Here is a 56,099-nt window from a genome sequence, read left to right as displayed (position 1 = left end):
GATCGGCATCATCCCGCCGGACACCTCGCACCTGCGTATCACCCCGGTCCGGCCCGGCGACCACGATGCGCCTCCGCGTTCGCATCTGGTCATGGCGCGCGTCTCGGCCCGGATCAGTCAGCGCGCGCAATACACGATGGCTCGGCTCGCAACGACCGGAGGACCACCGGACGATGCTGTTGCGGCACAACCGAATTCGTTCACAAGCCCAGTGGCGGCATAGGGAGGAACTGACCATGAGTGAGAACGACACCTTTCTCCGGGCGAAGCAGTGCGAGGAACTGACCGGTATCCCGGAGGCGACCTGGCGGTGGTGGGCGCATGTGGGTCGCGGCCCGGAATCGTTCAAGCTGGGACCGCGTCGGCGGGTGTGGCGCAAGTCCGTCGTACTGGCCTGGATCGCGGAGCAGGAACGGCTGACCGGCACGGGTGAGGCTGCCTGATGGCGACTCGGCGTAACCCGCGTTCCGGGATCGAGGATCGCTGGTATCCGACTGTGGTCGTGACTGATCCGGTGACCGGCGCGAAGTCCAAGAAGAAGGAGAAGTCAGCCGAGCGGTTCGGCAAGGGCAAGCGGTGGCGGGCTCGCTATGTCGACCCGAACGGCGTCGAGCGCTCCCAGTCGTTCGACACCAAGGCCGAGGCCCAGCGCTGGCTGGACAGCGATGTGACGACCAAGGTCGTGACCGGGACGTGGGTCGATCCGGACCGTAGTGGCGTCCTGTTCTCGGTGGTCGCGGAGAAGTGGTTCGCGACGAAGAAGTTCCGCAAGCCGAAGACTGTCGCGGGCTACCGGTCCCTGCTGGATACGCTCGTGCTGCCGCAGTGGGGCTCGGTACCGCTGCGGGATATCGACTTCGAGGACATACAGGACTGGGTGGTGAACCTGTCGGAGTCGGGTAGTGCCCGGTTCAAGGGGCAGGGCCTGTCGGCGTCCCGGGTGATCCAGGCGTATCAGGTGCTCGGCCAGGTGCTGCGGTTCGCGGTGAAGTCCAAGCGGCTTGCGAGCAACCCTGCGGTCGACGTCGAGCTTCCGTCGATGCTGGCGGGTGAGCGGCGGTACCTCACTCACCTGGAGGTCATGCGGCTGGCTTTGGCGGCGGGCCGGTTGCGTCCGCTGGTGTTCACCCTCGCCTACACCGGTATCCGTATCGGTGAGGCGTCGGCCCTGCGGGTGATGGACGTGGACCTGGCGAATCGGCGGCTCCGGATAACTCGTTCAGCAACTCCGGTCGCTGGGAAGGGGACCGTGGTGACGGACACGAAGAACCACAACTCGCGGGCGGTGCCGATCCCGGAAACGTTGGCGAAGGATCTCCAAGACCTTATGGAGGGCCGCGAGTTGTCCGCGCAGCTGTTCCCGAGCGAGAAGGACGGCGGGCTGCTGGAGTACAACGAGTTTCGTCGGGTGTTCAACGAGGCCGCGAACTCGGTTGGGCTCCGTGGCCTTGTGCCGCACGGCCTGCGTCATACCGCGGCGTCGCTGGCGATCAGTGCCGGGGCCAACATCAAGGTCGTCCAGCGGATGCTCGGCCACAAGACCGCGATGCTCACGCTCGATTTGTACGGTCACCTGTTCCCTGACGACCTGGATGTCGTCGCGGCGGGGATGGAGGCCGGTGCCAGGGCTGCTGCGGACGAATTGCGGACCGCATGACGCAAAATCTGGCTCCGACCTCCCAAAAACAGCCCTGACCATAGAGCGAGCGGCGGGAATTGAACCCGCGTAAACGGCTTTGCAGACCGTTGCCTAAACCACTCAGCCACGCCCGCCTCGCCCTAGATAGTGCCCGTGGGCGACGGCCCGGCCCACCATTGCGCTCACGGTGATCCGAAGCCTGGCCGGATGCCCCCGCCCTCCTGTGGTGGCATGGAATGATCGGAACATGTCTCGGCCACGCCCGCTTCCGAACGATCCGATCGAGGAAGCCCACCGCCAGTGGGTCGGCCACGGCTGGGGGGATGTCGCCGACGGCATGGCCGCGGTGACGTCGCTGGTTCGGGCTCAGCAAATCGTGATGGCACGGGTGGACGAGGCGCTGAAACCCACGGGATTGACCTTCTCTCGCTATGAGTTGCTCCGGCTGCTCAGTTTCAGCAAAACCGGCGCGCTGCCGATGGCGAAGGCCAGCGCTCGCTTGCAGGTGCACCCAACCAGCGTCACCAACACCGTCGACCGACTGGAGGCGGCGAAGCTCGTCGAGCGGGTACCGCATCCCAGCGACCGGCGCGCTACCTTGATCGAAATCACCGACGCCGGACGCGAATTGGTGGCGAAGGCGACCGAGGAACTCAACGCGAAAGTCTTCGCGCTCCCCGGCCTCCCTCCGGAACGACTGCACACTCTCCTGCAACTGCTCGCCGAATTCCGACATGCCGCGGGCGACTTCGAGACCGCGGAGGGAACGGCGCGCTGGTCGGCCACGGCCACAGACTAATTCGACGTACCGGTCGGTCGCATACCGCTGCCGACCGACCGAGGGATGACATTCCGGCATCCAACCGGCGAATTACCGGGCACGCCGTCTTGGCAGCGGAACGGAAAAGGTCCACCATGGAGATCATGGTGCTGGTCTTGGGTGTATCGGCGGGCGCTGGCGGCGCTCACGCGATGCTGACACACTCCGATCAGCCACACCTACCCCCGATCGATAGCTGCGAAGTGCCGCGGCGGGCGGGCGGCGGCGTCGAGGAATCGGTCCTCGAGGCGATCCGCCGGATGAACGGCGCCGCCGACCGGCGCGACGAGCTGATCTCGGGCACGGCGGTGACGTGCCGCTGTCCGCTGCACGCCGACGCCATCCGCGCAGGCGTCGGCGGCCGTGACGTGACCATCGTCGACGAACCGCTCGCCCAGCTGCGCTACCTGCGCTTCACGGGGCAACTGCCGGACAGCGGCACGGTGATCCTCTACGACCTGGGCAGCTCGGGACTGACCATCACCCACGCCGATTGCCGCACCGACACGATTCTGTCCAGCAAACGCAGCACGGTCCTCGGCGGCGACGGCTACGACGCGCTGTTGCGCTGGCGTCTGGCCCGCGACGGCGTGCTCACCGACACGCCGACCATCCGGCGTCATCGCGAAGAACTGAGCGAGGCGAGGGTGGTCACCGCGATCGACGACGGCACCGGCGACCGGGCCGTTCTCACCCGCAGCGACCTGGCCGAACTGTGCGCGGCGGGCATTCATCACTCGGTGTCGTTCGTGCGGCAGATCATCGACGAGACCGGCGTGCGACCGGAGGCCATGGTGCTGCTCGGCGGCTGCACCCGCAGTCCCAGCATTCGCGCCGAGCTGGCCGAACACATCGACCTGCCGATCGTCTACGACCCCGAACCCGACTTCGTCTCCGCGCGCGGCGCCGTGCTGCTCGCCGCGGAACGACGAGGCGGCGACGTCCGGATGGCGCGGCTACGCGCCGGAGCCACCCTGGTCCCGGCCACCGTCGACCGGCGCAAACTCATCGCGGCGGCGGCGGTCACCATCGCGCTGGGCGCCACCATCGCCGGACTGCTCGCCACGAACGAGGACGCGCCCCCGCCGGAAGGGAACAAGGTGCCCGCGAAGATCGTCGCGCCCCCCACCGGATAACCGCCCGGCCGAGCGATCCGGCCGGGCGGAACCGGTGTCAGCGGTTGGTGAACTTCGCCGGACGCTTCTCGACGAAGGCGCTCATGCCTTCCTTCTGATCCTCGATCGCGAACAGCGAGTGGAAGACTCGCCGTTCGAAGCGCAGCCCCTCGGCGAGCGTGGTCTCGAACGAGCGGTTCACCGCTTCCTTGGCGATCATGGTGACCGGCAGCGACATCCCCGCGATGGTCTCGGCGACCTCGAGGGCGGTGTCGAGCAGTTCCGCGGCGGGCACGATACGCGAGACCAATCCCGCCCGCTCGGCCTCCTCCGCGTCCATGTTGCGGCCGGTGAGCACCAGATCCATGGCCTTGGCCTTGCCGATCGCGCGGGTCAGGCGCTGTGAGCCGCCGATGCCGGGGATGACGCCCAGCTTGATCTCCGGCTGCCCGAACTTGGCGGTGTCGGCCGCGAGCAAGATGTCGCAGATCATGGCCAGCTCACAACCGCCGCCCAGCGCGTAGCCCGCCACCGCCGCGATGGTGGGCTTGCGGAACTGCGCCAGCCGGTCCCAGCGGGCGAAGTAGTCGTTCAGGAACATGTCCATGTACGACTTGGGCTGCATCTCCTTGATGTCGGCGCCCGCCGCGAAGGCGCGCTCCGAACCGGTGATCACGATGGCCCCGATCTCGTCGTCGTGCTCGAGCTCGTCGAGCGCGGCGATGACGTCGTCGAGGACCTGCGCGTTCAGCGCGTTCAGCGCCTTCGGCCGGTTCAGCGTGATCCAGCCGACCCGGCCCTTGCGTTCCAGCAGAATCGTCTCGAAGCTCACTCGGCACCCTCTTGGTCGGAACGGTCACGGATATCGGTGACGATAGCCGAGAAGTCCCGTCCGGCATCCGTCTGGTTGAAACGGTCGTAGATCGCGGCGGCGAGCAATCCGAGCTGCCCGTCGACGTTGTTGTCGCGCAACGCGTTCGCGGCCAGGCCCAAGTCCTTCGACATCAGCGCCGTCGCGAAGCCGGGCTGGTAGTCGTTGTTGGCCGGACTGGTCGGCACCGGGCCGGGGACCGGGCAGTAGCTGGTCAGCGCCCAGCTCTGGCCGGAAGCCGTGGAGACCACGTCGAAGAAGGACTGATGGCTCAGGCCCAGCTTCTCGCCCAGCACCAGCGACTCCGACAGCGCGATCATGGACACGCCGAGCAGCATGTTGTTGCAGATCTTCGCCGCCTGGCCCACGCCGGAGCCGCCGCAGTGCACGACCTTGCCGCCCATCACCTCGAGCACCGGCAGCGCGTCGGCGAAGTCCGCGGCGGCGCCGCCGACCATGAAGGTCAGCGTGCCCGCCGCCGCGCCGCCGACACCACCGGAGACCGGTGCGTCCAGCGCGCGGTGCCCCGCTGCGGTGGCGCGTTCGGCCGCGACCTTGGCATCGGCCACGTCGATGGTGGAGCAGTCGATGAACAGCGTGCCCGGCGCGGCGACCGGGACCAGTTCGGCGTACACGTCGAGGACGAGTTCGCCGTTGGGCAGCATGGTGATCACGGTCTCGGCCGCGGCGGCCTCGGTGGCCGCATCCACCACGATCGCGCCGTCGCGCCCGGCCTGCTCCCGCGCCGCGGGCACCGGGTCGAAGGCGAGCACCTCGTAGCCCGCCCGCACCAGGTTGGCCGCCATCGGCGCGCCCATGTGGCCGAGGCCGAGGAAACCGATTCGCTTGCTCATCACGCCACCTCCGGGGTCCGCAGACCCAGCTCTCGATCGCCCAACTCGGCGAAGTACGCGTCCACCTGCGCGTCCGTGACCGCATCGAGGGTCGCGGGCGACCATCGCGGATCACGATCCTTGTCGATCACCTGGGCACGAATGCCCTCGACCAGATCGTGCGACGACAGCGACGCGATGGACACCCGGTACTCCTCGTTCAGCACCGCCTCGAGACTCGGCGCGGTGCGCGCCGCCCGCAGCGAGCGCAGCGTCACCTTCAGCGCCACCGGGGATTTCGCCAGAATCTCGGTGGCCGCCGCCCGCGCGCCCGGCGCGTCGTGCGCTTGCAGCCGCGCGACGATCTCCTCCGCGGAATCGGCTCCGTAGCAGACGTCGATCCAGTCCTGCTCGGCGGCCAGCGCGGATTCCGGTGCGTCCGTGGCGAATTTGGCGATCGCGATGTCGGCGCTCTCCGTGCGCAACGTCTCCAGCAGGGCGGGCAGATGCTCGGAGGCGACGAAGTAGTCCGCGAAGCCCGCGGCGATGGCGTCACCCGCGCTCATGCGGGCGGTGGTCAGCGCGACGTGCGTGCCGATCTCGCCCGGCGTCCGCGCGAGCAGGTAGGTGCCGCCGACGTCCGGGACGAACCCGATGCCCACCTCGGGCATGCCGATCTTGGAGCGCTCGGTCACGACGCGGTGGCTGCCGTGGCCCGAGAGCCCGACACCGCCGCCCATCACGATGCCGTCCATGATCACCACGTACGGCTTCGGGTAGCGACCGATCAGGGCGTTGAGGACGTACTCGTCGCGCCAGAACTGTCCGGTGGCCGAATCCGCCGTGTTCGCACCACTTTTCGCGTCGGCGTGGATGGCGACGATGTCGCCGCCCGCGCACAGTCCGCGCTCCCCCGCGCCGGTGACCACGACGGTGCGCACCGCGTCGTCCTCGGCCCACTCGCGCAACGCGTCGGTGATGGCGAGAGCCATCGAGTGGTTCAGCGCGTTGATGGCCTTCGGCCGGTTCAGCGTGATCAGGCCGAGCCCGTCACGCTGTTCGAGCAGAACTTCTGGCTCGCTCATACTCTGTCCTTTCCGACATGATCGGGACCCTGCGTGGTCACGCTGCGCTGCCGCCTCCGGGCCTGACCGCTCATGCTCTGTCCTTTCCGGCATGAGCGGGGCCCTGCGTGGTCACGCTCCGCTGCCTCCTCCGGGCCTGACCGCTCATGCTCTGTCCTTTCCGGCATGAGCGGGGCCCTGCGTGGTCACGCTCCGCTGTCTCCTCCGGGCCTGACCGCTCATGCCGCTCCTACCAATGAGCGGGCGACGACCAGCCGCATGATTTCGTTGGTGCCCTCGAGGATCTGGTGCACCCGCAGATCCCGGACGATCTTCTCCACGCCGTATTCGGTCAGGTAGCCGTAGCCGCCGTGCAGTTGCAGGGCCTTGTTGGCCACCTCGAAGCCCGCGTCGGTGGCGAAGCGCTTCGCCATGGCGCACAGCTCCACCTTGTCCGGCGCGTCGGCGTCCAGCGCCGCGGCGGCCCGCCACAGCAGCGTGCGGGCGGCCTCCAATTCGATGCGCATATCGGCGAGTTCGAATTGCAGCGCCGGATTCCGCAGCAGCGGCTTGCCGAACGCGTGCCGCTCGGCGAGATACGGCACCGTCTTGTCCAGCGCCGCCTGCGCACCGCCGACCGAGCACGCGGCGATGTTGAGCCTGCCGCCGTTGAGCCCGTTCATCGCGATGCGGAAGCCGTCGCCCTCCGCGCCGAGGCGGTTGGCCGCGGGGACCCTGGCATCGGAGAAGATCACCTGACGGGTCGGCTGCGCGTTCCAGCCCATCTTCTTCTCATTGGCTCCGACGGAGATGCCGGGAGTGTCGGCGGGCACGATGAACGCCGAGATCCCGCGCGCTCCCGCGTCACTGGTCCGCGCCATGACGACGTAGACGTCCGTGGCGCCCGCGCCGGAGATGAACTGCTTGGCGCCGTTGAAGACGTAGTCGTCACCGTCGCGCACGGCCTTGGTGCTCAACGCCGCCGCGTCGGAGCCGACGCCCGGCTCGGTGAGCGCGTAGCTGGCCAGCAGTTCCATCGCGGTCAGCCGGGGCAGCCAGCGGTGGCGCTGTTCGTCGTCGCCGTAGCGGTCGATCATCCACGTGGCCATGTTGTGGATGGAGATGTAGGCGGCGATGGCCGGGCAGCCGGTGGCCAGCTGCTCGAAGATGCGCACGGCGTCGAGCCTGCGCAGGCCCGAACCGCCCACGTCCTCGCGCACGTAGATACCGCCGAGGCCCAGCGGCCCCGCCTTGCGCAGCACGTCCACCGGAAAATGCTTCTGCTCGTCCCATTCCAGCGCGTTCGGCGCGAGGAATTCGTCGGCGAAGCCGCGCGCGGTGTCGCGGATCGCCTTCTCGTCGTCGTCGAGTGCGAACATCCGCGTCAGTCCATCGTCGGGATGACGAACGCGTTGCTCTCCTTGAGCCCAGCGGGCCAGCGCTGCGTCACCGTCTTGGTCTTGGTGTAGAAGCGGATCGAGTCCGGCCCGTGCTGGTTCAGGTCGCCGAAGCCCGAACGCTTCCACCCGCCGAAGGTGTAGTAGGCGATCGGCACCGGGATCGGCACGTTGACCCCGACCATGCCGACCTGCACGCGCGCGGCGAAGTCACGGGCGGTGTCGCCGTCCCTGGTGAAGATCGCGACGCCGTTGCCGTACTCGTGCTCGTTGGCCAGCCGCAGCCCCTCCTCGTAGTCCTTGGCGCGGACCACGCTGAGCACCGGGCCGAAGATCTCCTCGCGGTAGATCCGCATCTCCGGGGTCACCTTGTCGAACAGCGTCGCGCCGACGAAGTAGCCGTTCTCGGCGCCCTCCACGACCAGGCCGCGGCCGTCCACCACCAGTTCGGCGCCCTCATCGATGCCGATCTGGACGTAGTTGTTCACCCGGTTCACGCCGTCCTGACCGACCAGCGGGCCGTAGTCGGCGCCGGGATCGTCGGAGCGGCCGACGTTGAGCTTGTGCACCCGCTCGGTCAGCTTGGCAACCAGGCGGTCGGCGGTCTCCTCGCCGACCGGGACGGCCACCGAGATGGCCATGCAGCGCTCGCCCGCGGAACCGTAGCCCGCGCCGATCAGCTGATCGGCCACGTCGTCGAGGTCCGCGTCCGGCATCACGATCGCGTGGTTCTTCGCGCCGCCGAAGCACTGGGCGCGCTTGCCGTTCGCGGTCGCGGTCTCGTAGATGTACTGCGCGATGGGGGTGGAGCCGACGAAGCCGACCGCCTTGATGCGCGGATCGTGCAGCAGCGTGTCGACGGCTTCCTTGTCACCGTTGACCACGTTGAACACACCGGCGGGCAGACCGGCCTCGAGGAACAGCTCCGCCAGTCGCAGCGGCACCGAGGGGTCGCGCTCGGAGGGCTTGAGCACGAACGCGTTGCCGGTGGCCAGCGCGGGACCGGCCTTCCACAGCGGGATCATGGCCGGGAAGTTGAACGGCGTGATGCCCGCGACGACGCCGAGTGGCTGACGCATCGAGTACACGTCGATGCCGGTGCCCGCGCCCTCGGTGTATTCGCCTTTGAGCAGGTGCGGGATGCCGGTGGCGAACTCGATGACCTCCAGGCCGCGCTGGATGTCGCCCTTCGCGTCGGCGATGGTCTTGCCGTGCTCGGACGACAGCAGGGCGGCCAGCGAATCCATCTCGTCCTGCACCAGGGTCAGGAACTTCATCAGCACACGCGCCCGCTTCTGCGGGTTGAACGCGGCCCATTGCGGCTGCGCCGCCTCGGCGTTCGCGATGGCCGCCTCGACCTCGGACTTGCTCGCCAGCGGCACCCGCGCCTGCACCTGGCCGAGGTTGGGATCGAAGACGTCGCCGAAATTGCCGGACGTGCCCGGCACATGCTGTCCGCCGATGAAATGGGTGAGTTCGCGAACCATGCCAGTCCTGTTCTCGTAGCGATCGGGACACCGCAGAGCGGTATGCGGTCATCCTATAGTTGGACGTCCAAGTATTGGCAGGGCGTCGGGCGCGATGTGATTCATCCCACGTGTCCACGGACGACCGCGCGGATGGCCTACGCCTGCGATACCGGAACCGCCGGGTCGGCTTCCTTTTCCCGCCGTGGCCGCGCCAACCGGAACGCGCCCACCGCGAGCGTGATCGCGCCGATCGCCACGACCACCGCCGCGGCGCCGAGCGAGTCACCGGTCCATTCCGAGACCGCCTCCCCCGCCGCCACCGCGATGGCCACACCACCCCCGATGACGAGCACGGCCGAGCGCTGGGTCGCATACAACGCGAAGCAGACCACCGCGATCACCGCGGTGATCGCGTAGGCCCAGGTGCGACCGTCGATATCGAGACTCTGCGCGGCCGCGACGGAGGTGACGATCGCGATCAGGTATCCGACCCGGATATCGACCAGGGCGTCGATCCTGGTCAGCGCGAACCACCCCGCACCGAGCAGCAACACCGCCACGCAGGCCCACGTGTCGTCGAGACCGAACACTTCGGTCAGCATCCCCGCGACGGCCGCGGGCACGAAGCAGGCGCAGACGAGCATGCCGAGGACGGAGGGCAGCGCGAGATAACCGAGTACCGCGATCACCGCCCCCGCCACGCATGCGAAAACCCAAGCGGCGTCGGCCGCGTCGAGCGCGGTGCCGACGGATCCGGCCAGCGCGACGGAGCCCAGCGCGAACAGCACGGCCGCCAACCTGTCGCGGGCGTTCAGCGCGCTCCTGCGGCCGGACGGCACCCCTGCGAGCACTACTCCGCCGAGCAGCAAGCCGGCCGCCACGACGGCGAGCACGCCGACCCGGACCGGCCGGTCGAGCGCGTCCCAGGACGAGGCCGCCACCAGGGCGATCCCGCCGAACACCAGACCGGCGCCGACGTAGGCGGCGATCTCGGCGAGCACCTTCCCGCGCGCGGTCGCCGCGGCCCGCTCGACGGCCAGCGCCGCGAGCACCGCGTCGGCCTGGTCGCGAGTCAGCACGCCGTCGGCGACCAGCCGTCCGATTGCGGCTTCCGCTTTGCCGTCGCTCACCATGCGCCCAGTATGTCCGAGTCCGCCGCCATGACAACACGATCGGCCACGCGAACCGGTCGGCACAGGGCCCGTCGTCCGATGAAACCGAGCGGGCGCGACCCGCCGCAATCGGCTGGCGGTGTGATCACAGTCACCGTAGAATTAGTTTGACGTCCTAGTATCGGGCGACAATGGAATCCCCGGAGGAATCCCAGTGGCCGACAGCAGCGCGCTCTACACGCCCACCCATCCCGTTCGCTTCGTTACCTCGGCGGCCCTGTTCGACGGGCACGACGCGGCGATCAACATCATGCGCCGCATCCTGCAGAGCCAGGGGGCGGAGGTGATCCATCTCGGTCACAACCGCTCGGTCAGCGAGGTGGTCGACGCCGTGCTCACCGAAGACGCCCAAGGCGTCGCCGTCAGCTCCTATCAGGGCGGCCACGTCGAGTACTTCGAATATCTCGCGGACGCCCTGCGGAAAGCCGGAGCCGAGCACGTGCGGATCTTCGGCGGTGGCGGTGGCGTGATCGTGGCGGAGGAGATCGCCCGACTGGCCGCGTCCGGCGTGACCATCTTCTCCCCCGAGGACGGACAGCGACTCGGGCTGCCCGGCATGATCAATCAGCTCATCCGCGCCTGCGACGTCGACCTCGCGGCCGAGCCGCCGGTGCTCGACGCGGTGCTCGCGGGCGAGCGCGCCGCCCTGGCGCGCGTCATCACCTGTCTGCAAGCGGACGCGCTGCCGGAGGCCGACCGGCGGAAACTGGCCGAGACCGCGGCGGCGCGAACCGTGCCGGTGCTCGGCATCACCGGGACGGGCGGCTCCGGAAAGTCCTCGCTCACCGACGAATTGGTGCGCAGGCTGCGCTCGGACCAGCAGGACAAGGTGCGGGTCGCGATCCTCGCGGTCGACCCGACCCGGCGGCGCGGGGGCGGCGCGCTGCTCGGCGACCGCATCCGCATGAACGCCCTCGACGGCGAACACGTCTTCTTCCGGTCGCTGGCCACCCGCGGCGGACACGAACTGCCCGACAACATCGATCTCATCGTGGCCGCCTGCAAGGCAGCGGGATACGACCTGGTCATCCTCGAAACGCCCGGCATCGGCCAGGGGGACGCCGCGGTGATCGACCACGTCGACGTGTCGATGTACGTGATGACGCCCGAGTTCGGCGCCGCCTCCCAGCTGGAGAAGATCGACATGCTGGACTACGCGGACGTGGTGGCGATCAACAAGTTCGAGCGCCGAGGGGCCGCGGACGCACTGCGGGACGTGGCCAGGCAGCTGATCCGCAACCGCGAGGAGTTCCACGCCGCGCCGCAGGACATGCCGGTCTTCGGCACCAGCGCGGCGACGTTCAACGACGACGGGGTGACGGCGCTCTACCAGCACCTGACCGGCCTGCTCGCGAACCACGGCCTGCGGCTGGAGCCCGGCGCGCTGCCCCGGGTGGACACCCGCGCGTCCACCAGGTTCGCCCAGCTCATCCCGCCCGCACGGGTGCGCTACCTGGCCGAGATCGCCGAGACCGTGCGCGACTACCACGCCGAGACCGCCGCGCAGGTCGTCGCCGCGCAACGGCTGCAACGACTCGAGCAGGTGGCGCTCGAACTGCCGGACGACACCGCCGTGGCCGAACTGACCGAACGCGCCCGCGCCGACCTCACCCCCGCGAACGCCGCACTGCTGGCCGAGTGGCCCGCCCTCGCCGAGTCCTACCGCGGGGAAGAACAGGTGATCCGGGTGCGGGACCGGGAGATACACACTCCGCTGCGCCGGGAGACCCTGTCGGGCAACTCGATTCCGCGCGTCGCCCTGCCCCGCTTCACCGATCACGGTGAGCTGCTGCGTTTCCTGCGCGCCGAGCATCTGCCGGGGCGCTTCCCCTTCACCGCCGGAGTGTTCCCGTTCAAACGCGACAACGAGGACCCGGCCCGGATGTTCGCGGGTGAGGGCGATCCGTTCCGCACCAACCGCCGGTTCAAGGTGCTCAGCGAGCACTCCGAGGCGAAAAGGCTGTCCACGGCGTTCGATTCGGTCACGCTCTACGGGCACGATCCCGCCGAGCGGCCCGATATCTACGGCAAGGTCGGCACCTCCGGCGTGTCGATCGCCTCGCTCGACGACATGGAAGTGCTCTACGACGGTTTCGACCTGACCGCGCCGACCACCTCGGTCTCGATGACGATCAACGGTCCGGCGCCGACCATCCTGGCCTACTTCCTCAACACCGCGATCGATCAGGCGCTGGAACGCTTCACCGCGCAGCAGGGACGGCCGCCGACCGACGCCGAAGCGGCCGACCTGCGAGCCCGCACGCTGGCCACGGTGCGCGGCACGGTGCAGGCCGACATCCTCAAGGAGGACCAAGGCCAGAACACCTGCATCTTCTCCACCGAATTCAGCCTGCGCATGATGGCCGACATCCAGGAATGGTTCGTGCGCAACGGCGTACGCAATTTCTACTCGGTGTCGATCTCCGGCTACCACATCGCCGAGGCGGGCGCGAACCCGATCAGCCAGCTGGCCTTCACCCTGGCGAACGGATTCACCTATGTGGAGGCGTATCTCGCGCGCGGCATGCATATCGATGACTTCGCGCCGAACCTGTCCTTCTTCTTCTCCAACGGGATGGATCCGGAGTATTCGGTGATCGGCCGGGTGGCCCGCCGCATCTGGGCCGTGGCCATGCGGGACCGTTACGGCGCCAACGAGCGGTCGCAGAAGCTGAAGTACCACATCCAGACCTCCGGCCGGTCGCTGCACGCGCAGGAGATGAACTTCAACGACATCCGCACCACGTTGCAGGCGCTGATCGCGATCTACGACAACTGCAACAGCCTGCACACCAATGCCTACGACGAGGCGGTCACCACCCCGACCGAGGAATCGGTGCGGCGCGCGCTGGCCATCCAGCTGATAATCAACCGGGAGTGGGGCGTCGCGATGAACGAGAACCCGCTACAGGGCAGCTTCCTCATCGATGAGCTCACCGATCTGGTCGAGGAGGCGGTGCTCACCGAGTTCGAGCGGATCAGCGAACGCGGCGGCGTGCTCGGCGCGATGGAGACCGGTTATCAGCGCGGCAAGATCCAGGACGAGTCGATGCGCTACGAACAGCGCAAGCACGACGGGTCGCTGCCCATCATCGGGGTGAACACCTTCCGCAACTCCCACGAGGAGCCGCACCGGGAGCTGGAACTGGCGCGCGGCACCGAAGCGGAGAAGCAGTCGCAGCTACGCCGGGTGCGTGAGTTCCAGCAGCGCAACCGGGACGCCGCCCATGCCGCACTCGCCCGGCTCGAAGCGGTCGCCCGCACCGACGACAACATTTTCGAGGTGCTGATGGACGCCGCCCGCGTGTGCACGTTGCAGCAGATCACCGACACGTTCTTCACCGTCGGAGGTCAGTACCGCCGCAACGTGTGAGTCTTTTTGCGCGCCGTGTTGAGCCGGTCGCTCGCGCGGGTTTCGAGCAGCCGTATGCCCGGGTGGCCCGGTTCGCGCTGGCGGACCGGGTTCGCCCGCGGATCCGGCGGAACCCGCCGTGCCGACTCGGCGGGCGCGGATTCCGAACTCACCGCGCGCCGGGCATGTGACAATCGCCGAGCAAACCTTCGGCGCGGTTGGGGACGGCAGACATGGACCTCTCGGGAATCCGGATCATCGACGCACACATCCACCAGTGGGATCCGTTCGGCACACCCCGGGATTTCAGCGCCCTGGCGAAGCTGTTCCGGCTGTTGCCGGTCCCGGTGGACGCCGCGAAGCGCCTCGCGCCGCGCCGGGACCGGGAATTCGTCGGTGACCCGGTCGCCTACCTGCGGCCCTACCTTCCGTTCGACTACCGCGCCGACGCCGGGAACGCGCCGGTGGAGGTGGTCGCGCACATCGAAGTCGAATGGTCGCAACCCGGACCGCTCGGGAAGGCCGGGGAAACCGCCTGGGTGGCCGGGCTGCCGCTGGAAGCGGCGCCACGGCTCGGCGCGATCCTCGCGGGCGGCGATCCGGCCGACCCCCGGTTCGGGGAGCTCCTCGACGCGCACGCGGCCGCCTCGCCGCTACTGCGCGGTATCCGCACCATGGTCGCCCACCATCCCGATCCCGGTGTTCGGTCGTTCACCGACGCGCCCGGCAAGCTCGCGACCAAGGAATTCCTGGACGGCTTCGCGCGGCTGGCCGAGCGCGGCCTGTCGTTCGAGGCCTGGGTGTACTCGCATGCCATTCCCGACGTCACCGCGCTGGCCGAACGCTATCCCGAAGTGCCGATCGTGCTGAACCACCTCGGCACGCCCGCGGGGATCTTCGGGGCGGTGGGCAAGCACACCGGCACCAATCCCGGGCTGCGCAGGCAGTTGCTGGTGCGGTGGCGCGACGATCTCGCCGCACTGGCCGCGCGCCCGAACGTGGTCGCGAAGGTGAGCGGGCTGATGATGCCGATCCTCGGCCATCCGATCCCGCCGCGCGGCACGCCGACGCCGGTGCCGCAGCTGCTCGACCGGATCGGTCCGCTGGTCGAACACGCCGCGGACGTCTTCGGCGCGGACCGTCTCATCTGGGGGTCGAACTTCCCGGTGGACAAGCCGGTCACCAGCATCGCGAACAGCATCGAGGCCATCGCGACCGCCGTCACCGGCCACGGGGGCGGCCCGACCGAACTCGAGCAGGTCTTCCGGACCACCGCGCAGCGGGTGTACCGGATCGCCGACTGAGCCGGTTGTCGGTGCCCGCGGCGCCGACCGCACGAACGAGTTCTGCGTGATCGTGCCCGCCAGCGGCACCGGTGACCTCGCGGGCATTACGGGCACGGGCGGACTGCACGTGGACGCCGACGGCACGCACCACATCTGGTTCGACTACGAATTGGGTTGAGCCGCCCGAGCCAGTTGCGCGGTGAGGGTATCGCGGGCAGTTGCCAATGAGGGCCCATACCAGGTGAGGGCGCGGCCTTCCACCAGCGCGACCGGGATGTCCGGAAACGCTTCTGGCCCATCGGTTTCGGTGAAGACATAGGGTTCGTCGGGAAGCACCGCGAGGTCGACGCCTTCGATCAATTCGGCCTGCGTGACGCGCGGATAGCGGTCGGGGCGATCGGCATGCACCAGCCGCAGGCCCAAACGGCGAGCGATGTCGCCGGTGAAGGTGTTCCGTCCGACCACCATCCACGGGTCGCGCCAGACCGGGATGACGGCGGCGCGCGCCGGCTCGGGCGGTGGTGCGGCCCAAACGGATCGGGCCTCGGTGAGCCAGGCGGGCGAGTCGACGCCGAGCGCCTCCACGCAGAGCCGGGTCAGGGAGGCCATGGCCTCGTCGACGGTCTCTATCTCGGTAACCCACACCGGAATTCCCGCCGCGCGCAGGCGTTCTACGTCGAGGCGGCGGTTCTCCTCCTTGTTGCACAGCACCAGGTCGGGGGCGAGTTCGACGATCCGGCGGACATCCGGGTTCTTGGTCCCCCGGACGCGCTCGACCGCGAGATCGGCTGGGTGCGTGCACCATTGCGTGGCGGCGACGAGGACTTCCGGACAAGTGCGCGCCACCGCCTCGGTCAGCGACGGAACGAGCGACACCACCCGGCGCGGGGGTGTGCGGAGATCCACCGGAGTACCGAGGTCGTCGCGGGGCGACCCGGCCGCTGGGCTCTTTCCTGCCACGCTGTCAGCCTATAACAGAAGATTCACGCAGGTGGGCGGCCTTTTCTGGACGAAGCGAGCCCAGCCGCGACGATCGGGCCACGCCGGGAGAGATGCGGCAAGTGCGGTGCAAGGGCAGCATCCGGGCGTGGCTGGGGCAGTTCCGCGCGGGGTTGAGCGGCGCGACACTGAATAACGGCACCCGGCGTCGGGAAGTCTCCGGTCCCTTCGCTCCGCCGGTATCGATCCCGCCCCGACAGACCGGCGGTAACCGACAGCCCCGATGCTGGGTGCCAACCAACGTCAGCGGTCGAACCGCCGATAGAGCGCGGTGAGATCGCGCAGACCGGTCGCGGCGACCGTCTCGTCCGCCGAAGTCATCCGCAGCGCCTTACGGAGCAGCAGCGGATCCAAATCCTCCGGCGCCGCCCGGAATTCGACCGCGGGCAAGTCCGGCAGCGAAACGCGCTCACCGTACGGATCGTCGGAAACGGTGGGTCTCGGCTCGCGCTCGATGCCCCCGATCAGCGTGTCCAGGTCGAGTCCGCGCAGGGTCAGGATCTCGCGCGGGTGTTCGTCGAGCCGCTCGGCCAGCAGGTAGCAGACCGCCGCCACGTGCTTGCACGGCCAGCCCGGGTCCGGGCAGCTGCAGGTGAAATCCAGGTCCGCCGCGGTGCTCGGCAGCAGCAGCGGCCCCAGCCCGGTGGGCAACGCGCCCGAGGCGATCTCGGCGAGCATGCCCGGCGCCGAGCGAATGGTCTCGATGAGCAACTCGAGTTCGTCCTCGCGCAGCGGGCGCACGGTGAACACCGCCGTGAACGGACGCGGTTGGCTGCCTTGCACTTCCGCCGTCACCGCGCCCGGCTCGATCCGGTAGTTCACCACCTGGCCGGATCGGGCGTAGTTGCGACCGCGCGCCAGCCGCCCCGGCTCCGCCATTCGCTCGACCGATTCCACCAGCGCCCTGCCCCACCAGGTGCGCCCGAAACCGCCTCGTCTGCTGCGGGCTTCCACTCCGCCGCGCACCGGCAGCTTCTTCCCGTACTCGGAGTAGTCGATGAACGGACTCATTCGCCCACCGCCGCCGCACCCAGGGCGAACAAGTCGCGCAATTCGTCGGTGCTCAGTTCGGTGATCCAGTTCTCCCCCGCGCCGACGGCCAGATCGGCGAGCTGCCGCTTGCCGTTGATCATCTCGTCGATCCGCTCCTCGATCGTGTCCACGCACACCAGCTTGCGCACCTGCACGTTGCGCTGCTGGCCGATCCGGAAGGCGCGGTCGGTGGCCTGGTTCTCCACCGCGGGATTCCACCAGCGATCCAGGTGGACCACGTGATTGGCAGCGGTGAGATTGAGCCCGGTGCCACCCGCCTTGAGCGACAACAACATCAGCGGCGGTCCGTCCGGCGCCTGGAAGCCGGTGACCATCGCGTCGCGCTTCTTCTTCGGCACGCCGCCGTGCAGGAACGGGATCGCCGCGCCGAACCGCTCGGCCAGATAGGGCGCGACCAGCTCGCCGAATTCCCGGAATTGGGTGAACAGCAGCGCCTTCTCACCGTCGGCCAGCACCGCGTCCACCACGTCCTCGACGAGGGCGAGCTTGCCGGAGCGATGTGCCCCTCGGTGCAGCACACTCGACCCGTCGCCCAGGAAATGCGCGGGATGGTTGCACACCTGCTTGAGCCGGGTGAGCGCACCGAGCACGGCGCCTTTGCGCGCCATGCCCTTCGCGTCCTTGATCTTGGCCAGCATGTCGTCCACGACCGCCTGGTACAGCGAGGCCTGCTCGACGGTGAGGTTGGCCCGCACGGTCATCTCCAGCTTCTCGGGCAGGTCGCTGATCACCGTGGGGTCGGTCTTCACCCGGCGCAGCACGAACGGCTGGGTCAGCCAGCGCAGGCGACTGATCGCGTTCTGGTCGCGCTCGCGTTCGATGGGCACCGCGAAGCGGGCGCGGAAGGACTGCGGACTGCCGAGCACTTTCGGCACCGCGAAATCCATGATGGAACGCAGCTCTTCCAACCGGTTCTCCACCGGCGTGCCGGTGAGCGCCAATCGATGTCGCGCGCGCAGCGACCGCGCCGCCCGCGCCTGCCGCGTCCCCGCGTTCTTGATGTGCTGCGCTTCGTCCAGTACGACGCGGTCCCAGTGCTGTCTGCCGAGTTCCCCGGCGTCGCGCGCCAGCAGAGCGTAGGTGGTGATCACCAGATCCGCGGCGGCGACCGTCTCGTCGAGTTCGGCGCCCACCCGCCGGCCCGCGCCGTGATGCACCCACACCCGCAGGTCGGGTGCGAACCGCTCCGCCTCGCGCTGCCAGTTGCCGACCACCGACATCGGGCACACCAGCAAGGTCGGGCCCGGCGGCGCCGGCTCGGACGTCGCGTTCTCGCGCTCGTGCACCAGCAGGGCGAGCACCTGGACGGTCTTGCCGAGTCCCATGTCGTCGGCCAGGATCGCCCCGCAACTCATCCGGCTCATGGTCGCCAGCCAGGCCAGGCCGCGTTCCTGGTAGGGGCGCAGCTCGGCCTTCAACCCGACGGGCGCGGCGACCGCTTCCGGCTGCCGAGCGCGGTCGAGCAGGTCCCCCGCCCATCCCGAGGCGGTGACCTCGGTGATCGGCACCTGGGGCACCCGGGAGACCGCGATCTCGCCGAGCATGTCCGCGAAGGTGATCGGCGAGTCGTCGGCGTGCGCGGCGACGTACTTGGCCGCGGCGACCAGCGCCTTGTGATCGGCCTGCACCCATTGACCGCGCAACTCGACGAGATCGGATTTGGCGCGCACCAGGCGTTCCATCTCGGCCGTGGTCAGCACCATGCCGCCGAGCGCGAGTTCCCAGCGGTAGGACACCAGGCCGGGCAGACCGACCGTGCTCTCCGCGGCGGGCACCGCGCTCTCCACCCGCAACCGCATGCTCGGCTCGGCGACACTCCAGGCGCGCGGGAGCAGCAGTTGGACCCCCACCGCATGCAGGGCGTGCACGCCGTGCGCGACCAGGTCGAGCACCACTTCGGTGGGCAACAGCAGATCCATGCTGCGCGGATCGCTCGGCAGGTCACGCAGCCTCGGATATGCCCGCTTGGCCGCGCCGAGCTTGTCCCCCGCGATCCGGACCAGATTCGGGTCCTCGTGCAGCGGAACGGTTCTGGGCGCCTCACCGGTGAGCCGCAGGCACACCTCCAGCCGCCACAACGCCACCGACTCGTCGGCGAGACCGAGTTCGCCATCCGGTTCCAGCAGACGCAGCACCAGTTCCGGCTCGTCACCGGTCAGGCTGGCCCGCCAGCCCTCGAGCACCTCGGCGACCTGATAGCTGCCGTTGTCCAGCGGAATGTCGCCGACCAGGGCGGCCACCAGGGGATGCGGCGAGTCCGGCAGGTCGGCCAGTGACCGCGCGATCGGGTCGGTGAGTTCGGTGACCAGGTCCTCGAGCAGCGCTGCCGGACGCCCGGCCACCCGCAGCGCCTCCGGCATGGCGACCGCCAGCTCGGCCAGCCAAGCCCGCTGCCGCTCCCCGCCGACCAGCCGCCAGCGCACCCACCACTGGCCGTCCTCCCTGCGCAGGTCCGGCACGACACGCCCGGCGCGCACCCAGCGTTCGATGCCGCCCGCGACATGCGCCAGATACCGCAGATCCCCCGCCACCAGGTCGGCGGGCAACCGCTGCCGGAGGGCCTCCGCTGCCGCGACCGGGGCCAGCGCGTGCGCGCGGACCTGCTCGGTCCCGGCGATCCCGTGCTCGACGACCAGGACCTCGGCCCGGTGCCGGAACTTCGACGCGCGCAGCACGCTGCCCAGCGGATCCGGAAGCTCGGCGGACGTCGCGGCGACCGGCGAGTCGTGCCAGAGCAGCAACCCGGCACCCGGCGACCACAGTCCGTGCAGCATCACCCCATCCAAGCAGGCGGGTACGACACGGCCGCGCACACCGTGCCCGGACCGTTGTGGATTTCTGCGCCCAACCGGCACATACTGGAATATCCGCAGGTCATCGCAGAACAACCGCAGCTTGGTGTCAAGGAAGCGGAGGAAGCAGCATGACGATTCTGCTCCAGGTTCTCGAGCAGAGCTTCACACCGACGACCACGTGGGAACGGCGCAAATTCACCTTCGTGCATGCCGACAAGATCGTCGGCATGCGGCTCGACGGGCAGTGCGGGGTGTGGCTTGACCTGTCGCGCCCAGGTGAATCCCAGCGGCTGGCCCGCACCACCGACCCGCGCGAGGCGATCACGTTCCTGCTCACCACCTTCGCGAAGATCGCCGAATGCGAGGAGCGCGGCGGCTCGTGGGTGATCGGGCACGACGGATCGCATATCGAGTCGATCGCGGCCACCCGGTTCCCGCCCCGGGCGAGCGAGGTCGTCGACGACGATCTCCTGGCCCGGGCCTGGCTGTAAGGCGTCAGTTACCGGTCGCGACCGGCCGTTTCGGATCGTTCGACCACTGCGACCACGACCCGGGATACAAGGCCGCCTCGACGCCCGCGATGGCGAGCGCGGCGACCTGGTGCGCCGCTGTCACACCGGAACCGCAGTACACGGCCACCGGCCCGGATCCGAAATCGGCGAAGCGGTCGCGCAGTTCCGCGACGGCGCGGAAGCGCCCGGCCGCGTCGAGATTGTCGGCGGTCGGAGCGCTCAGCGCGCCGGGGATGTGCCCGGCGCGGGGGTCGATCGGCTCCACGTCGCCGCGGAAGCGCTCGCTGGCCCTGGCGTCCAGTAGCACGCCCTTCCAGCGGGCCGCCGCGTCGGCGTCGATCACGGGCAGGTGACCGGGACGCACTTCGACATCGCCCGGCTCGGGGTCGGGTTCCGCGCCGGTCGCGACGGACCCGCCCGCGTCGATCCAGGCGGGCAGCCCGCCGTCGAGGATGCGCACGTCCGCGACACCCGCCCAGCGCAGCAGCCACCAGGCGCGCGCGGCGGCCATGCCGCCGGTGGCGTCGTAGACCACCACGGGGTCGCCCTCGCACAGGCCCCAGCTGCGCGCGCACTTCTCCAGTTGCGCGGGCTCCGGCAGCGGATGCCTGCCGCGCGCGGGTGACGGCGGCGCGGCCAGCTCGGTTTCCAGGTCGACGAACACCGCGCCGGGAACGTGGCCGGCGAGATAGTGCTGCGGCCCGTCCGGATCGCCCAGCGCCCATCGCACATCCAGTAGGCGAAGCCGCTTGTCCGGCAACGCTTTCCGAAGCTCCTCCGGTGAGATCAGTACCGCGCTCAACTCAGCTCCTCGTCCCGAATCGCGTCCTCGCGCACCGACTCCCCACCCTACGCACCCGAATGTGCCGATGTCGCCGAACACTCTCGCCCGTGCCGCACACCGGCTCGAGTCAGTCCAGTTTCGGGGCACTGGCAGGCGACACGCGTCCGTGACCAGCGGCAATATCCGACCGGTGTCGAACGTATCCACCACCGAGACCACCGCGACGCGGGAACCCGAACGGGCGGGAGCGGCGCTGGCGCCGCCACTCGGCGCGGGCGTGGTGACGGCCCTGGTCGGATTCACCAGCTCGTTCGCCGTGGTGCTGAGCGGATCGACCGCGGTCGGGGCGAGCTCCGCGCAGGCCGCGTCGGGTCTGCTGGCGCTGTGCGTCACCCAGGCGATCGGCATGATGGCGCTGAGCTACCGCTACCGCATGCCGATCACGCTGGCCTGGTCCACACCGGGCGCGGCGCTGCTGGCCGGGACGGGCGCGGTGGCGGGAGGCTGGCCCGCCGCGATCGGAGCGTTCGTGGTGACGGGGGTGCTGATCGTCGTCACCGGACTCTGGCAGCGGCTGGGCACCCTGGTCGCGGCGATCCCGGTGGAGATAGCGCAGGCCATGCTGGCCGGAGTTCTGCTGCCGCTGTGCCTGGCGCCGGTGCGGGCGGTGCAGACGAGTCCGGCGGTGGTGGCGCCGGTGATCCTGGTCTGGCTCGTGCTGCAACGATATGCCCAGCGTTGGGCGGTGATCGCGGCCTTTGTCACCGCGGCGGTAGCCGCCGGCGTGAGCATCGTCGTGCAGCACCGTCATCTCGACGTCGGCGCGATGGCTCCGCGACTGGAACTGACGCTGCCGCACTGGAGCTGGCAGGCGCTGATCGGCGTCGCGATCCCGCTCTACATCGTCACCATGGCCTCGCAGAACATCCCTGGCACCGCGGTGCTGGCCTCGTTCGACTACCGGGTGCCCTGGCGCGCGGCGATGACGGTCACCGGTCTCGGCACCGTCGTCGGAGCGCCCGCGGGCGGGCACACGATCAATCTCGCCGCCATCAGCGCCGCGCTCGCGGCGGCCCCCGCGGCGCATCCGGACCCGAAGCGGCGCTGGATCGCGGCATTCACGGCGGGCGCGATGTACCTGCTGCTCGCGCTGGGCTCGGCCGCCGTGGTCACGCTGATCGCGACCGCCCCGGCCGGAACCCTGGAAACAGTGGCCGGCCTGGCCCTGCTGGCGACCCTGGGCGCGGCCCTCGGCGCGGCGCTGCGCTCCGAACACCGCGAAGCCGCCGTGGTGACGTTCCTGATCGCCGCCTCCGGTGTCGGCTTCGCGGGGATCGGCGCCGCCTTCTGGGCGCTACTCGCCGGGCTCGTGGTGCGCAAAGTGCTGCGTTAGCGACCGGACCGAGCGAAGGCGAGGCAGCTGCACAAAAGGCGCAGCCGGACACAGTCCGTCCACAGCCCGCACCGGACCGAGCGAAGGCGAGGCAGCTGCACAAAAGGCGCAGCCGGACACAGTCCGTCCACAGCCCGCACCGGGCCGAGCGAAGGCGAGGCAGCTGCACAAAAGGCGCAGCCGGGCGCAGTCCGTCCACAGCCCGCACCGGGCCGAGCGAAGGCGAGGCAGCTGCTCAGGCCTGCAGCGCGGCCTGGAAGCGCCGCATGCCGGCGATCCAGCGGTCGTAGTCGGAGCCCTTGTGGCGGTACATCTTCAGCACCTCGGGGTGGGGCAGGATCAGGAAGTGCTCGTCGGTCACCCCGGCGAGCACGATCTCGGCGACCTCCTCCGGGGACAGCACCTCGCCCGCGCTGGTGACGGCCTTCACCGCGAGTTCCGCCTCGGCGGCGTGCTCCGGCGGAACGAGGCCGCCGCGCAGCAGCCGCGTATCCACACCCATCGGGCACACGCAGCTCACCCGCACTCCGCGGTCGCCGTAGGTGACCGACAGCCATTCCGCGAAACCGACGGCCGCGTGCTTGGACACCGCGTAGGGGGCCGAGCCGAGCTGGGTGAGCAGCCCTGCCGCCGACGCCGTGCCGACGAAATAACCACCACCACGGGACAGCCACCCGGGGACGAGCAGCCGCGCGGCGCGGACGTGGGCCATCACGTTGACCTCGAGCGCCGCCGCCCATTGCTCGTCGGTGCTGTCCAGACCCGCGCCGCCGCCGATGCCCGCGTTCGCGAAGTACAGGTCGACCGGCCCGAACTGCGCCTCGGCGCGCTCGATCAACGCGCGGATCACCGCCTCGTCGGCCACGTCTCCGCCGACGGCGACGGCATCCGCCCCGAGAGACTCCGCGACCCGCGCCGCGCTCGCACCGTCGAGGTCGGCGAGCACCACGCGCGCACCGGCGGCGACGAGCCGGGCGGCCAATGCCGCCCCGATCCCCGCGCCCGCCCCCGTGACAATGGCAACTTTGCCCGAAATCTCCATCCCCGCACCCTAACGGGACATCACCGGTCTTCCGCCGGGAAGCCCGCGACCACCTCGTAGAGCTGCGGGTGTGCGGTGGCGAACCCGGGCGCGGCGGCGAGCCGCCGCTGAAACGCCGGATTCTCCGTCGCGCTGCGCCACGCGGCGGCGCTGTCCCAGTGCGCCACGTTCACCGCCGTGTACCGCGCGGCGGGGTCGAGCGCACGGTGCAGGCGATTGTCGCGGAAGCCGGGGGCCGCGCTCATCAGCTCGGCCCTGGTTCGCCAGTGGGCCAGAAATTCCTCGAAGTGTTCGGCGGGCAGTTCGAAGACGTTGACGAAGGTGATGCCGGGTCCGTCCGAGTGCGCAGCGGAGCGATATTCGGCGGCGACCCGGTACTCGCTGCCGACGACCTCGGCCTTGGCACCGGCGGCTCGGGCCGACGCGCGGAACGCGGAGTCGCGCAGCGCCGCGTCCCTGGCGGCGACGCTGTCCCACTCCGCAACCATGACCAACGGCAGCGGCGCGTCGGCGGAGGTCGCGCGGTGCATACGGGCGGAACGGAAGCCCGGTGCCCGGCTGACCTTACCGGCGCGCTCGCGCCACTGCGCGATGTACTCGTTCGCCCCGTCGAGCGGCAGCCGGATGGTATCGATCACGGTCATTCCGTCATGCGTCATGCCGCCATCCTGAAACCTCGATCGCACTCGAGGTCAAGGATATTCAGCCCGATTTCGCCAAGCGGTCGAGCAATGGGGCGGTACGCGGACCGACCAGCTCGCGCATCACCAGCGCCATGTTCGTCCGCTCGACGCCGGGGATCTTGAGGATCTGCCCGGCGATGCGATACAGGTCGTCGGCGTCCTGCGCGACCACCCGCACGGTGAGATCGGTGAGTCCGGTCATGCCGCACACCTCGGTCACCTCGGGCACCTCGGCCAGTTCGTCCACCACCGAATCCAGCCGGTGCTGGTCCACGACGACCGCGACGAACGCCGCGAGCGGATAGCCGAGCGCGCGCGGCTCGACGCGCCGCTCGAAGCTGCCCAGCACGCCACCGGCCTCCCAGCGGGACAATCGAGCCTGCACGGTGTTGCGGGACAGGCCGAGCCGAGTAGCCAGCTCGACACCTGTCGCCCGGGGATTGGCGACCAGTTCCAATAACAGCCTGGCGTCGGTGGCGTCCAGGCTCACGCCGGCGGTTTCTCTGGTCATACCACGCAGTATGACACCACCGCGCGGGTCGCAATTGAGCATTCTGCCCATCCGACGGCCGACCACTTGCGCAGTTCGCATTCGGGTGGATGCTGTGAGATAGGACACAATCCGACCTGTCGAACACCTGGCGAGGAGGCGATCACTCATGCCGGGCAAATCCGAGTATCCGGTGCAACTGGTACAGCCGGACGGCCGTCGCGTCCTCGATCGCGAGCACGCCGCGCTGGTCGCCGACATCGGGCCGGACGACCTGCGGGCGCTGTACGAGGACATGGTGGTGGCCCGTCGGATCGACATCGAGGCCACCGCGCTGCAACGGCAAGGTCAGCTCGGCCTGTGGGCGCCCATGCTCGGGCAGGAGGCCGCCCAGGTCGGCTCCGCGCACGCGCTGCATCCCGACGACTACGTGTTCTGCAGCTACCGCGAAACGGCGGTCGCCTACTGCCGTGGCGTGCCGCCCACCGATCTCACCCGGCTGTGGCGCGGCGCCGCCCATCATTGCTGGGATCCGCACGCGGTGAACATGACCAACCCCAACATCGTCGTCGGCTCCCAAGGGCTGCACGCCACCGGCTACGCGTTCGCGGCGCACATGGACGGCGCGGAGACAGCCACCATCGCCTACTTCGGCGACGGCGCCAGCAGCCAGGGCGATCTGGCCGAAGCGCTCGGGTTCGCCGCGACCTGGAGCGCGCCCGTGGTGTTCTTCTGCCAGAACAACCAGTGGGCGATCAGCGCACCGGTGCGGGTGCAGAGCGCGACGCCGATCGCCCGCCGCGCGTACGGCTACGGCATGCCGGGCAGGCAGGTCGACGGCAACGACGTGCTCGCCGTCCTCGCCGTGACCAGGCAGGCGATCGCCAGGGCGCGCACCGGCGGCGGCCCGTCGTTCATCGAGGCGCTCACCTACCGGATGGGTCCGCACACCACGGCGGACGATCCCACCCGCTACCGTTCGGCCGCCGAGACCGAGCAATGGGCGCGGCGCGATCCGATCGACCGTATCCGCAGGTTGCTCGAGCGCGAGGGCCACTGGGACGACGCGTTCGGCACGCGGGTTGCCCAGCGGTCGGACGAGACGGCGGCAGTGGTGCGCCGCGCGACCATCGACATGCCCGATCCCGCGCCGCGCGAACTGTTCGAGCACGTCTACACCACCCCGCATCCGCTGATCACCGAACAGCGGAGGGCGTACGCGGAGTACCTGGCCGGCGATCCCGGCGGGCCCTCCGCACGAGGAGAAGGAGTCCCGCGATGATCACCACCTTCGCCGCCGCGCTCAACACCGGCCTGCGCCGCGCGCTGGAGGACGATCCGAAGGTCTTGCTGATGGGCGAGGACATCGGGCGCCTCGGCGGAGTGTTCCGGGTGACCGACACGTTGCAGAAGGACTTCGGCGACAATCGCGTCATCGATACGCCGTTGGCCGAATCCGGCATCATCGGAACGGCTTTCGGCATGGCGCTGCGCGGCTACCGGCCGGTGTGCGAGATCCAGTTCGACGGATTCGTCTATCCCGCGTTCGACCAGATCGTCTCGCACGTGGCCAAGATCAACTACCGCACCCAGGGAAAGGTCAACGCGCCGTTGACCATTCGCATCCCGTTCGGCGGCGGCATCGGTTCGGTCGAGCACCACTCCGAATCACCCGAGGCGTATTTCGCGCACACCGCCGGGCTGCGCGTCGTGACACCGAGCAACCCGGCCGACGCGTACTCGATGATTCGCGCGGCGATCGCGCTGAACGATCCGGTGATCTTCTTCGAACCCAAACGCAGGTACTGGGACAAGGCCGACGTCGATTTCGCCGCGCTCGACCGCGACGGCGGCCTGCCGCTGGATCGCGCGCGCGTGTGCACGACAGGCGCGGACGCGACCGTCGTCGCCTACGGCGGGACCGTGGCGACCGCGCTGACGGCCGCGAAGATCGCCGCGCGGGAGGGACACGCGCTCGAGGTGATCGACCTGCGCAGCCTCTCGCCGATCGACTTCGACACCGTCGAGGAGTCGGTCGCGAAGACCGGGCGGCTGATCGTCACGCACGAGGCGCCGGTATTCGCCGGGCTCGGCGCGGAGATCGCCGCCCGCGTCACCGAGCGCTGCTTCTATCACCTGGAAGCGCCCGTGTTGCGCGTCGGCGGATTCGACATCCCCTACCCCCCGGCTAAGCTCGAAAAGCACCATCTGCCCGACCCCGACCGCATTCTCGACGCGGTCGACCGTTCCCTCGCCGCGTGAGGCGGGCTCGCCGTAGTGAGAGGTGCCGCGTGGAAAACTCGGTCGGCCATGATCTTCCGGCGTCCGTGCTGGAATTCCGGCTGCCGGACCTCGGCGAAGGGCTGGCCGACGCCGAACTGGTGTCGTGGGCGGTGGCCGAGGGCGACACGGTCGAGCTGAACCAGGCCATCGCCGACGTGGAGACGGCCAAGGCGGTCGTCTCGTTACCGTCGCCGTTCGCGGGCCGCGTGGTCGAATTGCTGGCGCGGCCGGGCGACACCGTCGCGGTCGGGTCGCCGCTCATTCGCATACAGGCGGCTGGAGCGGAAGAGACGCCGAACGACACGGGGCGCACGTCGGTCCTGGTCGGCTACGGCCCTGAGGCGGAGGCGACGTCCCGGCGGCGTCCTCCCGCACAGCCCGCCGTTTCGCGGTCCGACCGCGCGGACGGCCAGGCGGAGGCGCAGGGCGTTTCGCGGTCCGACCGCGCGGACAGTCAGGCGGAGGCGCGGGGCGTTTCGCGGTCCGACCGCGCGGACAGCCATGCAGAGGCGCAGGGCGTTTCGCGGTCCGACGGCACGGAGAGCCTGGCGGAAAAGGTTCACGAGCAGCAACCGGGCACCGTGCTCGGCGCGCCGCGGGCGGCGGCGACACCCGCCGCGCGGAAACTGGCTCGCGAACTCGGCCTGGACCTGTGGTTCATCGCGGGTTCCGGCCCAGGCGGCGCGGTCACCGTCGAAGACGTGCGCGGCGCTGTACCCGTCTCGCAGCCGCGTCCGGCCACCGCGCCCGCCGTCGCGGACGCCGGAGCGCGCCCGTCCGCCCGCGAGGAGCGCACCCCGGTCAGCGGCATCCGCAAACGCACCGCGGCGGCGATGCTGACCAGCGCGCGCACCATCCCGCAGGCCAGCACGTTCGTCACCGCGGACTGCACCGCCTCGATGGAACTACTCGATCATCTACGCAGTACGAAATCCTTCGCGGGCCTGGCCTTGACGCCGCTGCCGCTCGTCGCCGAGGCGGCGCTCGCCGCGCTCGCCGACTTCCCCGGCATGAACGCCTGCTGGGATGAAGCCGCTCAGGAAATCGTCACCAAGCACTACGTCAACCTGGGTATCGCGGTGGCCACCGAGCGCGGGCTGCTGGTACCGAACATCAAAGAGGCGCAGACCCTGAGCCTGCGCGACCTGACCCGCGAGATCGGCTGGCTGGCCGACACCGCGCGCGCGGGCAGCGCGACGCCCGCCGAGCTGCGCGGCGGCACGTTCACCATCACCAACGTCGGCGTCTTCGGCGTGGACGCCGGAGTCCCGCTGGTCAATCCGGGCGAGGCCGCCATCCTGTGTCTCGGCTCGATTCGCAAGCGGCCGTGGGTGGTGCGCGACGAGATCGCGATCCGGTGGGTGACCACCCTGGGCGTCAGCTTCGACCATCGCATGGTCGACGGCGAACTCGCCGCCCGCTTCCTGGCCACTGTCGCGGGATTCCTGGAGGACCCGCTCACCTTGCTCAGCCGCGTGTGACGCGCCCGCCGGTCAGTCCGTGACGAGCTCCGCCGCGGCGGTGCGGATGACCTCCGGGATCTCGACCGGCTTGCGGGTCTCGGCGTCCACGTAGACGTGCACGAAGACACCGGTGGCGGCCAGTTCCAGCGCGCCGTCGGCCTCGCGGAAGATGGCCAGGTCGTAGGTGATGCTGGAGCGGCCGAGCCGGGAGATGCGCAGGCCGACCCGCAACTGATCCGGGAAGCTGATCGAGCCGAGGTACTGGCAGGAGGTCTGCGCGACCACGCCGAGCGCGGGCAGGTCACGGATGTCGGTTCCGGTGGCGTGCATCAACCATGCGTTGACCGCGGTGTCGAAGTACGAGTAGTAGGTCACGTTGTTCACGTGCCCGTAGTGGTCGTTGTCGGCCCACCGGGTCGGCACCGGCCAGAGCACCGGATACTGCTGCGTCACCCGGCCGACGATAGCTCAGTGGCGGTCACGCCCAACCGGTGGTCGCGCGGGGAGATCCCGAAGTGCCGTTTGAACGCGGTGCTCAGCGCGAAGGCGCTGCCGTATCCGACCTGACGGGCGATGGCCTCGATGGTGGCATCGGATTCCTGCAACAGGTCCGCGGCCAGCGCCAGCCGCCATTCGGTGAGGAACGCCATCGGCGGCTCACCCACCAGATCGGTGAACCGGCGCGCCAGCGCCGCCCGCGACATCCCCACCGCCTCGGCCAGGCCCGCGACCGTCCACCCGTGCGCCGGATTGTGCTGCAACAGGCGCAGAGCCTTGCCGACCAGCGGGTCACCGTAGGCGTGGTACCAGCCGGGCGCGTCGGCGCGGGAGAACCAGGCGCGCAACGCGGCGATCAGCACCAGATCCAGCAGGCGGTCCAGCACCGCGCTCTGCGCGGGCTCGTCCTTGATCACCTCGTCGACCAGCAGGTCGAGCACCCGACTGTCGAACTCGCCGCGCCGCAACACCAGCACCGGCGGGAGCGCGCGCAGCAGGCGACGGCTGGCCGCGCCCGCGGACTCGTAGGTTCCGGTGACCATCAAGGTCGCCCCGTCCGGGTCGGTTCCCCACTGCCGGACGCCGAGGCTCAGTGTCTCGCAGAGGACTTCACCCTGTGGCGTCTTCGTCACCTGACCGGGATGGATGATGATCTGCGGTTCGGTCGCCGGGTCGTCGGCCACCGTGTACGGCGCGGGCCCACGGAAGATCGCGACGTCCCCCGCGCCGAGCTGCCACGGTGCGTCCTCGTCGGTGACAATCCACGCGCCGCCGCGAATCATCGACAGCACGGTGAGCGGAGCCTCGTCCTGGATACGCAGCGACCACGGCGGATCCAGCAGCGAACACATCAGGAACGCGCCGCGAGCGCGAGGGCCTTCGAGCAGACTGGCGAGCGCATCCACCCGTCCACAGTAGACGATCACGCATGGCCACAGGCCGGTGCGCCAGGTTCCGTCTCGACTGCGCCGGATATTCCGGGCTACCCGCCGACGTGGTGAGTCTGTTCGGCACCGGTGCTCGATGGTCGCAACGCCGAGCCCGTAGAGGAAGTGCGGCGCGCGCTCGGCCGGAGCCCGGATTTCGCCGACTACGTCGGGGAACGGCGGTTGGCGGAATCCGGAATGTCCCGGCACCGTGACGCGTTTCACAGGATGAAAAGGACTCGCTCGCGGACGTGACGCGCAGTGTCGAGCGTCCCGCACGGCCGCACGACCAGGTCAACGGCGCCCTGGGCCGGTTCCGCGAGCGAGTCCGGTCGGGGTGGGGATTTTCTCGGTACCGTCGAAATGGTGTTGAGCCCGACGGTCGATCGTCAGTTCCGTGTGGCGCGTGCCGCGGTATTCACGGTTTTCGCGTTGAACGGCTTCCTGCTCGCCATGTGGGTGGTGCACATTCCGGTCGTCACCGACCGCACTGGGGTCGCCAAATCGACGCTGGGCATGTTCATCCTGCTGATGTCGGGCGCGGGCATCGTCGGGATGCGACTGGCGGGTCCGCTCGCCGATCGGTTCGGCAGCAGGACATTGGTCGGCGCCGCGGCGTGCTTCGGGTCGGTCGCGGTGGTGGGCCCCGGCTTCGCCACCGGGCCGTTCACCTTGGCGCTCGCGCTGGCCTGCTTCGGTTTCGGCAACGGAGCGCTGGACGTGTCGATGAACACCCAAGCGGTGCATGTGGAACGGGCCTACCGGCGTCCGATCATGGCCGCCTTCCACGCGTTGTTCTCCGGCGGTGGACTGGTCGGGTCCCTGCTCGGAGCCGCCGCGCTCCGGGCGGGCTGGGATGTGCGGGTGACCCTGGTCGTCGCCGCGGTGGGCTGCGTCGCTCTGGTCCTGACGCTGGTGCCGCGTTTGCTGCGGGAGACGGCATCGGAAACGGCGGAGTCCCCCGGCGTCGCCTCGTCCGTCCACGCGACCGAATTCGGCGCCGCACCACTGGAACACGACGCGACGGTGTCGCTGCGTCAGGGCGATTCGTCCGGGCACGACGTCATGCCGACAGGGACCGATGCGGCGTCCACCGCACAGTCGCCGGACCGGCTCGACCGAGACCGATCATCGCGCGCTCCCGCCACGACCTCCCTCGATACTCGCGCTCGCGGCCGAAAGGTGCTCGCGCTGGCCGTGCTCGCCTTTTCCCTGCTCTTGGCCGAAGGCGTGGCCGCCGACTGGAGCGCATTGCAGCTGCGCGACCATCTGGACGCCGACGCTGCTACCGCGGCACTGGCCTTCGGCGCCTTCTCCACCACGATGACGGTCGGGCGGTTCGCCACCGACCGGGTCAGCCACGTCTTCGGCGGGGTCGCGGTGGTGCGCTACGGCTCGCTCCTCGCGGCCATCGGCCTGGCCGTGATCGTCGTCTCGCCGTGGATTCCGCTGACGCTGCTCGGCTGGGCCTTGACCGGCCTCGGACTCGCCGGGGGCATCCCGCAGATCTTCAGCGCGGCGGGGAATCTGGGCTCCCGCACGGCCGCGACCGACATGTCACGGGTGTTCAGCGTCGGCTACCTCGGCTTGCTCGCCGGGCCCACGGTCATCGGCTGGCTCACCGCCGTGATGTCGCTGACCACGGCGATGGTCGTGCCGATCCTCGCCGTACTGCTGTGCTGCGCGTACGCGAGCGTCGTCGCCACGCCACGCTGACCGGATCACGAAGTCCAGGCTCCGCCGAACAGGAAGCCGAGCCGAGCCCGGAACACGGCGATCGGCGCGCGCACGAACCATCTGGTCCGCAGCAAACGCGCGCCGATGCTCGTCATCGTTTCCAAGCTAGCCCCAACCGCTACTTGGGCGGCGCCAGGCACATGGTGATCGGCTCGGGCTTGGGGTAGACGATGGTGTCGTTCTCGGTCGCCTTCGCTCCGCACGCGGACTTGTCCGCGGTGCCCCGCACGATCCGGCCGATCTTGAAGTCCGCCGTCGACCCGCAGGCCACCTTGGTGCTGGCGCCGAGGAAACCGCCGTCGATGCAGTCGCCCTCCTTGACGTTCAGCCGCAGGCATAGCGTGTACTCGTCGCCGCCGGTCTGGTAGTAGCTGGCGTAATCCTTGGTGGCGCAGTCCGCGTTCGCCCCGTCGAGCCGTTGCGCCACCACGTAATTGGCTTCGGCGTCGGAGCATTCCTTGGTTTCGAACTCGGCTTTGACGGTGGTGCCCGACAGCTTCGCGCACTGACCGATCTCGATCTTCTCGCCGTCCGAGCGGAACACGGTGCGAGCGCCCACGATCAGCAACCCGATCACCAGGACGACGCCGAGTATGCCGAGGATCTTGCCGATGCCGCTCCCGCCCCGATTCTGTCGGGGCGGGGATCCGGGCGGCGGGAACCCGCCGCCGGGGTAACCCGGCTGCGGCGGGAAACCACCCTGCGGCGGGTAGCCCGGCTGCGGCTGACCGGGATAGCCGGGCTGGGGATAACCCTGCGGCTGACCGGGATTTCCCGGCTGGCCCGGAAAGCCCTGCGGCGCACCGGCAGGCGGCTGCTGCGGATAGCCGGGCTGGCCTGGATACGGTTGATTCGGTGGTGTGGTCATGGATCCCCTCCCCGGGTCTCGCTAGATTCCGTGCGCACAGAAGCGACGGGCGAACCCATGGAATCTAGCCGATCGGTGCGCGTACCGCCGTGTGGGATACCGCCCGGTTCGCCGCACCGACTCGCCAACCGGCGCAAAGGCTTCGGTTCGCCAGAGTTCTCACAGGTACAGCCCTGGATTCACCGCGTCCACAGCGACGGCATCGATCCGTGCCTCGCCGTCGCGCGCCGAGACGAGTTCGGCCAAACTCGCGCCGTCCGGAAACGCGGTGGCCGGGCCCGGCCGCTCGCGATCCAGCCAAGCCGCCGCCTCGCCGGAGGACAGCCGCCCGATCTCGATCCGCGCCAGGCACCGGCCCGGCCGCGTCACCGCCGGATGCAGGCGGGACAGATCCTCGTTGGTGGTGATGGCGACGAGCACGTCCCTGCCCTGGCCGAGCATGCCGTCGGTGAGGTTCAGCAACCGCGAGAGACCCTGCCCGGCAGCTTCCTTCGCTTCTCCGCGTATCAACTCGTCGCAGTCTTCCAGCACCAGCATCCGCCAGCGGGGCATGCTCTCCTCGGCGTTGTCCACACCGGCGGCCACCTCCATCAGATAGCCGGGCTTGCCGAACATCACCTCGGGATCGAGCACGCAGTCGAGCTGGCACCAGCCGCCCCAGGCCCGTGCCAGTGCGCGCAGCGCGGTGGTCTTGCCGGTGCCGGGCGGTCCGTGCAGCAGCACCAGTCTGCCGCGTACGTCGTCGGCGGTGAGCGTCATCAGGCGGTCCAGCGCGGTGGCGACCTGCCCCGCGTAGTTGCCACGGATCGTCGACCACTCGGGCGCCGTGATCGAGCGCGCACGCCGCTGCGGACCGTGGTTGTGCATGTGCCAGAAGCCCATCTCGACGGTCTCGCCCACCTCCGACGGCGCCGCCGCGTCCCGGATGGCCTCGGCGAGCAACTCGTCCGCGAGCGCGTCGGTGACGGCGGTGACCTCGACCATCGCCGAGCCGCCCGACCAGCGCACCGACCGCAGCGACCAGCCGGGGCCCACGACCAGCGCGGCCCCGCTGTCGTTGTCGCGTACGGTGCGCACCACGCGGCCGCGGGCGGGACGCAACGGTGCGTCCGGTCGCACCCGTTCCAGCTGCGCGGTGCGCGCGCATGGATGATCGCCGCGCAGGAACGGACCGAGCGCGAGGGCATCGATCGCGTCGCGGATGGAGTAGGTGGAATCGACTACGACGGTCCACGGCAGCCGCTCGGCCGGATCGGCCGAGGGCTCCCCGGGACCGATCAACCGAAGAGACTCATGACGTGCGGACACTTCGAGAATGATCCGGGGCGGCGGGGCACGGTGTCCATCGAATTACGACAGTGCCCCCTCCACACCACAGCGGAGGGGGCACTGCGCGGAAACGCTCGGCCTACAAGGCCTTGAGTTCTTCGGTGACTGCTCCGACGGATTTCTTGGCGTCGCCGAACAGCATGGACGTGTGGTCGGCGTAGAACAGCGGGTTGTCGATTCCGGCGAAACCACTGTTCATGGAGCGCTTGAGCACGATCACCGACTTGGCCTGGTCGACGTTGAGCACGGGCATGCCGTAGATCGGGCTCGAGGAGTCCTCACGGGCGGCCGGGTTGGTGACGTCGTTGGCGCCGATCACCAGGGCGACGTCGGTGCGATTGAATTCGCCGTTGATGTCGTCCATTTCCTTGAGCGCGTCATAGGACACTTCCGCCTCGGCCAACAGCACGTTCATGTGGCCGGGCATGCGACCGGCGACCGGGTGGATGGCGTATTTGACCTCCACACCCTTGGCCTCCAGCAGCGAAGCCATCTCCTTGACCGCGTGCTGCGCCTGCGCGACCGCCATACCGTAGCCGGGGACCACGATCACCTGGTTGGCGTACGCCATCTGGATCGCGGCGTCCGCGGCGGAGGTGGCCTTGGCCTGCTTCTGCTCACCATCACCGGCGCCCGGCGCGGTCCCGCCGCCACCGAAGCCGCCCGCGACGATCGCCGGAATGGACCGGTTCATCGCCTTGGCCATCAGGTTGGTCAGGATGGTGCCCGACGCGCCGACGATCATGCCCGCCACGATCATCGCGGTGTTGTTCAACGCCAAACCCGCCGCGGCGGCCGACAGACCGGTCAACGCGTTCAGCAGCGAGATCACCACCGGCATGTCCGCGCCACCGATCGGCAGCACGACCATCAACCCCAGCACACCCGCGAGCACCAGCACCGCGATCATCCACAGCTGCGACACCCCCTCACCCGTGGCGCCGACACCGATCACCACCGCCGCGGCCACCGCACCCAGCAGCAGCAACAAGTTCAACGGTTGCTGCAACTTCCCGATCCCGATCGGGCGGCCGGGCAGGATCTCCTGCAACTTGCCGAACGCGATCAACGAACCCCAGAACGACACCGAACCGATGATCGCCGCGAACAGCGACCCGATCACGATGTGCACCGTCGGCTCCTCGTCGAAATGCGAGAAACCCTGGGAGTTGATGAATTCCGACCACGCGATGAGCGCGACCGTGCCACCGCCGACACCGTTGAACGCGGCCACCAGCTGCGGCATCGCGGTCATCTTCGTGTACTTCGCCGGCGGCACACCCAGCACGACGCCGACCACCAGACCGGCGACGATCAGAATCCAGTTGCTGGTGTGGCGGATCGAGATCAACGTCGCGATCACCGCGATCACCATGCCCACCGCGGCGATCAAGTTGCCGCGCACCGCGGTCTTCGGGCCGGTCAAACCCATCAGACCGTAGATGAACAGCGAGAACGCCACGATGTAGAGACCGTTGACCAGATAGGTCACGTTGTCGAAGGTATGCATCATTCACCGGCCTTCTGAGCAGCGGGCTTCTTGCTCTTGAACATGCCCAGCATGCGGTCGGTGACCACGAAACCACCGATGACGTTCAGGGTTCCGAACACCACCGCGACGAACAGGATGATCTGGGTCAGGATCGAGGGATCCTGCACGTTGCCCAAGGTGACCAGCGCACCGAGCACCACGATGCCGTGAATAGCGTTGGTGCCCGACATCAACGGCGTGTGCAACGTGTTCGGGACTTTGGAGATCACGGCGAAACCCACGAACCCCGACAACACCAGGATCGCGATATTCGCCAGAAGTTCGGTATACATCAGTTCTCCACCTTCGCCTCGGTCGGCTCCGACACAGCCGCTGCCTCGGCGGACTCCGCTGCCCCCGTCGCCTCGGCAGGCGCCTCGGGCGCGTCCGGCTCACGGGTGACGCAGGAATCCGCCAGCACCTGGTCGCTGAAGTCGGGCGCGAGCTTGCCGTCCACCAGCATCAACTCCAGCAATGCCGCGATGTTCTTCGAATACAACTCCGAAGCGTGCTCGGGCATGGTCGCGGGCAGATTCAACGGCGAGGCGATGGTCACCTCGTGCTTCACCACGACCTCACCCGGCTCGGTCAGCTCGCAGTTGCCGCCGGTCTCTCCCGCCAGGTCCACGATCACACTGCCGGGCTTCATACCTTCCACCGCGGCCGCGGTCACCAACCGGGGCGCGGGACGGCCCGGCACCAACGCGGTCGTGATCACCACGTCGAAGCCCTTGATCGCGTCCTCGAGCGCCTGCTGCTGCTTCGCCTTCTCCTCGTCGGTGAGCTCACGGGCGTACCCGCCCTCACCGGCGGCATCGATGCCCAGATCCAGCCACTGCGCACCCACCGACCGCACCTGATCGGCCACCTCGGGGCGCACGTCGTAACCGGTGGTCCGTCCGCCAAGACGCTTCGCGGTGGCCAGCGCTTGCAGACCGGCCACACCCACACCGAGCACCAGCACCGTCGCCGGCTTCACCGTGCCCGCCGCCGTGGTCAACATGGGGAAGAACCGCGTCGACTCCGACGCCGCCAGCAACACCGCCTTGTAACCCGCCACATTCGCCTGCGAGGACAACGCGTCCATCACCTGCGCACGCGAGATCCGCGGAATCGCCTCCACCGCGAACGCCTGCACCCCCGCCGACTTCAGCGCACCGATCTGATTCTCGGCATTGCGCGGCGCGAGGAAACCGATCAGCGTCTGCCCCGACGACAGCTTGCCCACCTCGGCGTCACTGGGCGGGGCGACTTTCACCACCACATCCGCCGACCACGGATCGCCGATCGACGCACCCGCCTCCACATAGGCTTCGTCGGGAATCAGCGCGCCTTTCCCGGCCCCGGGCTCGACGACAACTTCCACACCCTGTTTCACCAGGCTCGGAATGATTTTCGGCACCAAAGCGACACGTCGCTCGCCCGCGTTGGATTCGCGAACGACACCGACACGCGCGCCGCGCGGCGACAGATCGCCTACGCTCTGCGTTGTCTCCACTTGTCAGACTTCCTTCTCTTACTGAGCTTCAGGCAACGGGCAGACGACCGGACGATGTTACCGATGAGTAAGTTCGCCCAAATCTTCGCAACTGTACCTGGCCCGCCGTGAGCCTAGCTGAGATGCCCATCACACACGCCGGACGGATCGCGCTAGGACGCCGGAGTTCCTCGGTCGCCACCGAGGGAGCCGCCGACCGCCGAGCGGCGTCCACCGTTTTTCCTTTTCGCTGTGTGATCGTGGTCTCCGCAGGTGAACACGGCAAGACCGTACGGAGAAGTTCGTTACCAACCTCGAGGTTGGGCACCTGGTGGGACGCCCGGCCCACAGCGGCATAGTGACATGCGTCATGCCGATCGGCGATCCGGGGTGTTCCGCTCGGCTCGTACGCCGTATGGTCCAGCGTGTGAACGACTGCGTCTTCTGCCGCATCGTGGCAGGCGAGGCACCGGCGGCGAAAGTGTACGAGGACGACACGCTGTGCGCGTTTCTCGATGTCCGGCCGGTCGCCCGCGGGCACACGCTGGTCATACCGAAGCGGCACGCCGCCGAGTTGGAGGACCTCGACGCCGAGCTCGGTGCGCAGATCTTCCGGACCGGTCATCGGCTCGCCCTGGCCATCCGGCGCAGCCGCCTCGCCGCCGACGGCGCCAATCTGGTGCTCAACGACGGAACGGCGGCGTTCCAGACCGTTCCGCACGTCCACCTGCACGTGATCCCGCGCAGACACGGCGACACGCTGCGATTCGCGAAGGGCTTTCTCCTGCGCCGCCCGCACGATCCGATATCCACCGCCGCGGCCATCCGGGAAGGGATCGCGGCATTGGACAACGAGGGCACAAGCCCGGAAAAGGAAACCGAGGGATGACCGAGACGTTCGATCGGGCCACGCTGATCGACCTGCTGTCACGGCAGTGGGAGGCGATCGACGCGCTGGTCGCTCCGCTGGACGAGGATCACTGGCGCACCCCGTCGTCGCTGCCGGGCTGGAGCGTATTCGACGTCGTCGCCCACATCATCGGCACCGAATCCTTCCTGCTGGGTGACCGGCCGCCCGCGCACGATCCGACCAAGGCCAAGACCGACGTGCGCACGCTGCCCTACGTGCGCAACGAGACCGCGGTGCTCAACGAGATCTGGGTCGACCGGCTGCGCCCGCTGTCCGGGGCCCGCCTGCTCGCGTTCTATCGCGACGTCATCGACCGCAGGCGCGCGGCGCTCGCGGCCATGGGCGACGCCGAATGGGAGAAGGAGACGGTCACGCCGATCGGGCAGGTGACCTACGGCAGGTTCATGCGGGTGCGGTTGTTCGACTGCTGGATGCACGAACTCGACATCGCCGACGCGCTCGGGGTGCGGGTCGAGGAAGGCGGTCCCCGCGGCGAATTGGCCTTCGACGAGTTCGCGGCCGGCATTCCGCGCGTGGTGGCGAAGAAGGGCGAAGCGCCGGAGGGCGCGCGGATCGCCTTCGCGCTGACCGGTCCGCTGGCCAGAACCCTGCGTATTCAGGTGGCGGGCCGGGCGAACTACGTGGACGCGTTCGACGGACCCGCCACCGTCGAGGTCGGCTTGGACTCTCGGCTTTTCGTGCGTCTCGGCGGCGGTCGGACCAGCGCCGAGGAGCATTCGAGCGAGATCACCGTCGAGGGCGACGACGAACTCGGGCAGCGCCTCGTCCGCCACCTGGCCTTCACCATCTGAGCCGCCGGTGCGACTGTTCCTGTCCAGCTACCGGTTCGGCGCGCACTACGACCGCCTCGTCACGCTCGCGGGGCCGCCCGGCCGGGTCGCGCTGATCCCCAATGCCTGCGACGCCTGGCCGCAGGCGTGGGCGGGTGCGGTGACCAGCGACCTGGCGCCGCTGCGCAAACTCGGCTACCAGCCCGAGGTGCTCGACCTGCGCGAGTACGTCCGCCGGGAAGCCGAGCTGGAACGGAAGCTGGCGGAGTTCCCGCTCGTGTGGGTGCGCGGCGGAAACACGTTCGTGTTGCGCGCGCAGTTCGCCCGCAGCGGCGCGGATCGCGTTCTGCCCCGGCTACTCGCCGCCGACGCGCTCGTCTACGCCGGTTACAGCGCCGGGGCCTGCGTGCTGACCCCGGACCTGCACGGCCTGGATGCGGTGGACGATCCGGCCGAGGTCGCTCCCGCCTGCGGCGTCGAACCGCAGTGGGACGGACTGGGTCTGGTGAACCGCAGGATCGTGCCGCACATCGATTCGGCCACCGACCCCGAAGGCGACTGCACTCGCCTCGCGGCTCGCTACCGCGCCGAAGGCGTCGCGCACTGGGCGCTGACCGACGACGACGTGATCGTCGTCGACGGGGCGCGCACCGAAGTGCTGATCAGTCCGGTGGCGTCGTGATCTCTAGTTCGGGATCGCTGTCCGACACGACGATAAACATGCTCTCCTTGCAGGCGGCCGAGGGTCGAGATCGGGGTCGAGTGCCACATTCGCGGCGCTGAGATCGCCCGTCACGTCAGGCGCCAACGCCGATTCCCTACATGAAGACGGCTCGACGATCGTCGTCGCACGGACCCCGGGCGACCGGCAGCGGTGGCTGGGATGACCCACAGCCGTCGTCCGACAGCCGAGCGGCCATAGTCGTCGCACGACCCCCGGGCGACCGGTAGCGGTGGCTGGGATAACCCACAGCCGTGTCCGACAGCCGAGCGGCGATCGTCGTCGCACGGACCCCTGGGCGACCGGTAGCGGTGGCAACCCATGGGATGCACAGCCGTTGTCCGACAGCCGACGGCGATCGATGTCCGTCGATTCAGGGCGAGTCGTCCAGACCGGCGGCCACTCAGCCGGGTCGCGGCCTCCTCATGTCGCGATACAGGTGTCCGCAGCACATCTCCACCGCCGACACCTCACATCGCGTCGGGAGCCAGCTCCGGTTCCGGCTCGACCGCGCGGCGGAAGACCACCCAGCGCATGGCGCTGTACATGTAGACGGCCTCGCACGCGCCCGCCAGCAACCGGGACACGTGGTACTCCACGCCGAGCGCGGTGAGCCCGCTGCCGATGCCCAGGATGAACGCGAGGTAGTTGACCACCACCACCACGACGTACACCGCGGCCTGCCTGCCGACCGGCGCGTGGGAATGGAAGTTGAACGTGCGGTTGAGCACGAAGCTGAGCCCGAACGCGCACACGTATGCCACCGTCACCGACGACCACACCGGCAGTTCGAACCAGCCGTGCAGGACGGTGAGCAGCGCCAAGTCGGCGGCGAAGGTGCCGCTGTTGATCAGCGCGAAGCCGAGGAAGGTCGGCGGGACGAGACGGTTCAGCCCGAACGGCAGCCGGTGCACGACCGACTCGCACCAGCGGGTGAACCGGTCGGCGATGGTGTCGGCGGTCTCGGACAGCTCGTGCACGCGACCAGCGTGCCAGCGGCAGATGTCCGGCAGATGAGCGGGCGGCGACCGCCGGGTGGCTCAGCCGATCTGCGCCTGGCCCGGGTCGTCCGCGGCGTGGTCCAGGCTCGCCCATGCCGCCAGGCATCGCCGTCGCGCGACATCGTCCGCGTCCGCCAGCAGCGCCTCCAGCAACTCGCGGGGCTCGCGCCGCCAGAGATCGGCCAGCTCGGCGCACGTCTCCTTGTCGAAGACACCGGAGCGGTCCAGCGCGGTCAGCCATTCCTCGTGCTCGCCCGCGTGCACCCGGCGCAGCACGTCGGGGTCTATACCATCCTCGACGAACTCGCTGGAGAACATCGCGGCGACCAGTTCCCGGCGACTCGGTTGCTCGCCCTGCATCCGTTCCATCCCTCCAAGTGCTCCGCGGCGAACCGCATGGACTGCCGGCGCCACGACGTGGCGACGCCAGGAGAACTCGATGCCCCGAACAGTCAAGCCCCTGTCGGCATTCTGGTCTCCCGTAGGCGGTAATACCACTGTGGCGGCTGACATCACATTCCAGGCCGTCCGTTCGCCACACACGCACGGTCGACCGATCAGCAAATATCGGGCACGGGGAGCTAGCGTGAGGTGGTGGACCTGCATGACTTGATCGCCGCCCTCCCCGACGGCGCGGTGCTCACCGACGTCGACCTGCTGGCGAGCTACCGCCAGGACTGGGCGCGCGATCCCGGCGCGGGCACCGCCCTGGCCGTGGTGCGCGCCACCAGCACCGACGACGTGGCCGCGACGCTGCGGTGGGCCAGCGCGCATCGCGTCCCGGTGATTCCTCGCGGTGCCGGGTCCGGGTTGTCCGGCGGCGCGACGGCCGTCGACGGAGCGATCGTGCTGACCACCGAGCGGATGCGGGAAATCTCCGTCGACCCGGTGACCCGGACCGCCGTGGTGCAGCCCGGCCTGCTGAACGCCGAGGTCAAGCGCGCGGTCGCGGAGCACGGGCTGTGGTATCCGCCGGACCCGTCGTCGTTCGAGATCTGCTCGATCGGCGGCAACGCCGCGACCAACGCGGGCGGCCTGTGCTGTGTGAAGTACGGCGTCACCACAGACTACGTGCTCGGCATGCAGGTCGTGCTCGCCGACGGCACCGTCGTGCGGCTCGGCGGTCCGCGTTTGAAGGACTCGGCCGGGCTGTCGCTGACCAAGCTGTTCGTCGGCAGCGAGGGCACGCTGGGCGTGATCACCGAGCTGACGCTTCGGCTGCTGCCCGCCCAACCGCCGCAGAGCACGGTCGTCGCCAGTTTCGCCACGCTCACCGCCGCCACCGAGGCCATCCTGACCATCACCGGCGAACTGCGCCCGTCGATGCTCGAGTTCATGGACTCGGTGTCGATCAACGCCGTGGAGGACGAGCTGCGGATGGGGTTGGACCGGAAGGCGGCCGCGCTGCTGGTCGCGCGCTCCGACGCCCCCGGCGAATTCGCCCACCGCGAGGCCGAGATCATGGCGGCGGCCTGCGAGAAAGCAGGAGCGACAGAGGTTTTCCACACCGAGGACCCGGCCGAGGGTGAAGCGTTCACGGCCGCCCGACGTCTGGCGATCCCGGCCGTGGAGAAGCTCGGGCCGCTGCTGCTCGAGGACGTCGGCGTTCCGCTGCCCCGGCTCGGCGACTTGGTGAGCGGCGTCGCCGAAATCGCCGAGCGCAACGAGGTCACAGTGTCGGTGATCGCGCACGCGGGCGACGGCAACACCCACCCGCTGATCGTGCACGACCCCACCGACGCCGACCACACCGCGCGAGCGAACCGCGCCTTCGGCGAGATCATGGACCTCGCCATCGCCCTCGGCGGCACCATCACCGGTGAACACGGCGTCGGACGATTGAAGAAGGCATGGCTGCCCGACCAACTCGGCCCCGACGTCATGGCCCTGACCCGCCGCATCAAGGACGCCCTCGACCCCGACGGCATCCTCAACCCCGGCACGATCCTGTAACCACCGCGACGGAACATTCCCCACGCACAAGGAGTTCTACCCCGACATGACGACCAGGCTCGAACACAACGTCGCCGATACCCGTTTCGAGATCTACATCGACGACACCCTAGCCGGGTACGCCGACTACGCCGAACGCGAAAACCCCAAGGTCCGCGACTTCCACCACACCCTGACCTTCCCCGAATTCCGAGGCCGAGGCGTAGCCGCCCAAGTCGTCGAATACGCCCTCAAAGACTCCCGCACAGCGGGTTTCTCGGTCATCCCCACCTGCTGGTACGTAGAGCAGTACATCACCCAACACAGCGAATACGCCGACTTGGTGAAGTAAACACACCCGAGCGCCGCGAGTGGCACACCACCGAGAGGTCTACTCGCGTTTTGCCACAGCCATGTGCCACTCGCGAAAGTGTGCCAGCGGGCTGATGGTGGGTTCAGGGTCGCTTGAAGTCTCCGGCGGTGATGCCAGTGGTGAAGGTGTTCCACTCGCCGGGCGTGAAGACCAGCGCTGGGCCGGTCGGGTTCTTCGAGTCGCGTACGCCGACACGGCCTCCCGCGAGGAAAGCGACCTCGACGCACGCTTTGTCGCCACCGCTTCGGCTGCTTTTGAACCACTTCGCCTCGGAGAAGTCGTAATTCACAGTGCGTACTCCCTTGCCATCTGCCGGAGCAGATTCCTGCTCTGATCCGGGTCCAGCGCCGCTCGCTCGAGCTGCCGGTAGGCATCGACATACCGGTTCACAGCGCCGAGCTTCTCCAGGTACAGATCGCCTGTGAAGCTCTCGACGTAGACAACAGTAGGCTCCTTCGGCTGCCGTTTGCCGTCTCCCCCGGACTTCAGGATCACGAACGGACCGACGGCCACACCCATGGGGAATCCGGCCGAGAAGGGAAGCACTCGGATCGTGACGTTGGGCAAACCCATGAGATCCACGAGATGACGGAGCTGGGCGGACATGACTCGGTCGTCGCCGACCATCCCGCGCAGCACGGACTCGCGAAGTATTGCGTTCACGTTTACGGGCTTTGTTTTGCGTGTTATCAGTGCTTGGCGTTTGCGCCTGAGATGGACCCGACGCTCGTGTTCCAACGCGGTGTCATCCGGGTAGACAGCGCGAATCAATCCGCTCGCGTACGCAGGGGTCTGGAAGATCCCCGGCACCAGTTCCGGTTCGTACCAGGTCAGCGACCGTGAAGTGGCCTCCAGATCCACGAACACATCGAAGTTCTCGGGGATCAGGTCGCCGAACTCATGCCACCACGACTTCACGCTCGCCTGCTTCGCCAGCCCGACCAGTGCGTTCGTGTACTCCTCGGTGAAGTCGTAGATCTTGCACAGCGCCTCCACATCGACGGTGCGAATGCGCTCGGTCTTGCCGACTTCCATCCGCTGAACGGTGCTGACGCTCCACTGCATCCGTTCGCCGACGTCGGCCAACGTCAATCCCGCCGCTTCCCGTCCGTTTCGCAGATGCCTGCCCAGCTGACGACGAGGCAGGGTCGAGCCACCACTTTCGGCCATGCGATTCCTGTCCACTCCGGGCGACCCGGGATTCTCATCTCCGGGCCGATTCTCATTGCAGAATGAAAAACGTGCTGGTCGAGCTGATGAGATCTCATCTTTACCTAGTTCATCGGACAGGTCCAGTGGTTCGCTGATCGTGCGCCCGGCAGGGGACGACGGAAACACTCGCACCGCAAAGTAATTCGCTCCCCGCACGGCTACCGACCAGGGATCACCAGAGCTATGGGCGCACCCTGAACCCCTTCGATGAAGCAGAGGTCTCGTTGCGCCACATAGCGTTTGGAGACACGCCGTTGTCTCGCTGTCACTACTACCGCCAGGTATGCGGACTCCCCGCGGTCGTGGACCCTCCCCAGATCGGGCGGATCATCGTCCGCACCGGAATGGTCTGGGGCATAACCATGCCCGCTGTACTGGGACAGCACGTGAAGGTGTGGATGCAGGACCACGGCCACGAGCTGGGGCCGATCCTGTCGCATCCACGCTCGAAGCGGTGGACGTTCATCATCCGGCCGGACCTACCGGACGACGTGCCGCTGTTCGCCGAGATGTTCCGCTTGAACGTGTCCATCATCCGCTACGGCGGCATGATCGCGCTGCCGAGCCCTGCCGACCGAGGGACCAAGTTCCGCGCGTGGATACTACGCCCGGACACGGCATTTCGCCCTTCCGGCTGCGTGGTCGTCGCGGCGATCCGCCATTGCGTGGCCGCGAAGCTCGCGCGCGGTCGACGGGTGATCGCATATGCCTGACCGCGCAGTCTCCCCGATCCCGTCGGAGCCGGATGTGCACCTGTCGGTGTTCTGGCACGGAGCCCGCCTGGACTTCGTCGCCTGCGTAACGGCCGCATGCCTTTTCGTCCAGGAATGGCGGACCCGGCACTGGCACGACGCAGTGGAAGTATCCACAGACACCACCGACGACTACCCCAGACTCCCGTGCGAACGCCTCTACCTGGAGCCCTGACAGCGCCCCCAACGACGTCGCCTCGGCAAAGTCCGCGACATAGGTCCACGAGTGGCACACCAGCGAGAGGGTCACTCGCGTTTTGCCGCAACCATGCGCCACTCGTGGCTGCATCGCTTCGAGAGGGGCGCGCCTGGGATGGGGCTGACTCCGGGCCCTGGCGAAGCGCAGGCATCGGGACGTCCCGGTGATCCGGGTTTCAGGTGCGCACCTATTCGGTGCCGTCGAGCCGACAGCGGGCGCGCGGTGTGATCGACAGGATGTTCGGGCGGCTTATGCCTCGACGTCTCGAGAGACGGTTTCAGGCGCGCCCGAACATCCGGCGATCTACAACAACCTCACTTGAGCAGGGCGCGGCTCATCACCAGGCGCTGGATCTGGTTGGTGCCCTCGTAGATCTGAGTGATCTTGGCGTCGCGCATCATCCGCTCCACCGGGAAGTCGGTGGTGTAACCGGCGCCACCGAACAGCTGGACGGCGTTGGTGGTGACCTCCATGGCGACGTCGGAGGCGAAGCACTTGGCGGCGGCGGAGATGAAGCCGAGGTTCTTCTCGCCGCGCTCGGCACGGGCGGCCGAGGTGTACACCATGAGGCGGGCGGCCTCGATCTTCATCGCCATGTCGGCGAGCATGAACTGGGTGTTCTGGAAGTCGGCGATCGACTTGCCGAACTGCTTACGGTCCTTGGTGTAGGCGATGGCCGCGTCCAGTGCGCCCTGGGCCAGGCCGACGGCCTGCGCGCCGATGGTGGGGCGAGTGTGGTCGAGGGTCTGCAGCGCGGTCTTGAAGCCGGTGCCCGGCTCGCCGACGATGCGGTCACCCGGCACCCGGCAGTTCTCGAAGTACAGCTCGGCGGTGGGCGAGCCCTTGATGCCGAGCTTGTGTTCCAGCGGGCCGACCACGAAGCCCTCGTCGTCCTTGTGCACCAGGAAGGCCGAGATGCCGTTGGCGCCCTTGTCCGCGTCGGTCACCGCCATCACGGTGTACCAGGAGGACTTGCCGCCGTTGGTGATCCAGCACTTGGAGCCGTTGATGATCCAGTCGTCACCCTCCTGCTTGGCCCGGGTGCGCATGCCTGCCGCGTCGGAGCCCGCCTCGCGCTCGGACAGCGCGTAGGAGGCCATCTCGCCGTTGACGATGTCCGGCAGCACCTTCTGCTTCAGCTCCTCGGAGCCGTTCAGGATCAGGCCCATGGTGCCGAGCTTGTTGACGGCGGGGATCAGCGAGGACGAACCGCAGACGCGCGCGACCTCTTCGATCACGATGCAGGTGGCCACCGAGTCGGCGCCCTGGCCGCCGTAGGCCTCGGGGACGTGCACGGCGTTGAAGCCGGAGGCGTTGAGCGCGGTCAGCGCCTCCTCCGGGAAGCGGGAGTTGCCGTCGACGTCCTTCGCGTGCGGGGCGATCTCCTTCTCCGCGAGGGCGCGGATCGCTTCGCGTAGTTCGTCGTGGAAGTCCTCGAGCTTGAACAGATCGAAATCGGGGTTTCCCGCCATGGGGCCTTCACTCCTGATCGTCGGTGGTCGGCGCCGCTTTCCGTCGAACAAAAGCAGCATCTCGGCACTCAGTGCCATATATGAATCGAGTATACCCATATGGACGCCGATTACGTGGGGAGATGACGTGGCACTCAGTGTCAGATCGGTCGCACTTCGATCCGGTTCTACAGGTTGCCGAGCTTGCGGACCAGCAGGTCCGCGATCTGCTTCGGCGCGACGTCACGGGGAAACACCGCGACGACCAGCTCGTCCGCGCTCGCGGTACGCCCGGCGCCGCGCGGGATGGCGGCCAGCTCCATCCGCAGGTCCGCGGCGCCCGCGTCCGACTCGCCGCGCACCATGCGGCGCAGCAGATAGTTGTGTGTCGCCGTCACCGCGGCGGTGAACTGCACCCGGGCCAGATCGGGAACGTCGGGCAGCCGCTCACGCAGGTAGTCGGTGAACAACCGTTCATAGCGGAACACCGTGACGATCTCGCGCTCCCGCAGCGCGGGCACCCGCCGGACCACCTGGTAACGCCGCGCCGCGATCTCCCGCCACTGCGTGAACCGCTCGAACACCTGCACCACCGCCGAGCACACCGCCTCCCACGGGTCCTCTCGCGAGGCGGCTAGGAACTCCTCCGCTTGTGCCAGCTGGGACTCGTGGTCGGCGAAGATCACGTCCTCTTTCGACCGGAACTGCCGGAAGAACGTGCGCCGGGAGATGCCGGCCGCCTCCGCGATCTCGTCGACGGTCGTCGCCTCATACCCCTTCTCGGCGAACAACCGCAGCGCCTGATCCACCACCGTGAGCCGAAAATGCGCGGTGTCGTCGCCTCCCCGCGTTCGAGCGATATCCCCTGTAGTCACGACCTCACACCGTAGTCAGCGGCCGAGAGCGCGAGTCCCCGACACCGGAAGCTTTCGCGGTCCGCCGCCGTATCACCAGGTCGACGGGGCTCGACCGCAGTTGCCGCGGCTCGGCGAGACCGACCGTGCTCCCAACCGGCGTTGCCGCGATCGTCGCGGTGACCAGGGCGTGCGACGCGCGTTGCCGCAACGCTGCCGTGCTGGATTCCCGGCCGATCGCGTCGCCGGGCTGCCCCTGCTGGGTGCGCTGGGTGCGAACACCCTGTTCGTCCGCGCACAGCCCGATCAGCGTGCGGAAGCATGCCCCTTCATCCGGTCAGCTGCCGAGGGTCGCCGACATGTCGGCCGGTGTTGCGGTACCCCGAAGTCCCGCCGCGCCGGTGCCGGCACGGCGTGCGCGCAGCCCGCTGACCAGGCACAGCGTGACGCCGAGCGCGAGCCAGGCCAGCAGGACGAGGACGGCGTGGGTGGCCCCTCGACCGTCGAAGAAGGCAGTGGATCGCAGCAACCGGCCACCGGCACCGGGCGGCAGCAGCTGGCCGAGCGCGCCGGACCAGCCGGGCAGCATTTCGGGTGCGGTCGCGGTACCCGAGAGCGGGTTACCGATGAGCATCATGAGCACGGCGCCGATTCCGATCCCGGCGTATCCGAGCAGCGCCTCCAGCCCGAGGACGGCCGCAGCGGTGGCCGCGATGGACAAAGCGACGGCGCCGGAGTTGGCGAGGTAGGAGCCGCTGAGCGAGCCGAGCCAGAACTGCAGGATCGCGGCGACGGCCAGGCCGCCGGTGACCGCGAAGGCGAGCGCTCCGGTGAGCCGACGGGCGGTGCCGCGCACGAGCCGGGTCAGCAGGACCGCGGCCAGCAGACCGCCCATGACCAGAGGCAGGGCGCCTGCCGACAAGCCAGCGCCGCGCGGGTCGTCGGCGGGCAGGGCGGCGAGGTCGCGGGCCGCCGTGCCGGGCTTGCCCTCCTGCGCGAGGCCGCTCGCGATGCCCTGCAAGGTCTGGGCGACCGCGGTGCTCGCGGCGGAGGCGACGATGACCTCGGGAGCACCGGAGCCGACGGCGATCGCCCCGTACACCCGCCGGTCGCGAATCAGCGTTTCCGCGGCCGCGGTGTCGGGGACCTCGGTGGTCTCGAAGCCGCCCGGCAGCCGTTGCTCGAGTGCCGTGCGGACCTGGGCGACCGCGGTGGCCGGACCGGCGACGGCGATCGGCACATCGTGTACCGACGACCGCGCCGACGGCCAGGCGAAGGCGACGAGCAGCACGCTGACGATCGCCGTGAGCAGGGCAACCGCTGCGGCCACCGTCGGCCATCGCGACGGGAAAGTGTCGGCGAGCGGTGCCAGCGTGGTCATGTCTACTCCTCGAACGGTGGGGTCGGTGTTCATCGCAGGGTGAGCGGGGTCTGCGAATCGACGTGGGTCAGTTTCTGCGGGTTGCGCACGTAGTAGAGGCCGGTGATACGGGTGTCCTCGACGCGCATCGCGAGGACGCCGTCCAGTTCGCCGTCCATGCGCAGAGCCAGTGCGGGGCAGCCGTTGACCGTGGTCGATTCGACGGTGAGCGCGACATCGTGCTTGGTGAGGCCGCCGACGATGAAGCGCGCCACCTTTTCGGCGCCGAAGACCGGCCGTGGCGTGGCCTGTTTGATACCTCCGCCGTCGCTGATGGCGACGACGTCGGGGGCGAGCACGGCGAGCAGTCCTTGCACGTCGCGAGTCTCGAGCGCGCGCCGGAACGCCTCGGCAGCCGCCTCGGCCTGGCGCGCCGTGACCGAGCGGCGTGGACGGCGAGCTTCCACGTGGCGACGGGCGCGGTGGGCGATCTGGTGGACGGCGGCGGGCGTCTTGTCGACCGCGGCCGCGATCTCGTCGTAGCCGAACCCGAAAGCTTCGCGCAGCACGAACACAGCCCGTTCGGTCGGGGTCAATGTCTCGAGCACGAGCATCAGCGCCATCGACACGCTTTCGGCGAGCTCGACGTCTGCGGCCACATCCGGTGTGGTGAGCAGCGGCTCCGGCAGCCAGGAGCCCACGTATGCCTCCCTGCGGCGCTTCACCGAGCGCAGCCGGTTGAGCGCTTGCCGGGTGGTGATCCGGACCAGGTAGGCGCGCGGCTCGGTGACGTGCGCCGCGTCGACGCCGACCCAGCGCAACCAGGTCTCCTGCAAGACGTCGTCGGCGTCGGCCACCGATCCCAGCATTTCGTAGGCGACGGTGAACAGCAGGTTGCGGTGGGCGAGGAACGTCTCGGTCGCCGTCGCGGCGGTGTGGTCGCCGCCGTCCCGGCCTTCTGCCTTCTGGTCGGTCCACCGTTTCTCATCGGCTCCACTGGCTGCTTCCATGAGGTCCTCTTCTGTTGCTCAGACATTCGATCCGACTCGCTGGATCGTCGATGCCCAGTCCGGCGCACACCGGACGATGCGCTCGCATCCGGCGATGCGCCGACGGCCGGGCGGGTGCGGCGGCGACGGCGAGAACAGCGCTGCCACACCCCGTGCGGGCGAAGTAGTCGACCGGAGACCACCGGCGCTGCTACACAGCCGGTTCGGCGGCGACCGGCGCGCCGCCGCGCTGCTCCCGCAGCAGCTGGGGCCGGTGCTTGCCGTCCTTGGGCCAGTGATGCGAGCCGGGCTTGCGCGCTTCGTTCACCAGGTGCTCGACACTGGCGGCGCAGGAGAATTCCTTCAACTTCTTGCCCGCGAGTCCACTGAAGTAGAGCGGCATCGCGGTGTCGTCCTTGTGGCCGAGCTGGAAGATTCCCGCGCCCCGGCCGAAACTGATGCACATCGCGGGGAAAGACAGGTCGATCGGCGCAGGCCTCTCACCCGCGATCCGGTTCAGCACCGTGTCGGCGGCATGGGCGCCCAGGCACCCCGCGGCATAGGCGCTCATCCGGAACGGCAGATCGGACGGCGCCGCCGAATCCCCGGCCGCGACGATGCGCTCGTCGTCGACGCTGGTCAACGTCTCGTCGGTGCGCAGCCGTCCCGTAGCGTCGGTGCTCAGTCCGCTGGTGACGGCCAGATCCGGCACACCGAACCCGGTGGCCCAGATGGTCACCCGACTCGCCAATGTGCGGCCGTCACCGAGTTCCACGGCATCCCGCGTCACCGCCGTGACCGCCGCATCAGGGCCTTCGAGCACGGTGATCCCCAACTTGGCGAGGTACTTGCGGGCAGTCCGCCGGGCCCTCGGGTGCAGGTACGGGCCGACCACGCCGCCGCACACCAACGTGACCGCGCGACCCTGCTCCGCCAGCTCCGCAGCGGTCTCGATGCCCGTCGGACCACCCCCGACGACCGTCACCGCCGCCGTCGTCGGCGTGTCGTAAAGCACCGACCGCAACCGCTGCGCCGCCTCCAAAGTGGCAATCGGATAAGCGAACTCGTCCACGCCCGGCACCCGCGAGCCCGCGCTGCCGCTACCCACCGCGTAGACCAGGTAGTCATAGCCGACCGTGCCCCCCTCGGCCAACGTCCCGCTGCGCCCGGCCGCGTCGATCCGTGTCACGCTGTCGACCACCAGCCGGACCCCCTCGGCCAGCACTTCGGTGTAGTCGACGACCGCATCGTGCGTCCCGCCCACCAGCTGATGCAGACGCAGCCGGGGAACGAACGCCGAGCGCGGATTGATCACGGTCACCGCGACGTCATCGCGCTGCGTCAGCCGGTTCGCCGCCATCACACCGGCATACCCGCCACCGATCACGACCACGTCGATCTTCTTGCTCATGGTGTCTCCTTCGCTCCGAGAGGCTCGAAAACAAGACACCGCAGCCCCGAACATTCCTGACACCATGTGACGTAGATCACTATTCAAGCGCCGCGGGGTGCGCACCAGCATCGCGGGGGCTGGCCGCGGATCCGCGGCACCGGCCAGCGACTCGGTTGCGATGCCGGGGAACGTTTCGAATATTTTGTTTAATTCGTATACTGCGGTTAGGAGGTGATCAGAGTGGCGAACATCCGAGACGCAAAGCGCGCCGAGCCAGGAGCGATCGATGCCGATGTCGCAGCTCGGGCCATGCGCCGGATCAAGGACTATCTGATGCGGCACCCCGGCGAGCAAACCATCCAGGTGGCCCCTGAGCATCCGGGCGATGACGCCTTGGTACTGCCCCGCCAGGCCGTGAGCATGTTGGCATTCATCCTGGCGCAGGCGGCCGAGGGACGTGGTGTCACCGTCGTGCCCTCGCATGCCGAACTCACTACGCAGCAGGCGGCGGACATGCTGAACGTGTCGCGCCCCTACGTCGTGACGCTGTTGGAAACAGGCGAGATTCCCTTTCGCCGGGTCGGGCGGCACCGTCGGATCCGATACGACGACTTGAAGCAGTACCAGCGGCGAACCGAGGCCAAGAGCAGAGCCGCGATGGATGAATTGGCGGAACTCGGCCGAGATCTCGGCATCTGACCATGGCTTTCGTTGTCGTCTACGACGCCAATGTGCTGTATGGCAACACACTGCGGGATCTACTGATCCGCCTTGCGCGATCGGGTGCCGTGCAGGCGAAGTGGACTGATCGCATCCTGGACGAGGCGCTGAACAACCTAGCTGCGAAACGGCCGGACATTCCGGCGGACCGGCTGACCCGACTGCGCACATTGATAAACGATGCCGTGCCGGATTGCCGCATCTACGGATACGAACCACTGATCGACGCGGTGAAGCTCCACGACCCAGATGATCGGCATGTCCTCGCAGCCGCCATCGCTGCTCGGGCACAAGTCATCGTGACTTCCAACCTGGCGGACTTTCCGGATGACGCGCTGGAACCCTGGCACATCGAGGCGAAAAGTCCCGATGATTTCGTGCTCGACCAGATCGATCTGGACGACCGTGTGGTCTGGGCGTGCATCCAGCAGATCGCCGATTCACGCACCAACCCACCGGAGACCACTGAAGACGTGCTGGACGTCCTTGGAGAACGCCGGATTGGTGGAAGCGGTCGCAAGTTTGCGTGCAGGCAGGCGCGACCGCTGACCGTGCGCCGCTCAGCCCAGAAGTTTGGTGCGCAGCGCGTCGTCCTTTTCCAGCACCATCTGCTCGAGCCCGGCCTGGAACTGTTCCATGCGGGTGCGCAGGGACGGGTCGTGGGCGGCGAGGATGCGGGCGGCGAGCAGGCCCGCGTTGCGGGCGCCGCCGATGGAGACGGTGGCGACCGGCACGCCGGCGGGCATCTGGACGATGGACAGCAGCGAGTCCATGCCGTCGAGGTATTTGAGCGGCACCGGCACGCCGATCACCGGCAGCGGAGTGGCCGAGGCGACCATGCCGGGCAGGTGGGCAGCGCCGCCCGCGCCGGCGATGATGACCTTCAACCCGCGCCCCGCCGCGGAACGCGCGTAGTCGAGCATGCGCTGCGGCGTGCGGTGCGCCGAGACGACGCCCACCTCGAAACGGATCCCGAATTCGGCCAGCGCCTCCGCGGCGGCCTCCATCGTCGGCCAGTCCGAGTCGCTGCCCATGATCAGGCCGACCGCGGGGGCGATGGCCAGTTCCTCACTCATGCGGATCCCATCCGTCGGTCCAGATCGCGTGCGACATCCAGTGCGCCGCCCGCTCGGCCTTCTCCCTGACCTCGGCCACGTCGTCGCCGAGGATGTTGACGTGCCCGATCTTGCGGTCGGGACGCTCGCCCTTGCCGTACAGGTGCACCTTCGCCTCAGGGATCCTGGCGAACAGGTGGTGCAGCCGCTCGTCCATCGACATCGCCGGGGCCTGCGGCGCGCCGAGAATGTTCGCCATCACGGTCACCGGAGCCAGCGGCGCGGTGTCGCCGAGCGGGTAGTCGAGCACGGCGCGCAAATGCTGCTCGAACTGCCCGGTGCGGGCGCCGTCCATGCCCCAGTGCCCGGAGTTGTGCGGGCGCATGGCCAGCTCGTTCACCAGCAGCTCGCCGTCAGTGGTCTCGAACAGCTCCACCGCCATGACGCCGACGACGCCGAGTTCCTTGGCGAGATTCAGCGCCATCGTCTCCGCCGCGGCCGCCGTGTCCTCCGGCAACTCGGGCGCGGGCGCGATGACGACCGCGCACTGTCCCTTCCGCTGCACCGTCTCCACTACCGGCCAGGTCGCCGCCTGCCCGAACGGCGAACGGGCCACCATCGCCGACAGCTCCCGTTTCAGGTCGATCTTCGCCTCCGCCAGCAACTGGACGCCGCGGGCGAGCTGGTCGGCGACGATCGCCGCGGCCGCGTCGGCGGACTCCGGCATCCAGACGCCACGCCCGTCGTAGCCGCCGCGTACCGCTTTCAGCACGATCCGCCAGCCGTGCTCGTCGCCGAAGCGCACCGCGTCCTCGACCGAGGTCACCGGCGTGAACGCGGGCACGGGCAGCCCCAGCGCGCTCAGCTTGGTGCGCATCGCCAACTTGTCCTGCGCGTAGACCAGCGCCCGCGGCGGCGGCTGCACGTTGACGCCCTCGGCGACCAGCGCCTCCAGGTGCTCGGTCGGCACGTGCTCGTGGTCGAAGGTCAGCGCGTGCGAGCCGACCGCCGCTTTGCGCAGTGCGGTCAGGTCGGTATGGCTGCCGAGCACCACCTCGGGGCTGACCTGGGCGGCCGGGTCCTCGGGGTTCTCGGCGAGCACGCGCAGCCGCTGGCCCAGCGCGATCGCCGCCTGGTGGGTCATGCGCGCCAACTGGCCGCCGCCGATCATGGTGACGGTGGGCATGGCCGAAGGATCGAAGGAACGTGCGCTCACGTCGGACAATATTGTCATGTCCGGCGCAAATGACAGCTACCGGTACACTCCGGTCTTGTGTCATTCGTCGACGACGTGGTCAGCGTCCTCCCCAAGCCGCTGCAAGATATCGCGTACCGGCAGCGGGAATTGATCAAGTTCGCGATCGTCGGCGCGACCACGTTCGTGATCGACAGCGGCATCTTCTACATACTCAAGTGGACGGTGCTCGCGGAGAAACCGGTCACGGCCAAGATCATTTCCGGCGTCATCGCCGTGATCGCTTCCTACATCCTGAACCGGGAATGGTCGTTCAAGAATCGCGGCGGGCGGGAACGTCATCACGAAGCGCTGCTGTTCTTCGCCGTCAGCGGCGTCGGCGTCGTCCTCGCCTTCACCCCGCTGTGGATTTCCAGCTACGTCTTCGACCTGCGCCAGCCCAACGTGAGCTTCACGGTCGAGAACGTCGCCGACTTCATCAGCGCGTTCATCATCGGCAATCTGCTGCAGATGGCGTTCCGTTTCTGGTCGATGCGCCGCTGGGTCTTCCCCGACGAAATGAGCGAACTCGAAGCGGAATTCGTCGACCTCGTGGAAGAGGAACTCGGCCGCGGCTGAGTCACCTCGGCTCGGGCACCACCGAGTTGGCCGGACGGGCCTTCGACCCGAGGAACACCGCGAACAGCGCGGGCCTGCGCCGCTGTAATTCCAGCCGTCCGCCGTCGGCCTCGACCAGCGCCCGCGCGAGCGCCAGCCCGACACCGGTGGAACCGCCCGCGGAGAAACCGCGGTCGAAGATGTGCGGCGCCAGCTCGTCGCGCACTCCATGGCCCTCGTCGGCCACCTCGACACACACCAGCGGCTCGCGATCGGCTCCCGGCCGCACCGAGCGCACCGACACCGTGCAGGTCCCGCCGCCGTGCATGAGCGCGTTGTCCACCAGCACCGTCACCGCCTCACGCAACCGCGAACCCGTGATCGGGGCGCGCAACGACTCGTCGCCGGTGAGCGTCAGCGACCGTCCCGCCTCGGTGAACGGGTGTTTCCATTCGGCGACGACACCGCGCAGTTCGTCCATCACGGGCACCGGATCGCGGTCGGCCGCGTCCTCGTCGCGGGAGGCGCGGACCAGGTCGTCGATCGCATCGGTGAGCCGATCGACCTGAGCCATCGCTTCCTCGGCCTCGTGCACCACCTCCGGGTCGGCATGCGCGGACAACTCGTCCAGGCGCAACCGCACGGCGGTCAGCCTGCTGCGCAGCTGATGCGAGACGTCCGCCACCAGGGCGTGTTCGCGCTGGAGTCGTCCGGCGATCTCCACCGTCGCCGAGTCGAGCACGTCGGATACGCGATCCAGTTCCGCGATGCCGTGCCTGCGCGGATCGGGCCGGAAATCCCCCATCGCCAGCCGGGCCGCGCGCGCCGCCACGTCCCGCAGCGGATCGGCCACCCGCCGGGCGGTGACCACCGCGACCGAGACCGCCGCGCCGAGCGAGGCGAGCACCGCCAGCGCGACCACCGCGACCGCCTGGCGCTGCATGGCGTGCATCGGCGCGGACGGCACCTCCAGGCGCAGCGAAGCGGACTTGCCCATCGAGAGCGACTCGACCAGCGGGTCGGACACGTCGGCCACCCCCACGTCGCGGCGGACGGCGTTGTCCCGCTGCGACGGGTAGACGATGGTGAGCCTGCCGTTCTCCGGCACCAACGGCGCCACCGACCGGATGTCCAGCTCGCCGGACACCGTGCCGTCGCGTTCCTGCGCGATGATCTCCGTCGCGATCCGGTCCAGCCGGTTCTGCAGGTCGTTGCGCGTGATGTCCTCCACCCACAACCACGCCGTGTAGATCAGCGGCACGCCGAGCACCACCGTGGTGAGGGTCAGCACGGTGAGCATGGAACGCAAGATCCGGCGGCGCACGTCAGTCGGTGTTCAGCCGGAATCCGACACCGCGGACGGTGACGATGCGCCGCTCGGCCATGGGGCCCTCGTCCCCGATCTTGCGGCGCAGCCAGGACATGTGCATGTCCAACGTCTTGGAACCGCGCAACTCCGCGTCGCCCCACACCTCGCGCAGGATGGTCTCGCGCGCCACCACCTGACCGGCCCGGTCGATCAGCACCTTGAGCAGCTCGTATTCCTTGTTGGCCAAACCGATTTCGACGCCGTTGACCAGTACGCGCCGGGCGGCCGGCTCCAGGCGGATGCCGCCCACCTCGACCGTGTCGTCGCCGATTCCGCTGCGCCGCAACAGCGCTCGCACCCGGGCGAGCAACTCGGCGAGCCGGAACGGCTTGCCGACGTAGTCG

The 56,099-nt window shown here is 68.8% G+C and carries 56 protein-coding genes, 1 tRNA gene and 2 pseudogenes (2 of these 59 cut by a window edge); 24 read left to right on the top strand and 35 right to left on the bottom strand.

Annotated features, from left to right (window positions below; translation table 11 throughout):
* The 3 genes in view from ABZW96_RS11535 to ABZW96_RS11525 are tightly spaced (at most 59 nt apart) and all read left to right on the top strand, a layout consistent with a single transcriptional unit that may run on beyond the window.
* Positions 1–223 carry the end of a replication initiator gene (locus ABZW96_RS11535; RefSeq protein ID WP_355073654.1) on the top strand. 1,418 nt of this gene lie to the left of the window's left edge, so only the last 223 of its 1,641 coding nucleotides appear in the window; the start codon falls outside the window, past its left edge; the stop codon is at positions 221–223.
* Positions 224–236: 13 nt separating this feature from the next.
* Positions 237–443, top strand: coding sequence for an AlpA family phage regulatory protein (locus ABZW96_RS11530; protein WP_062971012.1), 207 nt, complete (start codon positions 237–239; stop codon positions 441–443).
* 59 nt (positions 444–502) lie between these two features.
* On the top strand, positions 503–1,657 hold the full coding sequence (locus tag ABZW96_RS11525) for a tyrosine-type recombinase/integrase (RefSeq protein WP_355073653.1): 1,155 nt from the start codon (positions 503–505) through the stop codon (positions 1,655–1,657).
* 44 nt (positions 1,658–1,701) lie between these two features.
* Here ABZW96_RS11525 and ABZW96_RS11520 read toward each other — a convergent pair.
* Positions 1,702–1,773: transfer RNA gene (locus ABZW96_RS11520), tRNA-Cys, on the bottom strand.
* 113 nt (positions 1,774–1,886) lie between these two features.
* Between ABZW96_RS11520 and ABZW96_RS11515 the strand changes: the two genes are divergently transcribed.
* Positions 1,887–2,438 carry a MarR family transcriptional regulator gene (locus ABZW96_RS11515; RefSeq protein WP_355073651.1) on the top strand — a complete coding sequence of 184 codons (552 nt, stop codon included), beginning with the start codon at positions 1,887–1,889 and terminating at the stop codon, positions 2,436–2,438.
* Positions 2,439–2,563: 125 nt separating this feature from the next.
* Complete coding sequence (locus tag ABZW96_RS11510; protein ID WP_355073649.1) at positions 2,564–3,595, top strand: Hsp70 family protein; 1,032 nt, start codon at positions 2,564–2,566, stop codon at positions 3,593–3,595.
* Positions 3,596–3,632: 37 nt separating this feature from the next.
* Here ABZW96_RS11510 and ABZW96_RS11505 read toward each other — a convergent pair whose 3' ends face one another.
* The 6 genes from ABZW96_RS11505 to ABZW96_RS11480 all read right to left on the bottom strand — a co-directional run bounded on the left by ABZW96_RS11505 (position 3,633) and on the right by ABZW96_RS11480 (position 10,341).
* Positions 3,633–4,406, bottom strand: a complete 774-nt coding sequence (locus tag ABZW96_RS11505) for an enoyl-CoA hydratase (protein ID WP_355073647.1) — start codon at positions 4,404–4,406, stop codon at positions 3,633–3,635.
* The gene (gene mmsB / locus ABZW96_RS11500; protein ID WP_355073645.1) at positions 4,403–5,299 is read right to left on the bottom strand and encodes a 3-hydroxyisobutyrate dehydrogenase; all 897 of its coding nucleotides are present in this window, start codon (positions 5,297–5,299) and stop codon (positions 4,403–4,405) included. Before mmsB ends, ABZW96_RS11505 begins: the two co-directional genes overlap by 4 nt.
* Entirely contained in the window at positions 5,299–6,363 is a 1,065-nt protein-coding gene (locus ABZW96_RS11495) for an enoyl-CoA hydratase/isomerase family protein (protein WP_355073643.1), read from the bottom strand. The genes mmsB and ABZW96_RS11495 overlap by 1 nt, the downstream gene beginning before the upstream one ends.
* 218 nt (positions 6,364–6,581) lie before the next feature.
* Positions 6,582–7,721 (bottom strand): acyl-CoA dehydrogenase family protein, encoded by a 1,140-nt coding sequence (locus tag ABZW96_RS11490; RefSeq protein ID WP_355073641.1) that lies wholly within the window; start codon positions 7,719–7,721, stop codon positions 6,582–6,584.
* Between the two features lie 5 nt (positions 7,722–7,726).
* Entirely contained in the window at positions 7,727–9,226 is a 1,500-nt protein-coding gene (locus tag ABZW96_RS11485) for a CoA-acylating methylmalonate-semialdehyde dehydrogenase (protein ID WP_355073639.1), read from the bottom strand.
* Between the two features lie 137 nt (positions 9,227–9,363).
* Positions 9,364–10,341 carry a DUF2157 domain-containing protein gene (locus tag ABZW96_RS11480; protein ID WP_355073637.1) on the bottom strand — a complete coding sequence of 326 codons (978 nt, stop codon included), beginning with the start codon at positions 10,339–10,341 and terminating at the stop codon, positions 9,364–9,366.
* A gap of 193 nt (positions 10,342–10,534) precedes the next feature.
* On the opposite strand from ABZW96_RS11480, the gene icmF reads away from it, so the two are divergent.
* The 3 genes from icmF to ABZW96_RS11465 all read left to right on the top strand — a co-directional run bounded on the left by icmF (position 10,535) and on the right by ABZW96_RS11465 (position 15,196).
* Positions 10,535–13,753 carry a fused isobutyryl-CoA mutase/GTPase IcmF gene (gene icmF, locus ABZW96_RS11475; protein WP_355073635.1) on the top strand — a complete coding sequence of 1,073 codons (3,219 nt, stop codon included), beginning with the start codon at positions 10,535–10,537 and terminating at the stop codon, positions 13,751–13,753.
* Positions 13,754–13,965: 212 nt separating this feature from the next.
* A complete protein-coding gene (locus ABZW96_RS11470) occupies positions 13,966–15,036 on the top strand; it encodes an amidohydrolase family protein (protein ID WP_355073633.1) in 1,071 nt (356 codons plus the stop codon).
* A gap of 46 nt (positions 15,037–15,082) precedes the next feature.
* A complete protein-coding gene (locus ABZW96_RS11465; RefSeq protein ID WP_355073631.1) occupies positions 15,083–15,196 on the top strand; it encodes a DUF3224 domain-containing protein in 114 nt (37 codons plus the stop codon).
* Here the strand turns inward: ABZW96_RS11465 and ABZW96_RS11460 are convergent.
* The 3 genes from ABZW96_RS11460 to ABZW96_RS11450 all read right to left on the bottom strand — a co-directional run bounded on the left by ABZW96_RS11460 (position 15,181) and on the right by ABZW96_RS11450 (position 19,844).
* Positions 15,181–15,897 carry a helical backbone metal receptor gene (locus ABZW96_RS11460; protein WP_355073629.1) on the bottom strand — a complete coding sequence of 239 codons (717 nt, stop codon included), beginning with the start codon at positions 15,895–15,897 and terminating at the stop codon, positions 15,181–15,183. The genes ABZW96_RS11465 and ABZW96_RS11460 overlap by 16 nt on opposite strands.
* A 363-nt stretch (positions 15,898–16,260) precedes the next feature.
* Positions 16,261–17,028 (bottom strand): SWIM zinc finger family protein, encoded by a 768-nt coding sequence (locus tag ABZW96_RS11455; RefSeq protein WP_355073627.1) that lies wholly within the window; start codon positions 17,026–17,028, stop codon positions 16,261–16,263.
* On the bottom strand, positions 17,025–19,844 hold the full coding sequence (locus tag ABZW96_RS11450) for a DEAD/DEAH box helicase (protein WP_355073625.1): 2,820 nt from the start codon (positions 19,842–19,844) through the stop codon (positions 17,025–17,027). The genes ABZW96_RS11455 and ABZW96_RS11450 overlap by 4 nt, the downstream gene beginning before the upstream one ends.
* Before the next feature lie 149 nt (positions 19,845–19,993).
* Between ABZW96_RS11450 and ABZW96_RS11445 the strand changes: the two genes are divergently transcribed.
* Positions 19,994–20,356 (top strand): hypothetical protein, encoded by a 363-nt coding sequence (locus tag ABZW96_RS11445; RefSeq protein ID WP_355073623.1) that lies wholly within the window; start codon positions 19,994–19,996, stop codon positions 20,354–20,356.
* A gap of 4 nt (positions 20,357–20,360) precedes the next feature.
* Here the strand turns inward: ABZW96_RS11445 and ABZW96_RS11440 are convergent, their stop codons facing one another.
* Positions 20,361–21,179 carry a sulfurtransferase gene (locus ABZW96_RS11440; RefSeq protein ID WP_355073621.1) on the bottom strand — a complete coding sequence of 273 codons (819 nt, stop codon included), beginning with the start codon at positions 21,177–21,179 and terminating at the stop codon, positions 20,361–20,363.
* Between the two features lie 235 nt (positions 21,180–21,414).
* On the opposite strand from ABZW96_RS11440, the gene ABZW96_RS11435 reads away from it, so the two are divergent.
* The gene (locus tag ABZW96_RS11435) at positions 21,415–22,554 is read left to right on the top strand and encodes a benzoate/H(+) symporter BenE family transporter (RefSeq protein ID WP_355073775.1); all 1,140 of its coding nucleotides are present in this window, start codon (positions 21,415–21,417) and stop codon (positions 22,552–22,554) included.
* Between the two features lie 235 nt (positions 22,555–22,789).
* Here ABZW96_RS11435 and ABZW96_RS11430 read toward each other — a convergent pair whose 3' ends face one another.
* The 3 genes from ABZW96_RS11430 to ABZW96_RS11420 are packed head-to-tail and all read right to left on the bottom strand — an operon-like array spanning position 22,790 to position 24,790.
* Complete coding sequence (locus tag ABZW96_RS11430; RefSeq protein WP_355073619.1) at positions 22,790–23,596, bottom strand: SDR family oxidoreductase; 807 nt, start codon at positions 23,594–23,596, stop codon at positions 22,790–22,792.
* Positions 23,597–23,616: 20 nt separating this feature from the next.
* Positions 23,617–24,255, bottom strand: coding sequence for an antibiotic biosynthesis monooxygenase (locus ABZW96_RS11425; RefSeq protein WP_355073617.1), 639 nt, complete (start codon positions 24,253–24,255; stop codon positions 23,617–23,619).
* A 43-nt stretch (positions 24,256–24,298) separates the two neighbouring features.
* Positions 24,299–24,790, bottom strand: coding sequence for an Lrp/AsnC family transcriptional regulator (locus ABZW96_RS11420; RefSeq protein ID WP_355073615.1), 492 nt, complete (start codon positions 24,788–24,790; stop codon positions 24,299–24,301).
* 148 nt (positions 24,791–24,938) lie between these two features.
* Here ABZW96_RS11420 and pdhA point away from each other — a divergent pair, with 148 nt between their 5' ends.
* From pdhA to ABZW96_RS11405, 3 genes are read left to right on the top strand one after another with little or no spacing between them, the layout of a single operon-like run.
* Positions 24,939–26,051, top strand: a complete 1,113-nt coding sequence (gene pdhA / locus ABZW96_RS11415) for a pyruvate dehydrogenase (acetyl-transferring) E1 component subunit alpha (RefSeq protein WP_355073613.1) — start codon at positions 24,939–24,941, stop codon at positions 26,049–26,051.
* Positions 26,048–27,031, top strand: coding sequence for an alpha-ketoacid dehydrogenase subunit beta (locus tag ABZW96_RS11410; protein WP_355073611.1), 984 nt, complete (start codon positions 26,048–26,050; stop codon positions 27,029–27,031). The genes pdhA and ABZW96_RS11410 overlap by 4 nt, the downstream gene beginning before the upstream one ends.
* A 29-nt stretch (positions 27,032–27,060) precedes the next feature.
* On the top strand, positions 27,061–28,533 hold the full coding sequence (locus ABZW96_RS11405) for a dihydrolipoamide acetyltransferase family protein (protein WP_355073609.1): 1,473 nt from the start codon (positions 27,061–27,063) through the stop codon (positions 28,531–28,533).
* A 12-nt stretch (positions 28,534–28,545) separates the two neighbouring features.
* Here ABZW96_RS11405 and ABZW96_RS11400 read toward each other — a convergent pair whose 3' ends face one another.
* Positions 28,546–28,968, bottom strand: coding sequence for a thioesterase family protein (locus ABZW96_RS11400; RefSeq protein ID WP_355073607.1), 423 nt, complete (start codon positions 28,966–28,968; stop codon positions 28,546–28,548).
* On the bottom strand, positions 28,965–29,918 hold the full coding sequence (locus ABZW96_RS11395) for an AraC family transcriptional regulator (protein ID WP_355073605.1): 954 nt from the start codon (positions 29,916–29,918) through the stop codon (positions 28,965–28,967). Before ABZW96_RS11395 ends, ABZW96_RS11400 begins: the two co-directional genes overlap by 4 nt.
* Before the next feature lie 384 nt (positions 29,919–30,302).
* Here ABZW96_RS11395 and ABZW96_RS11390 point away from each other — a divergent pair, with 384 nt between their 5' ends.
* Positions 30,303–31,655: an MFS transporter gene (locus tag ABZW96_RS11390; RefSeq protein WP_355073603.1), complete on the top strand. Its 1,353-nt coding sequence runs from the start codon at positions 30,303–30,305 to the stop codon at positions 31,653–31,655.
* Positions 31,656–31,675: 20 nt separating this feature from the next.
* Here ABZW96_RS11390 and ABZW96_RS11385 read toward each other — a convergent pair.
* From ABZW96_RS11385 to ABZW96_RS11360, 6 genes and pseudogenes are all read right to left on the bottom strand, one after another.
* Positions 31,676–31,771, bottom strand: a pseudogene (locus ABZW96_RS11385) (nitroreductase family deazaflavin-dependent oxidoreductase); the annotation flags it as partial.
* A gap of 23 nt (positions 31,772–31,794) precedes the next feature.
* Positions 31,795–32,544: a hypothetical protein gene (locus ABZW96_RS11380; RefSeq protein WP_355073601.1), complete on the bottom strand. Its 750-nt coding sequence runs from the start codon at positions 32,542–32,544 to the stop codon at positions 31,795–31,797.
* Positions 32,545–32,703: 159 nt separating this feature from the next.
* Positions 32,704–33,852: a DUF5925 domain-containing protein gene (locus ABZW96_RS11375; protein ID WP_355073599.1), complete on the bottom strand. Its 1,149-nt coding sequence runs from the start codon at positions 33,850–33,852 to the stop codon at positions 32,704–32,706.
* A 100-nt stretch (positions 33,853–33,952) separates the two neighbouring features.
* Positions 33,953–35,365 (bottom strand): NAD(P)(+) transhydrogenase (Re/Si-specific) subunit beta, encoded by a 1,413-nt coding sequence (locus ABZW96_RS11370; RefSeq protein WP_355073773.1) that lies wholly within the window; start codon positions 35,363–35,365, stop codon positions 33,953–33,955.
* 17 nt (positions 35,366–35,382) lie between these two features.
* Complete coding sequence (locus ABZW96_RS11365; protein WP_063023007.1) at positions 35,383–35,697, bottom strand: NAD(P) transhydrogenase subunit alpha; 315 nt, start codon at positions 35,695–35,697, stop codon at positions 35,383–35,385.
* The gene (locus ABZW96_RS11360; RefSeq protein ID WP_355073597.1) at positions 35,697–36,902 is read right to left on the bottom strand and encodes a Re/Si-specific NAD(P)(+) transhydrogenase subunit alpha; all 1,206 of its coding nucleotides are present in this window, start codon (positions 36,900–36,902) and stop codon (positions 35,697–35,699) included. Before ABZW96_RS11360 ends, ABZW96_RS11365 begins: the two co-directional genes overlap by 1 nt.
* 406 nt (positions 36,903–37,308) lie before the next feature.
* On the opposite strand from ABZW96_RS11360, the gene ABZW96_RS11355 reads away from it, so the two are divergent.
* From ABZW96_RS11355 to ABZW96_RS11345, 3 genes are read left to right on the top strand one after another with little or no spacing between them, the layout of a single operon-like run.
* Positions 37,309–37,770 carry an HIT family protein gene (locus ABZW96_RS11355; protein ID WP_355073595.1) on the top strand — a complete coding sequence of 154 codons (462 nt, stop codon included), beginning with the start codon at positions 37,309–37,311 and terminating at the stop codon, positions 37,768–37,770.
* Positions 37,767–38,603, top strand: coding sequence for a maleylpyruvate isomerase family mycothiol-dependent enzyme (locus ABZW96_RS11350; protein ID WP_355073593.1), 837 nt, complete (start codon positions 37,767–37,769; stop codon positions 38,601–38,603). Before ABZW96_RS11355 ends, ABZW96_RS11350 begins: the two co-directional genes overlap by 4 nt.
* A gap of 7 nt (positions 38,604–38,610) precedes the next feature.
* Positions 38,611–39,264, top strand: coding sequence for a Type 1 glutamine amidotransferase-like domain-containing protein (locus tag ABZW96_RS11345; protein WP_355073591.1), 654 nt, complete (start codon positions 38,611–38,613; stop codon positions 39,262–39,264).
* Between the two features lie 509 nt (positions 39,265–39,773).
* Here the strand turns inward: ABZW96_RS11345 and ABZW96_RS11340 are convergent.
* Positions 39,774–40,283, bottom strand: coding sequence for a GtrA family protein (locus tag ABZW96_RS11340; RefSeq protein WP_355073589.1), 510 nt, complete (start codon positions 40,281–40,283; stop codon positions 39,774–39,776).
* Between the two features lie 60 nt (positions 40,284–40,343).
* Positions 40,344–40,673, bottom strand: coding sequence for a hypothetical protein (locus tag ABZW96_RS11335; protein WP_355073587.1), 330 nt, complete (start codon positions 40,671–40,673; stop codon positions 40,344–40,346).
* Between the two features lie 225 nt (positions 40,674–40,898).
* On the opposite strand from ABZW96_RS11335, the gene ABZW96_RS11330 reads away from it, so the two are divergent.
* Together ABZW96_RS11330 and ABZW96_RS11325 are read left to right on the top strand one after the other, a co-directional pair.
* Positions 40,899–42,257, top strand: coding sequence for an FAD-linked oxidase C-terminal domain-containing protein (locus ABZW96_RS11330; RefSeq protein WP_355073585.1), 1,359 nt, complete (start codon positions 40,899–40,901; stop codon positions 42,255–42,257).
* Positions 42,258–42,303: 46 nt separating this feature from the next.
* Positions 42,304–42,588, top strand: coding sequence for a GNAT family N-acetyltransferase (locus tag ABZW96_RS11325; RefSeq protein ID WP_355073583.1), 285 nt, complete (start codon positions 42,304–42,306; stop codon positions 42,586–42,588).
* A 103-nt stretch (positions 42,589–42,691) separates the two neighbouring features.
* Here the strand turns inward: ABZW96_RS11325 and ABZW96_RS11320 are convergent, their stop codons facing one another.
* Both ABZW96_RS11320 and ABZW96_RS11315 read right to left on the bottom strand, forming a co-directional pair.
* On the bottom strand, positions 42,692–42,898 hold the full coding sequence (locus tag ABZW96_RS11320; RefSeq protein ID WP_355073581.1) for a DUF397 domain-containing protein: 207 nt from the start codon (positions 42,896–42,898) through the stop codon (positions 42,692–42,694).
* Positions 42,895–43,947, bottom strand: a complete 1,053-nt coding sequence (locus tag ABZW96_RS11315) for a helix-turn-helix transcriptional regulator (RefSeq protein WP_355073579.1) — start codon at positions 43,945–43,947, stop codon at positions 42,895–42,897. The genes ABZW96_RS11320 and ABZW96_RS11315 overlap by 4 nt, the downstream gene beginning before the upstream one ends.
* Positions 43,948–44,123: 176 nt before the next feature.
* Here ABZW96_RS11315 and ABZW96_RS11310 point away from each other — a divergent pair, with 176 nt between their 5' ends.
* Together ABZW96_RS11310 and ABZW96_RS11305 are read left to right on the top strand one after the other, a co-directional pair.
* Positions 44,124–44,534, top strand: a complete 411-nt coding sequence (locus tag ABZW96_RS11310) for a DNA-directed RNA polymerase subunit beta (protein WP_355073577.1) — start codon at positions 44,124–44,126, stop codon at positions 44,532–44,534.
* Positions 44,527–44,748 carry a hypothetical protein gene (locus ABZW96_RS11305; RefSeq protein WP_355073575.1) on the top strand — a complete coding sequence of 74 codons (222 nt, stop codon included), beginning with the start codon at positions 44,527–44,529 and terminating at the stop codon, positions 44,746–44,748. The genes ABZW96_RS11310 and ABZW96_RS11305 overlap by 8 nt, the downstream gene beginning before the upstream one ends.
* Positions 44,749–45,086: 338 nt before the next feature.
* On the opposite strand, the gene ABZW96_RS11300 is transcribed toward ABZW96_RS11305, so the two are convergent.
* The 5 genes from ABZW96_RS11300 to ABZW96_RS11280 form a co-directional block, all read right to left on the bottom strand.
* Positions 45,087–46,244, bottom strand: a complete 1,158-nt coding sequence (locus ABZW96_RS11300) for an acyl-CoA dehydrogenase (RefSeq protein ID WP_355073573.1) — start codon at positions 46,242–46,244, stop codon at positions 45,087–45,089.
* A 167-nt stretch (positions 46,245–46,411) separates the two neighbouring features.
* A complete protein-coding gene (locus ABZW96_RS11295; protein ID WP_355073571.1) occupies positions 46,412–47,098 on the bottom strand; it encodes a TetR family transcriptional regulator in 687 nt (228 codons plus the stop codon).
* Between the two features lie 316 nt (positions 47,099–47,414).
* Complete coding sequence (locus ABZW96_RS11290) at positions 47,415–48,458, bottom strand: hypothetical protein (protein WP_355073569.1); 1,044 nt, start codon at positions 48,456–48,458, stop codon at positions 47,415–47,417.
* A gap of 29 nt (positions 48,459–48,487) precedes the next feature.
* Complete coding sequence (locus tag ABZW96_RS11285) at positions 48,488–49,447, bottom strand: RNA polymerase sigma-70 factor (protein WP_355073567.1); 960 nt, start codon at positions 49,445–49,447, stop codon at positions 48,488–48,490.
* Positions 49,448–49,637: 190 nt separating this feature from the next.
* On the bottom strand, positions 49,638–50,837 hold the full coding sequence (locus ABZW96_RS11280) for an FAD-dependent oxidoreductase (protein ID WP_355073565.1): 1,200 nt from the start codon (positions 50,835–50,837) through the stop codon (positions 49,638–49,640).
* A 222-nt stretch (positions 50,838–51,059) separates the two neighbouring features.
* Here ABZW96_RS11280 and ABZW96_RS11275 point away from each other — a divergent pair, with 222 nt between their 5' ends.
* On the top strand, positions 51,060–51,518 hold the full coding sequence (locus tag ABZW96_RS11275; protein ID WP_355073563.1) for an excisionase family DNA-binding protein: 459 nt from the start codon (positions 51,060–51,062) through the stop codon (positions 51,516–51,518).
* 2 nt (positions 51,519–51,520) lie between these two features.
* Positions 51,521–51,793, top strand: a pseudogene (locus ABZW96_RS11270) (PIN domain-containing protein); the annotation flags it as partial.
* 306 nt (positions 51,794–52,099) lie between these two features.
* Here the strand turns inward: ABZW96_RS11270 and purE are convergent.
* Together purE and ABZW96_RS11260 are read right to left on the bottom strand one after the other, a co-directional pair.
* Positions 52,100–52,615 carry a 5-(carboxyamino)imidazole ribonucleotide mutase gene (gene purE / locus ABZW96_RS11265; RefSeq protein WP_195045335.1) on the bottom strand — a complete coding sequence of 172 codons (516 nt, stop codon included), beginning with the start codon at positions 52,613–52,615 and terminating at the stop codon, positions 52,100–52,102.
* Positions 52,608–53,780, bottom strand: a complete 1,173-nt coding sequence (locus ABZW96_RS11260) for a 5-(carboxyamino)imidazole ribonucleotide synthase (RefSeq protein ID WP_355073771.1) — start codon at positions 53,778–53,780, stop codon at positions 52,608–52,610. The genes purE and ABZW96_RS11260 overlap by 8 nt, the downstream gene beginning before the upstream one ends.
* Before the next feature lie 87 nt (positions 53,781–53,867).
* On the opposite strand from ABZW96_RS11260, the gene ABZW96_RS11255 reads away from it, so the two are divergent.
* Entirely contained in the window at positions 53,868–54,407 is a 540-nt protein-coding gene (locus ABZW96_RS11255; protein ID WP_355073560.1) for a GtrA family protein, read from the top strand.
* A 1-nt stretch (position 54,408) separates the two neighbouring features.
* Here the strand turns inward: ABZW96_RS11255 and ABZW96_RS11250 are convergent, their stop codons facing one another.
* Entirely contained in the window at positions 54,409–55,710 is a 1,302-nt protein-coding gene (locus ABZW96_RS11250) for a HAMP domain-containing sensor histidine kinase (RefSeq protein WP_355073558.1), read from the bottom strand.
* Position 55,711: 1 nt separating this feature from the next.
* A protein-coding gene (locus tag ABZW96_RS11245; protein ID WP_040865082.1) for a response regulator transcription factor crosses the window boundary here: on the bottom strand, positions 55,712–56,099 show its 3' portion. 290 nt of this gene lie beyond the right edge of the window; the window shows 388 of its 678 coding nt (coding positions 291–678); its start codon lies beyond the right edge, outside the window — the gene reads right to left on this strand; its stop codon occupies positions 55,712–55,714.

Origin of the sequence: Nocardia sp. NPDC004168 (assembly GCF_040610355.1) — a bacterium.
Classification (GTDB): Bacteria; Actinomycetota; Actinomycetes; order Mycobacteriales; family Mycobacteriaceae; genus Nocardia; species Nocardia sichangensis.
The sequence above is the reverse complement of the archived record's forward strand: the minus strand, read 5'-3'. Positions and strand labels throughout refer to the sequence as shown.

Coding starts and splice junctions, on each gene's coding strand:
- ABZW96_RS11380 (WP_355073601.1), bottom strand. CDS start 32,544: ATGACCACACCACCGAATCAACCGTATCCAGGCCAGCCCGGCTATCCG.
- ABZW96_RS11490 (WP_355073641.1), bottom strand. CDS start 7,721: ATGTTCGCACTCGACGACGACGAGAAGGCGATCCGCGACACCGCGCGC.
- purE (WP_195045335.1), bottom strand. CDS start 52,615: ATGAGTGAGGAACTGGCCATCGCCCCCGCGGTCGGCCTGATCATGGGC.
- ABZW96_RS11285 (WP_355073567.1), bottom strand. CDS start 49,447: ATGGAAGCAGCCAGTGGAGCCGATGAGAAACGGTGGACCGACCAGAAG.
- ABZW96_RS11515 (WP_355073651.1), top strand. CDS start 1,887: ATGTCTCGGCCACGCCCGCTTCCGAACGATCCGATCGAGGAAGCCCAC.
- ABZW96_RS11510 (WP_355073649.1), top strand. CDS start 2,564: ATGGTGCTGGTCTTGGGTGTATCGGCGGGCGCTGGCGGCGCTCACGCG.
- ABZW96_RS11480 (WP_355073637.1), bottom strand. CDS start 10,341: ATGGTGAGCGACGGCAAAGCGGAAGCCGCAATCGGACGGCTGGTCGCC.
- ABZW96_RS11300 (WP_355073573.1), bottom strand. CDS start 46,244: ATGGCGGGAAACCCCGATTTCGATCTGTTCAAGCTCGAGGACTTCCAC.
- ABZW96_RS11495 (WP_355073643.1), bottom strand. CDS start 6,363: ATGAGCGAGCCAGAAGTTCTGCTCGAACAGCGTGACGGGCTCGGCCTG.
- ABZW96_RS11530 (WP_062971012.1), top strand. CDS start 237: ATGAGTGAGAACGACACCTTTCTCCGGGCGAAGCAGTGCGAGGAACTG.
- ABZW96_RS11305 (WP_355073575.1), top strand. CDS start 44,527: ATGCCTGACCGCGCAGTCTCCCCGATCCCGTCGGAGCCGGATGTGCAC.
- ABZW96_RS11445 (WP_355073623.1), top strand. CDS start 19,994: ATGACGATTCTGCTCCAGGTTCTCGAGCAGAGCTTCACACCGACGACC.
- ABZW96_RS11280 (WP_355073565.1), bottom strand. CDS start 50,837: ATGAGCAAGAAGATCGACGTGGTCGTGATCGGTGGCGGGTATGCCGGT.
- ABZW96_RS11450 (WP_355073625.1), bottom strand. CDS start 19,844: ATGCTGCACGGACTGTGGTCGCCGGGTGCCGGGTTGCTGCTCTGGCAC.
- ABZW96_RS11455 (WP_355073627.1), bottom strand. CDS start 17,028: ATGAGTCCGTTCATCGACTACTCCGAGTACGGGAAGAAGCTGCCGGTG.
- ABZW96_RS11470 (WP_355073633.1), top strand. CDS start 13,966: ATGGACCTCTCGGGAATCCGGATCATCGACGCACACATCCACCAGTGG.
- ABZW96_RS11260 (WP_355073771.1), bottom strand. CDS start 53,780: ATGCCCACCGTCACCATGATCGGCGGCGGCCAGTTGGCGCGCATGACC.
- pdhA (WP_355073613.1), top strand. CDS start 24,939: ATGCCGGGCAAATCCGAGTATCCGGTGCAACTGGTACAGCCGGACGGC.
- ABZW96_RS11430 (WP_355073619.1), bottom strand. CDS start 23,596: ATGGAGATTTCGGGCAAAGTTGCCATTGTCACGGGGGCGGGCGCGGGG.
- mmsB (WP_355073645.1), bottom strand. CDS start 5,299: ATGAGCAAGCGAATCGGTTTCCTCGGCCTCGGCCACATGGGCGCGCCG.
- ABZW96_RS11325 (WP_355073583.1), top strand. CDS start 42,304: ATGACGACCAGGCTCGAACACAACGTCGCCGATACCCGTTTCGAGATC.
- ABZW96_RS11425 (WP_355073617.1), bottom strand. CDS start 24,255: ATGACGCATGACGGAATGACCGTGATCGATACCATCCGGCTGCCGCTC.
- ABZW96_RS11365 (WP_063023007.1), bottom strand. CDS start 35,697: ATGTATACCGAACTTCTGGCGAATATCGCGATCCTGGTGTTGTCGGGG.
- ABZW96_RS11485 (WP_355073639.1), bottom strand. CDS start 9,226: ATGGTTCGCGAACTCACCCATTTCATCGGCGGACAGCATGTGCCGGGC.
- ABZW96_RS11410 (WP_355073611.1), top strand. CDS start 26,048: ATGATCACCACCTTCGCCGCCGCGCTCAACACCGGCCTGCGCCGCGCG.
- ABZW96_RS11390 (WP_355073603.1), top strand. CDS start 30,303: ATGGTGTTGAGCCCGACGGTCGATCGTCAGTTCCGTGTGGCGCGTGCC.
- ABZW96_RS11420 (WP_355073615.1), bottom strand. CDS start 24,790: ATGACCAGAGAAACCGCCGGCGTGAGCCTGGACGCCACCGACGCCAGG.
- ABZW96_RS11335 (WP_355073587.1), bottom strand. CDS start 40,673: ATGGAACGGATGCAGGGCGAGCAACCGAGTCGCCGGGAACTGGTCGCC.
- ABZW96_RS11290 (WP_355073569.1), bottom strand. CDS start 48,458: ATGACCACGCTGGCACCGCTCGCCGACACTTTCCCGTCGCGATGGCCG.
- ABZW96_RS11350 (WP_355073593.1), top strand. CDS start 37,767: ATGACCGAGACGTTCGATCGGGCCACGCTGATCGACCTGCTGTCACGG.